The following is a 57,671-nucleotide window of genomic DNA, read 5'->3' on the forward strand; positions in this document are numbered from 1 at the left end:
GTCGCCCGCGGGAGGCGAGCCGGGAGTTCCGGGCCGTACTCGACCTGCCCGGGGCCCGCACGCAGTCCGGCGGCGGCCGCGGCCGGCGGTGACCCGTCCGCACGCCGAGCCCGCGATCCCACGTTCCTACGCGGCCTCCCCCACCGCCGGCCGGATGTTCTGGTTGGCGTGGAACAGGTTGTCCGGGTCGTACTTGCGCTTGACCTCCGCCAGACGGTCGTAGTTGTGGCGGTACGTCGCCCGGACGCGGTCCTGGTGCTCGTCCTCGCCGATGTAGTTCACGTAGGCGCCGCCCATCGAGTACGGGTGCAGGTCGTGCCAGTACTCCCTCGCCCACTGCCTGACCACATCCGCGTTCGCCGGGTCCGGGTCGATCCCCGCGATGACGCCCGACCAGACCGCTTCCCGGTAGCCCCAGGCCGTCGCGTCCTCGGAGACCCGGGCCGCGGCCGCGTTCACCGGGTAGAGGTGCATCGTCGACAGCGCGGTGGGGAGGTTCTCGGCGAACTTGACGTGTACGTCGATCGCCTCGTCCGGGATGCGGTCGAAGAAGTCGCCGCGCCAGTACCACTGCAGGCCCTTGGGGAGCACCTCGTCGAACATGGTCTGCAGCGCCGGGTACGGCATCGGTGCCGTGAACCGGAAGGCGGGCGGGCCCGCTTCCTCCACCGCCGCGATCGCCTCGTCCGTGCGGGCCAGGTCTCCCGTCCAGCACCACACCACCCCGCACATCTTCTTGCCGTGGATCTCCTCGGGGAAGGGCGGTCCCGGCGGCACGGCCAGCACGGCGAAGAAGCCGTTCAGGTCCTCGGGTGCCTGCGGCAGGAACTCCCGGTACCACTCCAGGACTTCACGCGTCTTCTCGACCGGCCACAGCGTCAGCGCGACGCCCACCGTGTGCACCGGATGCAGCTGGAACTCGAACGCGGTGACGATGCCGAAGTTGCCGCCACCGCCCCTCAACGCCCAGAACAGGTCGGAGTGTTCGGTCTCGCTCGCCGTGACGAAGCTGCCGTCCGCGAGGACCATGTCCACGCTGAGGAGGCTGTCGATCGTGAGGCCGTACTTGCGCGTCAGATGGCCGTGGCCGCCGCCGAGGGTCAGGCCGCCGATGCCGGTCGTCGACATGATTCCGGCGGGTATCGCCAGGCCGAACGCGTGCGCCGCGTGGTCCAGGTCGCGCAGTTGGCTGCCGCCGCCCACCCACGCCGTCTTCCGCGCGGGGTCCACGCGCACCCAGCGCATCGGTGACAGGTCGATCGTGACCGCGTCGTCGACGAGGCACAGGCCGCCGCCGCTGTGGCCACCGCCGCGGACGGCGAGTTCCAGTCCGTGGTCGCGGACGAAGTCGACCGCCGTCATGACGTCCGCCGCGTCCGAGCAGCGCACCATCGCGGTCGGCTGCCGGTCGATCATCCCGTTGTAGATCTTGCGCGCCTCGTCGTACTCCGGGTCTCCCTGCGCAATGACCGGGCCACGCAACTCGGTTCGCATCAGGCCGACGACGTCCGTGGTGGTCGGGTCCGTGGCCGTGGTGCCGGTGTCGGTCTCGTTCATGGCGCTCTCCTCGACGGGACACATCGCTGGGCGGACCGCTGTCCCCCCGTCCCGTCTTCCCGCCTCGCGGCGGGCGTCGGTGAGCGGTTCGTGCGCCGGCGCGCGGGCACCCCCGTCAGCCACCGACACACGTCATCGAGCGCCGGCTGACTCTTCAAGGATCCGCCCGCCCGGCAGGCCCCGCAATCGCGGAGCACCATGAAGACATGGACGGAGCGGACCACGTCATGCACGGACCCGACGGTCTCGGCGGCGTCAGTCGCCCGGGCCGGCTCGCCGCCCCCGGCGAAGGCATCACCCCCGATGAACTCGCACTCGCCGCGCGTAATCACGGCCTGCCCCTCGAAGCCCTCCGCTACGACGTCACCCCGCCCGGCCTGCACTACGTCCTCGTCCACTACGACATCCCGGACACGAGCGCCGACGACTGGCGGCTCACGGTCGACGGCCTGGTCAGGACGCCGCTGACCCTGGACCTGCCGGCCCTGCGGTCCCTGCCCACCGTCACCCGCCGCGTCACGCTGGAGTGCGCGGGCAACGGGCGCGCCCTGCTCACGCCCCGGCCGGTCAGCCAGCCCTGGCTGGTCGAGGCGGTCGGCACCGCGGACTGGACCGGCGTGCCGCTGCGCGTGCTCCTCGACGAGGCCGGGGTGGAGGACGGCGCCGTCGAGGCCGTCTTCACCGGTGCCGACCACGGGGTCGAGCGCGGCGTCGAGCAGGACTACCGGCGCAGCCTGCCCGTCGCGGTGGCCGCGGGGGACGTCCTCGTCGCGTACGAGATGAACGGCGCGCCCCTGCCCCCGCAGCACGGCCACCCGCTGCGGCTCGTCGTCCCCGGCTGGTACGGCATGGCGCAGGTGAAGTGGCTGCGCCGGATCACGCTCGTCGACGCGCCCTTCGACGGGTTCCAGCAGGCCGTCGCGTACCGCCTCCGCTGGGACGCCGAGGATCCCGGCGAGCCTGTCACCAGGATCCTTCCGCGCGCCCTGATGATCCCGCCCGGGTTCCCCGACTTCATGTCGCGGGCCCGCGTCGTCCGCCCCGGGCCCGTACTGCTCGAAGGCCGGGCCTGGTCCGGGCACGGCCCCGTGTCCAAGGTCGACGTGACCACGGACGACGGCGCCACGTGGACCGACGCCACGCTGGACCCGGCGGACGACGACCGGGTGGAAGGGGCCCCGCAGGACGGGCGCGTGGCGGCCTGGCGCCACTGGCACGCCGCGTGGACCGCCGTGCCAGGCACCCACGTCCTCGGCGCCCGCGCCACCGACGCCACCGGCCGCACCCAGCCGCTCACCCAGCCGTGGAACCGCGGCGGCTTCGCCAACAACCTCGTCCAGCGCATCCCCGTCCACTGTCTCTGACGGCCGGCCCCCTCACGCCGGCACCCGCACCGCCGGGGCCGTCACGGACGGGGCCGGATCCAAGGAACCCGGCGCTTCATCAGGAACCACTCCGCCGTCGTCTCCGGGCGCTCGCCCGTGTCGTGGGGGGCCGACGGGTCGTGGTGGACCCGGTCGGGCGGCACGCGGTGCAGCATGGCCAGCTGGGTCTCCACCGTGTCGACCATGGCCGGGGGCCCGCTGACGTACACGTGCGGCCACTTTGCGGGCGCGTGGCGCAGGCTCTGCGCGGTGGCGTAACGCGTCAGTTCCCGCAGGAGCGTCGCGTCCGCGCCGGGCCCGTCGCCCGCGGGCAACGCGCCGACCAGGCGCAGCCACGGGTGCGCGCCGCCGAGGAGTTCCAGGACTCCGTGGTCGTACACGTCGCCCTCCGTGCGGGCGCCGATGAGCAGCGTGGCGGTCGCGGAGCCGCGGCGGACCGCGAACTCCTCGATCAGCGCCTTGATCTGCGCCCAGCCCGTCCCCCCGGCGACGAAGAGCAGTTCCCCCTCCGGGGCCTTCGGGAGCGTCGTCGTGCCCAGCGGCGGGCCGAGGCGCACGGTGCCGCCCGGGGTGACCTCGTCGACCAGGGCACTGCTCAGGAGGCCGCCCTCGACACGGCGTATGTGGAAGTCGAGGGTGCCGTCGGGGCGCGGGGCGTTCGCGATCGAGTACGGGCGCCAGACCTGCGGTGCCTCGGGGGCCGTCAGGGTCGCGTACTGGCCCGCGACGAAGGGATACGGCCGGTCCGGGCGCACGGTGAGGACGGCGATGTCCGCGGCGCGGCGTTCGTGGCGGAGCACCTCCGCGTTCCACCAGGCCGGTTCCGACTCCGGCGCGGACTCCGCCCCGGCGATCATGATCTTGGAGATGAGTTCGTACGCGGCGCGCCAGGCGGCCTCCGTCCTGGGCGTCCAGGCGCTGCCCGAGAAGAACTTCAGGGCGGCTATCAGGCTGCGCCCGACGGCCGGGTAGTGCTCGGGGCGGGCCCCGAACTTGCGGTGGTCGAAGCCGAGCGTGCGCAGGTGGTCGACGAGCGCGCCGGTGTCCTCCAGGTTGAGGATCGCCGTGGTCAGCGCGGCGAGGAGGCGGTCGCGCTGCTCCTCCATCCGCTCCGGGAACATGGCCCGCAGGCCGGGGTTGTGCTTGAACAGATGGGCGTAGAAGTACGTGGTCAGCGCGTCGGCCCGGCGTTCCGCAACCGCGAGACTGGAGCGGATCAGGGCCGGGTTCAGGGCGGCGTACGGTCTGGTGCCGGTACTCGTGGTCACTGCCCGGGGCCTCCATTCCACGATCAGGCCGGAGGCCTACGCACGGGCGCCATCCGGACGCCGCGCCCCTATCCTGAGGCAGCATGCGGGGGGACGTGGGAGCAACCGGAGAATTCGGGGGCGGCCGATGACGGCGTCCTCCGGTCCGCTGTTCGTCATGCCGCCTCCGGACGGGCCGCGAGGCGCCCGGGTCACACTGCCCGACGAGGGGCCCGATCCGACGGCGCTGCCCGAGGTCAGGCCGCGCGACGACCGGGGACGGGCCGAGGGCCCCGGCGAAGCCGCCCTGGAACAGGGCGAGTTACTGGCCGGGCAGTACCAGGTCGTACGGCGTCTCGGGCGCGGCGGGATGGGCGACGTCTATCTCGCGCTCGACAGGAAGGTCGACGACCGCGAGGTCGCCGTGAAGACCCTGCGGCCGGAACAACTCGCCCCGCGCATCGGATCCCTGGAGGACGAGCGGCAGGCGTTCGCCGACCTCCACCACGAGGGGATCATCCCCGTCTTCAACTACGGCCGCCACGCCCGCGTCGGCCCCTTCCTCGTCCTGCCGTACGTCGACGGGCTCAACCTCGACGAGATCCGCGCGCTGGCCCGGCACGACCCGGACCGGTTCGGCGGAGCGCGCTTCCACGAGTTCGTGCTCGCGTACGGGCTGCGCGTCCTGTCCGCGCTCGACCACCTGCACGCGCGGCCCGCACCCCGCAAGGTGTACGGCGACCTGAAGCCGCAGAACGTGATGCACGACGGCGCCACCACCAAGGTCATCGACGTGGGGTCCATCCGCGAGGAGGGCGCGCCCGGCCTGACGACCGAGGGCTTTTGCGCGCCGAACGTGCCGCTCGCCCCGCCCGCCCTGGCCGGCGCGTCCGCCCCGCGCGACGACCTGTTCAGCCTGGGCGAGACGCTGCGCACGCTGAGCGGACTCGGCATCGGCCCCCACTCGCTGGCCGAACTCGGCGCCCTGGACCGGATGCACGACGGCGACCCGGTGACGGCGCAGGCCGCCGCGCTGACCACGACCCCGGCCCCGGAAGGCCTCGGCCTCGTCTCGCTGGCCCGCGCCCTGCGCCGCGCCACCCGCCCCGAGCCGGCCGAGCGGTACGCGGACGCGAACGAGATGGCGGACCAACTGCGCGGTGTCTTCCGGGAGTTGCGGTCGCTGCGGACCGGGCAGGAGACGTTCGAGCCGTCGCCGCTGTTCCTGCAGTCCCCGTACGCCCTGGACGGAGCGCTCGGAGTCGCGCCGGTCCTGCCCCGGTGGGCGACCCCCGCCGTGGGCGTCGCGCCCGCCCCGCTGCACGAGCCGCCGTCCGCCGCCGACGTCGCGGCCCGTCTGCCCGTGCCGCGCCCCGACCCGCACGACGCCCACCACGACGGCCTCAGCCGCCTCGCCGACGCCGACCCCGCCGCACTCCTCCAGCACACCGGTGACTGGCGGGACTCCCCCGAGGTGCGGCTCCTGCGGTGCAGGCTCCGGCTGCGCGTCGCCGTACGGGCCGAACGCGCGAACGGCGAAGGGCCGGACCTGGAATCCGCCGCCGAGGAGCTGCGCGGCGCGGTCGACGGGATCGGACGCGAACTGTCCCGGCACGACTGGCGCGTCGACTGGCACCGCGGCCTCCTCGATCTCGCCGCCGGCGACGTGGCGTCCGCGCGCGACTACTTCGACCAGGTCTACGGCGCCATCCCCGGCGAGTACGCGCCCAAGCTCGCCCTCGGCCACTGCGCCGAGCGGCTCGGCCACTGGCACGAGGCGCTGACCTTCTACGAGGCCGTACGGCTGCGCAACCCCTCGCTGGGCAGCGCGGCGTTCGGCGCGGCACGGGCCCGCCTCGCGCTCGGGGGCGCCACCCCCGACACGTACGCCATCGAGGCGCTCGACGCGGTGCCGCAGCACTCGCGCCACCGCACCGGAGCGCGCACCGCGACGGTACGCGTCGCCGTCGAGTACGCGACGACGGCCGACGGGCTGCGCACCGCGCTCACCCGGCTCGCCCGTCTCTTCAACGAGCACGGGCTCACCGACGAACAGGCCCGCGTGCGGATGAAGGCCGAGGTGTGGGAGGCCGCGCAGCGCCTCGTGGCGGACGGGAAGGTGGGGACGGAGGCGCTCGGGCGGCTCTCGGCGGCTGCGGCCCGGCGCGACCAGGACGCGCGCGACGCGGGCGGCCGGCTCGAATTCCCGGACGAGGGGGTCACGTTGAGGCGTCAGCTCTCGCAGTTCTACCGGGCGCTCGCCCGGCAGGCCGCCCGCTCCGACAGCCCGCACGCCGAGGCCGTCGCCGAACGCCTCCTGGACCGCGCCTACCTGGTCAGGCCCCTCGGGCTGTGGCACCGCCGAGACCGGTCCCGGCCGCCCTTCCCGCTGCCCCGGTTCACCGGACGGCGACCGGCGGCGGACCGGTGACGCCCACGCGGGGGTGGGCCCGGCGGGCACAGGCTCCGGTGAGGCGTTCGGCCGGCGCCGTGCTCAACGGCGCGCGCGTGCTGTGGCGGTACGCGTGGGCCCCGCCGGTGCGGGCCACGGACCGGCCGGGCCGACGGGCCGCGGGCCCGCCCCGCAACCGCGCCTACCTCCACGACCGGCTCGTCGCCCTGCCCCTCCTCGCCGCCGTCGCCTTCGCCGGACTCGGCTTCACCGCCACGTCCCTGCGCGACGACTCCGCCGCGATCCGCACCCACATCGCGCCCGCGCTGCGCGACCTGGCCGACGCGCGGATCTCGCTGCGGATCGCCCAGCGGGAGGCCGAGGTGAGCCTCGACGCCGGGGACGCCGTCGAGCTGAGCGGACTCACCCCCCGTTACGGCTCCCGGATCACCCGCGCCGCCCAGGACCTCAGCCAGGTCGCGCGCGGCGGCGCCCTGACCGCCGCCGAGCGCCAGGAACTCGACGTCGTCTCGGGCCTCGTCGACGGTTACGAGCGCTGGATCGCCTGGGCCCAGACGAACGTCTCCGACGAGTCCCTGCGCAAGGCCGGACTCTCGTACGCCCAGAGCATGCTCTGCTCACCCGATCCCGGCGGTCCCTACGAACCCGCCACGGACCGCTACGCCACCTACCCCCGCTGCGCACCCGTCACCGGCAGCGAGGCGACGACCGTCGTCGACCGCATCTCGGACCTCGAACGGGCCCTGCGCGACCGCCTGGAGGCCCGCGCCGCGCTCGGTCCCGCCGCCGTCACCGCCGCCGCCGTGTCGGCCGTCGCGTTCGTGCTGCTGATCGCCGGCCTGTGGCGCACCCTGCGCTTCCTGCGGGTCCGCTTCCGCGTCTCGGCCAGCGTGCCGCTCCTCGCCGCCGCGCTGCCGCTGCTCGCCGTACCCGCGATCGCCGTCGACGGGCTGTACGCGTACACCGCCCAGGAGGACACCGTGCCGATCGCCCGCAGCCTGTACGCGGTGACCTCGCCGGCCACCGAGGTCGCCGTCGAGGAGCACCGCATCGACCCGCCCGGTGACACCGCCGTCGGCACGCTCGCCGGCTCGATGGACGACGTCCTGGACCACGGCCGACTCGCCGCTGTCGACGGGACGGCCCCCTGGGTGGCGCCCGCCGGTCTGCTCGTCGCCGCCGTCACCGGCGTCACCCTCCACGCCTACCGGCGTGAGTATCTGCTCGTGGGGCGCCCGGGGACCGCCGTATGAGGCGCCGGGCCAGGGCGCTCCGGCTCGCGCTCGCCGCCTGCCTGCTCGCCCTCGCCGCGCTCGCCGGCGGCTGCGCGGACGGCGACGCGCACCGGACCGTCGTCGTGCTCGGGCCGTGGACCGGACCCGAGGGCGCCGCGTTCGAGGACGCCCTCGCCCGCCTGTCGCACCACAGCGGTCACCACTACGTCTACAAGGGCACCCGCTCCCTGCGCGAGACCCTCGTCGCGCAGCTGGAGGCCGGCGCCCCGCCCGACGTCGCGATCCTCAACAGCATCGGCGAGCTCACCGAGTACGCGGCCGACGGCAAACTCGAACCGCTGTCCCCACAGGCCGCCGAACGCGGCTACCCGCCCTGGTCCCCCACCCTCACCCTCGGCGGCAGGCACCGCACCTACTGGGTGCCGCTGCGGGTCAACCTCAAGAGCGTGGTGTGGAGCAAGCGCGCCGCCGGGACCGAGGCGCCCGACTGGTGTGTGGGCATGGCCGCGCAGGCCACCTCCGGATGGCCCGGCACCGACTGGATCGAGGACATCCTCCTCCACCAGGCGGGCCCCGACACGTACACGCGGTGGGCCACCGGCCGCCTCGACTGGAAACACGACCCGGCCGTGCGCCGCGCCTTCACGACCTGGTCCGAGATCCTCGGCCCGCGGTCGCCGAAGTCCGTCGAGCGCTCCCTGACCATGTCGTTCGAGGGCACGCCCGACCCCGAGCACCCGAACGCCCCCAAGCGCGGGCTCCTCGGCGGCTCCCTCCCGGGCTGCACCCACGAACACCAGGGCTCCTTCATCCGCTCCCTCTACCCCGGCGCCATCGCCGACAACACCCTGCGCGTGGAGCCGGCCGCCCGGTTCCTGCACGGGCAGGCCGCGTACAAGGACACGTACGAGGTGTCGGGCGACATGGCCGCCGTCCTCACCGACAACCCGGCGGCGCAGGACCTCGTGACGCTCCTGACCAGCGAGGACGGCCGCCGGACGTGGTCCCGGTCCACGGACGCGCATCTGCGGCCCTTCTTCCCCGACGCGACCGACCCCCAGCCGGCCGACCCGACCGGCCGGGCCGTCGCCTCGTATCTGACCCACGACGCGGACACCCTGTGCTTCGACGCGTCGGACGTCATGCCGCCCGTGCTGCGCGACGCGTTCTACCGGGCCGTCCTGACGTACTTCCAGGACCCGCGCACGGGGACGCTCGACACGCTCCTCGGGCAGCTGGAGACCGTCCGCACCCAGATCGCCGGAACGCCGTCGGGCCGGTCGGGACAGGTGCGCGCGCCGGACGACATCTGCGCGTCACCGGGCGGCCAGGGCCTTTCGTGACGACCGGCCGCAGCGGCGTCGGACTCCGACGGCCCTGCGTAGATTTGCCGCAAACATCAGGGGGGCGTCAACCAACTCCCGGGCCACGGCTAGCGTCTTTCCGAACACAATTGCCCGTCCGACCGGAACGGAACGCCGCAGTGGCCTCTGCCGAACTGTCTCCACCCCCTGCCGCACGCGCGCGCCGGTCCCCGGACATCCCCGAACCCTGGCACGGCCGGCACCGGACCGCCCTGCTCGTCACCGCCTGCATACTGCCGCTGCACGTCCTGTGGCTGGCGTTCCTCGCGACCGGCGGCGGTGACCTCGCGGCGCAGGTGGCATGGGCCGAGTTCGCCAAGATGTACCCGGGCTCCGCGTACAACCTGTTCTGGTACGGCGGCCTCCACATCGCCAACTACAGCCTCATCTCGCCCTACCTGATGGCACTGTTCGGCGTCGTCCCCGTCACGCTCCTGTCCGGCGTCTCGTCCACCTGGCTCGCCGCGTCGATCGTCGAGCGCACCGGCATCCGAAGACCGCTGTGGCCGGCCCTCGTGGTCGGGTTCTCGCTGTGGTGCCAGGTCGTGTCGGGGCGCTCGACGTTCATGCTGGGCGTGGCCTTCGGACTCGGCGCCGTCCTCGCGCACATGAACGGCCGGCGCATCGTCGTCGCCGCGGTGTGCGCCGCGCTGTCCACGATGGCGAGCCCCGTCGCCGGGCTCTTCCTCGTCGTGGCCGGCGCCGCGTGGCTCCTGGACCGGCAGTGGGGCAAGGCCCTGTCGCTGCTCCTGCCGCCGGTGCTCATCGTGGGCGTGACGACCTGGCTCTTCCCGTTCAAGGGCGAACAGCCCATGCCGTTCGGGCGGATCTTCCCGCCCCTCATCGTGTGCGCGGTCGTCCTGCTGTGCGCGCCCCGCGCCTGGCGTGTGACACGCCTCGGCACCGCCGTGTACGCGATCGGCGTGGTGCTCACCTATCTGATCGCCACCCCGATCGGCACGAACGTGGAGCGGCTCACGGAGATCGTGGCGCCCGCGCTGCTCCTCGCCGCCGTGATGAACCGGGACCTCGGGCCCCGCTACGACGGCCGACTCGGCGGCTTCTTCCCTCCCCACCGGCAGCGCGTGATGTGCGTCGTCGCCATCGTCCTCTCCCTGGGCTGGCTGTCCGGCAAGACCATCGCCGACGTCGTCGCCAACACCGAGGTCCCCGAGTGGGCGATCAAGACCGACGGCGTCGTCTCCACGCTCAAGAAACTCGGCGCCGAACGCACCCGCGTCGAAGTCGTCCCCGCCCGCGACCACCGCGAGGCGGCCGTCCTCGCGCCCTACATCAACATGGCGCGCGGCTGGAACCGGCAGGCCGACGTCGAGCGCGGACGGCTCTTCTACGAGGGACACGGCGGCACCGACGTGCCCGAGGGCGCCTTCTCCTCCGCCTCGTACCACGCCTGGCTCTCCCAGTGGGCCGTCGGCTTCGTCGTCGTCTACAACGGCGAGCCGGACGGCCCCGCGGAGCTGGAGCACAAGCTGGTGTCCAGTGAGCCGGACTACCTCGAATCGGTGTGGCGGGACGCCAACTGGCGGATCTACCGCGTGAAGAACGCGGTGCCGCTGGTGGACTCGCCCGGCTCGGTGGTCCGCTCCGACGGAGCCAACCTCGTCGTACGGATGCCGAAGGCCGGCTCGATCATCGTGCGGATCGCGTACTCGCCGTGGCTGTGGGCGGACAGCGGGTGCCTGCGCGAGGAGGGCGAGTTCACGCGCCTGACGGTGAAGGAACCGGGCGACGTCCGGATCAGCTCGCAGTACGGCGGGCCGTCCGGCAAGACGGCACCCAAGTGCGTGCCGCCGAAGACGAAGTGAGCCCTCCTGCGACGGCAGCGTCTTCTGACGCAAGCGCCCCCACGGCTGTGTGCCGTGGGGGCGCTTGCGCGTGTAGCCGGCCGAGAGGTCAGCCGACGCGGGTGAGCTTCTGGCCGAAGCCGGGTTCGGCCAGGTCCTTCTGGAGGGCGACCGGGACGGTGACGGCACCGCCCGAACCGTCGCCGACCTTCAGCTCGCCGACCTGCGTACCGGCCTTCGCGCTGTGCGGGACGGCGGTGCCCTTGGCGCCGTCCGCCAGCTCCAGCTTCACCGTCAGGCCCGCCCAGCCGACCGCCGAGACGTTCTTCGTCACCACGACCGGGGTCTGCCCGCCGAGCCCGTCGTCCACGTAGCCGACGACGTCGCCCTTCTTCAGGATCGTCGACGCCTTCACGGCGTCCTGCGCCGCGAGCATCGCCGTCTTGCTGACCGCGTTCACGGTGTCGATGATCGGCGCCCTGTGCTGCCCGAGGATCGCGCCGACGACCGTCACGGTCTCGCCGCCGGCGTCCTTCGTCGCGGCGAAGAGCAGGTTGCCGCCGGCCTTCGTCGTCGAACCGGTCTTCACGCCGACCGCGTTGTTGTACGGGACGAGGCGGTTGTAGTTCTGCCACGTCTTGCCCGACGGGTCCTTCCACGTCGGCAGCTTGGTGATGTCCATCAGGGCCTGGATCTTCACCAGCTCGTTGCCGAGCCGGACCTGGTCCTGAGCAGTGGAGACGGTCGTCTCCTTGAGCCCGGACGGGTCCGTGTACGTCGTGCCGGTCATGCCGAGATCCTTGGCGGTGGCGTTCATCTTCTTGACGAACGCCTCCTCGGAACCGGCGTCCCAACGGGCCAGCAGCCGCGCGACGTTGTTCGCGGACGGAATCATGATGGCCGAGAGGGCGTCCTTCTGGCTGAGCTTGTCGCCCTCCTTGACGGTGTTCAGCGTCGACTCGCCCTCGGAGTCGTAGCCGCCCTCCTTCTCCGCCTTCGCGTCCACGTCGATGGACGGACCGTCCTTGCCCGGCTGCAGCGGGTGGTCCTTGAGCACGACGTACGCCGTCATGGCCTTGGCCACGGACCCGATCGGTACGGGCTTCTGCTCGCCGAACCGGTCCATCGAGCCGATGCCGCTGACGTCCATCGAGCCCTGGCCCTCGGCCGGCCACGGCAGCGAGACCTTGTCGCCGTCGAACGTGAACGTCGACTTGGCGGTCAGCGCCAGCGTGGGCGTGGGCAGCGGCCGCACGGCCTGTACGACCGCAAACACGACGGCGAGCAGCAGGACGATCGGCGTCCAGATCTTGACCCTGCGCACGGCCGTGCGGACCGGGGTCTCCGCGGGCGGCGGCGTGTTCGTGAGCTCGGCCAGGAGGTCGAGCGGGGGCAGCGGCGGGAGCGGCTGCTGGGTGGTGCGCTCGGGCCCGACGTAGGGCTTCGCGGGCGGCGGGGCGGTGGGCTGCGCCTTGGACTGTGCCTCGGGCTGCGCCTCGGGCTTGGCCGGGGTGCCCGAGTCGAGCCTCTTGAGGGGCACGAACTTGCTGGTGCGCTCGGCATCGGACTCGGCCTTGCCCGCGCCGGCGGGCTTGGACCCGAGCGACTTGAGCATCTGGGTCGGCTGATCGACGGGCGGCTTGACGGCCTTGAAGACGGCGGTCGCCTGGTCGACGGGAGCCTTGGCCGCGTCGGCGGCGGGCTTCGCGTCGACGGGAGCCTCGGCCGCATCGGCCGGCTTCGCGTCAGCCTTCGCGTCGTCGACCGGCTTCGCGTCGGCCTTGGCCTCGTCGGCCAGCTTGGCGTCAGCAGGCGCCTTCGCCGCGTCGACCGGCTTCGCGTCAGCCTTCGCCTCGTCGGCCGGCTTCGCGTCAGCCTTCGCCTCGTCGGCCGGCTTCGCGTCGGCAGGCGCCTTTGCCTCGTCGGCCGGCTTGGCATCGGCGGGAGCCTCGGCCTCGTCGGCCGGCTTCGCATCAGCCTTTGCCTCGTCGGCCGGCTTCGCATCAGCCTTCGCCGCGTCGACCGGCTTCGCGTCGGCAGGCGCCTCGGCTTCCGGTGCCTCGGCGGCATCGGCCTGCTCGGCGTCGTCGCCCATTGCCTCGGGGACGTCGGCCGATTCGGCGTCCGCGTCGTCGCCGGACCCCTCGGGGGCGTCCGTGGCCCCGGCGCCGGCCGAGTCCTCGGCGGTGTCGGCCACGGCGTCATCGCCGGCGCCGTCGTCCTCCGCCGCGTCCGACGCGGTGTCCGCCGCCTCCGGCCCGTCCGTCTCGGACGCCTGGGCGGCACCCTCCGCCCCGTCAGCGGCACCGTCACCGGCCGCCTCGGGCCCGTCGGCGGAGCCGTCCCGCGGACCGGACACCCAGGCCGCCACGGCGGCACGCAGGCGCGCGTCGCCCGCCTCGTCGCCGGAACCCGGTTCCGTACCGCCCCCGGAGCCACCCTCGGTCTCCGAGTCCGCCTCGGCCTCCGACACCGATGTCGACGCCGATGCCGAGCCGGAAGCCGAGCCCGAGCCCTCCGCGCCGGAGGCATCCGCATCCGCGTCCACATCCGCATCCGCAACCGAGCCCGCCGAAGAATTCTCCGCCGACCCCGAAACCGGACCGGAACCGGAACCCGCTGCCGGAACGTCCCGGACGGAGAACACCGCCGTCGCCTGATCGACCCGCTCCGGCGACTGCCGCGCCATCGCGAGCCTCGGGTCACGTTCCTCCGGGATCGGTCCTCCCGACGACTCCTGCTGCTTCGACCTGTCGGGGGTCCCCGCCACCGATGCCTCCTCGCTACGCGCCACGCGCTACGCCGCTGCTGCTGTCCGAACCATGTACCAGTGTCCTGTGTGGGGGCTTCACCCACGTGGTAGACGAGAACGACATACCTACTGGTTCCCGTACATAGCACCCACGCACCCTCGACAGACCAATGTGAGAGGGGTCACCCTGTCATTCATCCACGCGGGGAGGCATGGATGGGCAGGAGCCGCAGAACAATTCCGGAGGAGCTTCTGCTGCTCGCTCTGGACCCGGCCACGGGTACCACAGCGCAGCCGCAGTCGCTCGACCTAGGTCTGGCCGGAGCACAGCTAGTAGAGCTGGCGCTGGCCGGACGGATAGCCCCAGACGGGGATCGTATCGCCGTGGTGGCACCACGGCCGACCGGAGATCCGACTTTGGACTGCGCACTGGAGTTGCTGCGAAGGCGCGGCACCCCGGTACGCGCGGTGCACTGGATCGGCGGGCCCCGACTGGGGCTGCGCCAGACGTATCTCTCGCATCTGGAAAGGTGCGGCATGGTCCATGCCGTGGCCGGCCAGATGTGCGGAGTGCTGCCGACGACTCGCTACCAGGCGACGGACACGGCCATCAGCCGGGAGATCAGGTCCCGGCTGGACAGCGCGATCCGGACCGGCGTACCGCCGGACCCGCGGACCGCGGCGCTCGCCGCACTGGCCCACGCGGTCGGACTCGGCAAGCATCTGTATCCGGGGAACGAGGGGCGATCGTCCCGCTCCCGGCTGCGGGACCTGATCAGGCACGACCCCATGGGCGGCCTCGTGGCGCACGCCGTGATGGACGTCCAGAACGGTGTGGCCGCTCAGCCACGCCGCAGCCCGGCCCCGCCGGGCAGGGGAGCCCCGGAGCCCGGCAGGGTTCCGATGCAGCCGCACCACGGGTCGATGGCCCGCGCCGTGGCGCACTGAGCACCGCACCATCTGAACAGTCCGCACCGCAACAGCGCCGCGCCGCAGTCCCCCAAGACCGGTCCGGGAGCCGCTGAGCCGCGCGGGGTGCCGGATCCGGACGTCGGGACGACGACACGGACCGGCGCCCCGCGCGGCCGCATGTCCGGCCACACCGGCCACACGTCCGCCCGCACGTCCCGCCGCATGCCCAACTGCCGTGTCCGCTGCGCATATCCGCCGTTTCCCAGCGGTATGAAGCCCAGGGTGGCAATCTGCTGAGCAGCAGATTCGCACGATAGGCAAAGAATCACAGAGGCACGCAGCCGGAGGTGCACGTCCCGTGGCGTCCAATGTCAATCCCACCGTCAGGCGACGCCGGTTGGGCCAGGAGCTGCGCCGGCTCCGCGAGCTCAAAGGCATGACCGCCGAAGAGGTGGCCGAGCGGCTCCTGGTCTCACAGTCGAAGATCAGCAGGCTCGAGAACGGGCGGCGCAGCATCAGTCAGCGCGACGTCCGTGACCTGTGCGGGGTCTACGAGGTCGAGGACCACCGCATCGTCGACTCGCTCATGCAGATGGCCAAGGACTCCCGCCAGCAGGGCTGGTGGCACTCCTTCGGCGACATCCCGTACAGCGTCTACATCGGACTGGAGACGGACGCGGCGAGCCTGCGCGTCTACGATCCGCAGGTCGTGCCCGGTCTGCTGCAGACCCGGGCGTACGCGGAGACGCTGATCACGGGCGCGCTCCCGGAGACCACGTCGACCGACATCGACAAGCGGGTCCAGGTCCGCGTCCGCCGCCAGGAGCGCATCGCGGCGCCGGACAACCCGCTGCGGCTGTGGACCGTGCTCGACGAGTCGGCGCTGCGCCGCGTCGTCGGCAGCCGGGCCGTCATGCGTGAGCAGCTGGAGCACCTGGTCGAGCAGTCGCAGCTGCCCCATGTGACCGTGCAGGTCATTCCGTTCGACATGGGCGCGCACCCGGGCCTGAACGGGCAGTACGCGATTCTCGAGTTCCCGGACGCCGCGGATTCGAGCGTCGTCTACATCGAGGGCGTCACCAGTGACCTCTACCTGGAAAAGGCCAACGACGTGCAGAAGTACAGCGTGATGTACGAGCATCTGCGGGCACAGGCACTGAATGTGGAACAATCCCGACAGTTCATCGCGAAGATCGCCCAGGAATACGCGCTCCACGAAGCGGCCTAGGGAGATCCAAAAGGGGTCCAGAGGGACAGAATCCGCCCCGCGCGAGAAAAGTGCCGCACGGTACACCTTCGCCGCGGCGGGGCGGAAGACCCCACTGGAATATGCCATCCGGTCGAGTGAATGGCCTCTTCGCGCACCGATGTTGGCGAGTAGCGTCGATCACGCCATCAGGTACCACGTTGGCGCAAACCGCTTCACAGAGGCGGTGACAGCAATTCGACCACTGGCTAGACCGGAGCAAAAAATGGCAATTCAGCAGGGCGGCACGAATTCCTGGATCAAGTCCTCCTATTCGACGGGGAACGGCGCGTGCGTCGAGGTCAAGTCCCCCCTCGTGGCCGCGATCGCGGTGCGGGACTCGAAGGCCCCCGAGGGGCCCTCGATCGGCTTCGCCCCCGATTCATGGAACTCCTTCGTGACCGAGGTCGGCCGGGGCGCCTTCGACGCCGCCTGAGGCATCGGAGAGCTCCCCATCGCAGCACAGCACCGACTCAGCAGCACAGCATCATTTCGGCACCAAGAGAGCACCACTGCGGTACTGAAAGAGCCCTCTCGACTGGCCCGCCGTCCTGGCCGAGGGGGCTCGGCTTTTTTCACCGGATCACCCGCGCAGCCGGTCCACGTACGTGTCGGTGCCGGGGATCGTCGGGATGAAGGGCGCCACCAGCTCGACGCGGCCGAGGCCCGACTCGTGGACGGCCGCGTCCAGACCCGTGAAGTGGTCCCCCCAGCACAGGGCCGGGTCCGCCTCCAGGAACCACAGCAGCGTGAGGCGGGTGTCGACTCCCTCGACCTGCTTCACGTACGACATCCGGTCGCCCGGCAGCGGTGTCGGGCGGAAGACCGTGACCATCGCCGCCGGTGAGCCGGCCAGCCGCTTCGGCAGGTGCCGCGAGCGCAGCCACTCCAGCAACTCGTCGCGCCGCTCGGGCCCTTCGGCGTCGATGACCTCCACGACCAGACCCCGGTAGGGGTGGTCGAGGGCGTGGTGGTCGCGCGGTCCGGCCGCCCCGTCCCGGTACACGGTCGCCGCGTGGTCCTGGAACGCGGTGAAGACGTGCGTGCGGTCCTGGTAGACGCGCCCGTCCCGGTTGAGCCGCTTGTTGATGCCGACGGTCCACTTCATGTGGTCGTCGTAGCGGCCGTCGGTGATCCAGTACGTGGAGATGTAGCAGCCCGCGGTGACCGGCTGCGCGACCGCCGACTTCTCCGGGTAGCGCAGGAGCTGGAGTTCGCGCGTGGCCACCCAGCGGCGCCCCGAGTTCATCCAGGGCATCGCCATCGCACCGGCGTAGTAGTGGTCGTCCTCGTACCAGCGGTTGTACGCGTACTCATGGCCGGGGTGCGGCTCGACCATGGTGATCAGGGCGTGCCCGGGGCGCACCCCGTACGGGCCGACCGATGCCAGCTCCGCGTACACCTCACTCCTCGTGTCCTCGCTCACGACGCTCCCCTTCCTTCCTCCACCGGACGGGCCTACTCTGACGCCCCGTCAGAAGAACTGCCATAGCCGGGAGGCGACCGGATGCTCCTGAACGGAAAGACAGTGGTCGTGTCGGGGGTCGGGGCCGGGCTCGGCCACCAGGTCGCCGCGGCCGTGGTGCGCGACGGCGGCAACGCCGTGCTCGGCGCGCGCACGGAGGCGAACCTCGCCAAGTCGGCCGCCGGGATCGACCCGGACGGCACGCACACCGCGTACGCGGCGACGGACATCACCGACGAGAGCCAGTGCGAGGCGCTCGCGGGGCTCGCGCGCGAGCGGTTCGGCGGGGTCGACGCCGTGGTCCATGTCGCCGCCTGGGACAGCTACTTCGGCGGCCTGGAGGACGCGGACTTCTCGACGTGGCAGCAGGTCATCGACGTGAACCTGCTCGGCACACTGCGCATGACCCGGGCCTGTCTGCCCGCACTCAAGGAGCGGGGCGGCTCCGTCGTCGTCATCGGCACGCAGTCGGCCGTCGCCGCGCCCTCCCAGGTGTGGCAGGCGGCGTACGCGGCGTCGAAGGGCGCGCTGACCTCGGCCATGTACTCCATGGCCCGCGAGCTCGGCCCGCACCGCATCCGCGTCAACACCGTGCTGCCCGGCTGGATGTGGGGGCCTCCGGTCGAGGCGTACGTCCGGTTCACCGCGCACACCGAGGGCGTGTCGCAGGACGAGGTCCTGGGGCGGCTCACCGAGCGGATGGCGCTGCCCGAACTGGCCACGGACGGGGACGTGGCGGACGCCGCCGTGTTCCTCGCCTCCGACCGGGCGCGGGCCATCACCGGGCAGTCGCTTCTCGTCAACGCGGGCGAGCTGATGCGGTAGCCCGGCGCGCGGCCAGGATCCGACCGCACGGCACCCACCGCCGTGCGGTCCTTTTTGCCCCCATCTCCATTCATGGACATGAACGCAAGTCAATAAGTAGAACGATTTTACCGTCCCTTGACCCTCCGGTGCGTTGTCCTGGCCCTTTGGCTCCCCACACCATGAACGGCGTTCATAAGTAGGACCAGACCCCTGGAGGGGGCTCAATGAACAGTCTCGACTGGGCCGTGCTCATCGGCTACTTCGGCATCATGGTCGCGATCGGCGTCTGGTCCCACAAACGGGTGGACGACGTCTCCGACTTCTTCACGGCCGGCGGCAAGATGCCCTGGTGGCTGTCCGGCATCTCGCACCACATGTCCGGCTACAGCGCCGTCATGTTCACCGGATACGCCGGCATCGCGTACACGTACGGCGTGACGTCGTTCGTCACGTGGTCGTTCCCGATCGCGCTCGGTATCGCCATCGGCTCGAAGCTGTTCGCGCCGCGCATCAACCGGCTGCGGTCACGGCTGCATGTGGCGTCGCCGCTCGAATACCTCAAGAACCGTTACAACCTGGGCACCCAGCAGGCGCTGGCCTGGTCCGGCATGCTCCTGAAGATCGTGGACGTGGCCGCCAAGTGGGCCGCCATCGCCACCCTGTTGTCCGTCTTCACCGGCATCTCCATCAACCAGGGCATCCTGATCACCGGCGTCATCACGGCGATCTACTGCACCATCGGCGGACTGTGGGCCGACGCGCTCACCGAGCTGGGGCAGTTCATCATCCAGCTCATCGCCGGTGTCGCCATGTTCGTCGCCGTCGTCTCCAAGCTCGGCCCGTTCGGCGGCATCTTCGGCGTCTGGGACGAGCCCGAGCTCGCGGGCCACGGCAAGCCGCTCGTCGGGCCGTACGGCACGGTGTTCCTGCTGGCGTTCCTCTTCATCAAGCTCTTCGAGTACAACGGCGGCATGCTCAACCAGGCCCAGCGCTACATGGCCACCGGCTCCGCCCGCGAGGCCACGCGCTCGGCCCGCCTCTCGGCGGTCCTGTGGCTGGTCTGGCCCGTCGTCCTCTTCTTCCCCATGTGGGTGTCGCCGCTCCTGGTGCACGCGCAGAAGCCGGACGGTTCGGACTCGTACGGCCTGATGACCGAACAGCTCCTGCCGCACGGCCTGTTGGGCCTGGTCATCGTCGGCTTCTTCTCGCACACGATGGCCATGTGCTCCTCCGACGCGAACGCCATCGCCGCCGTCTTCACCCGTGACGTGGCGCCCGCGGTCTCGAAGAGGGCGAAGGAGCAGTGGGTCGGGAACAAGGGTCTGCTCGCCGCCCGCCTCACCACGGTGATCTTCCTCGGTCTGTCCATGGCGGTGGCCACTCAGGTCAACTCGCCCACGTTCAAGGACATCATCACCGTCGTCATCAAGTGGGTCGCGGGCCTGATGGGCCCGATCGCGATCCCGATGATGCTGGGTCTGCTGCGCGCCTTCCGCAAGTCCGGTCCCACGGCGGCGATCACCAGCTGGGCCATGGGTCTGCTCGCCTTCTGGCTGGTCAACTACCCGATCAGCTGGAACGTCGAGGGCGGGGTGCCGCTCGAGTACCAGGTGTCGATCCCGCTGGCCGTCTCGCTCGTGCTCTACATCCTCATCGGCCACCTCAAGCCGGAGGACACCCCGGAGCGGGACTCGCTCATCGAGCGCATCAACACGGACGACGACGGGTCCACCGGGGCGGCCGCGGTTCCCGCGCCGGCGGAACCGCAGGACGGGACGGTCGGCTCGCAGCCGCCCGGCCGGCTCTCGTAACCCCAGTTCCTCACCGGGCGCCGGGCGGGCTGATCACAGCCGGTCCGGCGCTTCGGCGTTCACGCCCGCGGGTAGCGGGCCAGCCATCCCGGCGACGAGGCCGCGGGGCTGTGCAGGGCGGGCCCCTGCGTCATCTCCATCGCGAAGTCGTCGGCGAGCTCCAGGACCGTGGGGCGGCCCTCCAGCTCGGTCACCCAGCCCGGCGGCAGCGCGGTCTCCCCGTGCAGCGCGCCGAGCAGGCCCCCGCACAGCGCGCCGGTCGCCTCGGACGGGCCGCCGTGGTTCACCGCGAGACACAGTCCGTGCCGTATGTCCTCGCCCACCAGGGCGCAGTACACCGCCACGGCGAGCACGCCCTCCGCGAGCCCGTCACCCACGAGTTCGTCGACGCGGGCGGCCGACGGCATGCCCTGGCGGACCGCGCCGAGCGCGTGCTTGAGCGCGTCCGTGACCGGCTGGTGCCCCGGGCGCGCGGCCAGCAGGACGAGGGTGCGCTGCACGGCGCCGTCCAGGCTCTCGCCGCGCGCGAGTCCGTGCACCACGACCGCGTACGCACCCGCGGTGAGGTAGGCCGCGGGGGCTCCGTGCGTCTGGACCGCGCACTCGGCGGCGAGCTGGAAGACGAGCTGCGGCTCCCAGCCGACGAGCAGCCCGAACGGGGCCGAGCGGGCGGCCGCCGCGGACCCGGCGGCGGCCACGTTCTTCGGCTTGTCCAGGGTTCCCATGACGTCGTTGCCGAGTCCGAGGAGGCAGTCGCGGGACGGGCCGCGGCGCGAGTACAGCCACTCCTCGCGGGCCAGCCAGCCGTCCTCCTTGCGCCGCTCGTCCGGGCCCCAGTCACGCTGGGTCGCCGCCCAGCGGAGGTAGGCGCGGTGCACGTCGGTCGGGGGATGCCAGGCGCCCGTGTCGCGCCGCACCTGCGCCCTTATCAGGCCGTCCACCGTGAAGAGCGTCTGCTGGGTCGCGGCGGTGACGGCGCCGCGGCGCCCGTGGGCGGGAGCGAGGTCGGTCAGTCCCTGCGGACCGTGCGCGGCCCTGACCTCCTCGAGGGAGAGCTCGGCGAGCGGCGCCCCGAGGGCGTCGCCGAGCGCGGCCCCGATGAGCGTGCCGCGGACCCGGCTGCGGAAATCCTGCTGCTCGGCGCGGCCCCATACGGCCGATGAGGGTCCCCCCTGCTTGGGGGTCAGTGGGGCTGCCACGGGGAGCTCTCCCCTCCGGGTCTCGTTACGCGTGCGACGACTGCGCAGCACTGTAATCGACGGGGCGTACGCGGTTGAGAGCCGAAGCGGCGCAGGCGAAGTCGCCCTTGAGAGCAATTCACCCACTTTTCTTCCGCAAACCGGACGATGTCCCCGGGCACGGCCCGGGGACCTGCGGCGCGCCGCCGCTCGACGGCCGTCCGACGCGCGCCGTTCACCGAGTGTTGGCTCACACATCGCCGGACACCCGGAACATCCGCACCATGACGCAGATGACTCGTGTCAGGGCCTCCTCGTACGCCCTGGCCGCCGCCCTCCTCGTGGGCCTGGCCGCACCCGCCGCCGCGCACGCCTCCCCCTCCTCGCACGGGCACACGTCGCACCCCCGCATCCCGTTCACGGCGGCGACGGTGACGGCGGCCGAGGACGGCTCCTCGTACACGGTCGAGTGGACGGCGCCGGGTGTCCGGCACGTGGCGGTCCGCGCGGGCGGCCGCACCGTCGCGTCCGGCGGCTCGTCCGGCAAGGTCACCGTGCGCGGCCTGCCCGCCGCCGACCGCCAGTGGTTCGACCTGGTGCCCGACCGGGGCCAGGGCCTGCACCTCGCCGACCGCGAGATACGCCTCGACGGCGCGGTCAACTTCCGTGACGCGGGCGGCTACCGCACCAGCGACGGACACTGGGTGCGGATGGGCGAGATCTACCGCACCGCGTCCCTGGACAAGCTCACGGACAGGGACCTGGCGAAGCTGAAGCGCCTCGGCATCTCCGTGGACTACGACCTGCGGACGCAGCAGGAGCGCGCCTCCGCGCCCGACCGCGTCCCCGCCGGCTCCCGTTACGTCGTCGCCGACGTCCTCGGCGACCTCGGGGGCCTGTCCGGCCTCCCCGCGTCGCCCGAGGCATCCGCCCAGCTGATGGTGGACGCGGAGAGGACCATGGTTTCCGCGCCGACCGCGCAGCAGGCCTACACCACGGTCCTGCACGGCATCGCGGACGCCGACGGCGCGAACGCGCTGTTCCACTGCACGGCCGGCAAGGACCGCACGGGCTGGGCGAACGCCACGCTCCTGACCGCGCTCGGTGTGCCGCGCGAGACGGTGATGGACGACTACCTGGCCAGCAACACGTACCGCGCGAAGGAGAACGCGGCGACGCTCGCCGCGATGCCGCCCGCGCAGGCCGCCGTGTACAAGCCGATGCTGGACGTCCGCCCCGAGTACCTGAACTCGGGCTTCCAGGAGGTGACGAGCCGCTACGGCACGTTCGACCGTTACCTGGACAAGGCGCTCGGCCTCAGCCACCGCGACGTGCGCGACCTGCGCGAGGACCTGCTGGTCGGCTGACCGACTCCCGCTGCTCAGGCCCTCGTTCGGCACACGCGTCCCGAACGAGGGCCTCAGCATGCCCTGTTGAGGCCTGTTACAGGCTTGGGACGTACGTCCTCCTGGGCGCGTACAACGTTTCCCTTCGGTGGCCCGTCTTTCTTCTCGTAACCACGAACACCCCCACAGGACACCAAGAAGGAGAGGAACAGTGCGCCGCACTCTCGTCACAGCCCTCGCCGTCACCGCGCTCGCCATGCCGTTCGGCCTCGTATCCGCCGCCGGTACCGCCGCCGCTGCCACCCCCGTTCCGCCCCGCGTCCCCGCCACCGACTTCAACCACGACGGATACCAGGACCTCGTGCTCGGGGCGCCGGGCGCGACCGTGTCCGGCAAGGGGAACGCCGGGGCCGTCTCCGTGGTCTACGGCGGGAAGAACGGGCCGGACATCGCCCACGCCAAGGTCCTGACCCGCTCCACCACCGGGATACCCGGGGCCGCCGAGGAGGGCGGCTACTTCGGGGAGCGCGTCACCAGCGGGGACCTCGACGGGGACTCGTACACCGACCTCGTCGTCGCCGGCCTCGGCGGCGCGCCGAGCGTCGTGCTGTGGGGTTCGGCCACCGGGCTGAGCGGCCAGGGCAGTGTCGCGCTGCCCACGTCGACCGGGATGTTCGCCGTCGGCGACTTCAACGGCGACGGGCACCGCGACCTCGTCACCGACGACTACCCGCGCAGCGACGACCCGGACGACGACGTCGCCGGGATGACGATCTCCTACGGCCCCTTCGACCGCGCGAGCGGCAAGCCGGCGAGCCAGGACTCCATCGCCACCAGCCAGACCTTCGGGCCCGCCGACCTCGTCGTCGGCGACATGACCGGGGACGGCGCCGACGACATCGTGACGAGCCACGGCTTCGAGGAGTCGGCGTACGCCAGCAAGTTCTGGAAGGGCGGCAAGTCCGGTGTCAGCCACACCGCGAAGTCGCTGACGTCGTCGTTCCGCGGCACCGTCGGTGACGTGGACGGTGACGGGTACGGCGACCTCGTCGTCCACGACATCGGCGACAACTACGAGGACATCCCGTACGAGAAGGGCACCGTCCTCGTCATGTACGGGACCGCGGACGGGCCGTCCACGACCCGCACGAAGACCATCACGCAGGACACGGCCGGCGTGCCCGGGGTGGGCGAGAGCGGCGACATGTTCGGCACCGACCTCTCCGCCGGTGACGTGAACGGCGACGGCTACGCCGACATCGCCGTCGGCGTGCCCGGCGAGGCCATCGGCACCATCAAGGGCGCCGGCAGCGTCGTCCTGCTCAAGGGCGGCCGCGGCGGCCTGTCCGGCACGGGCTCGCAGGCCTTCAACCAGTCCACGACCGCGGTGCCCGGCGCCTCGGAGAAGGGCGACGGCTTCGGCCAGAAGGTTCTCCTGTCCGACCTGAACGGCGACGGCAAGGCCGACCTGACCGCCACCGCTCCCCTGGAGGACGGCACGTACACCGACTCCGGCGCCGCCTGGGTGCTGCGCGGGGCCACCGGCGGGCTCACCACGAGCGGCATCACGTCGTTCGGTGCCGCCGCCGTCCATGTCCCCGAGAAGAACGCCCAGTTGGGGCAGGACCTCATCGGTCACTGACCGGCCGACGGGGGTGGGGGTGAGCCCGGCGGGTTCACCCCCACCCCCGTCGCGCGTGACGCGGCTCAGTCCCCCAGTACCGGCAGCAGTTCCGGCAGGTGTCCGTCCGAGGCCGTCGCCGCGCGCTGCCGCTCCTCGGAGACCTCCCCGTACAGCGTCGTGCGCGGCTTCGCCGGGCGGCCCGCCTCCTCCGCGATCGTGACGAGGTCCTTGATTGAGCGGTACGAGCCGTAACCGGAGCCCGCCATACGGGAGATGGTCTCCTCCATCAGCGTGCCGCCCAGGTCGTTCGCCCCCGAGCGCAGCATCTCCGCGGCGCCCTGCGTGCCCAGCTTCACCCAGCTCGTCTGGATGTTGGGGATGTGCGGGTGCAGGAGGATGCGGGCCATGGCGGTGACGGCCCGGTTGTCGCGGGTCGTCGGGCCCGGCCGCGCGATGCCCGCCAGATAGACGGGCGCGTTGGTGTGGATGAACGGGAGCGTCACGAACTCCGTGAAGCCGTCCACGTTCTTGGCGAGTGCGGCCTGCTGGATCGAGGCCAGCGTGCGGAAGTGGCCGAGCCAGTGGCGGGGCTGGTCCACATGCCCGTACATCATCGTCGACGACGAGCGGATGCCCAGCTCGTGGGCCGTCGTGATGACCTCCGTCCACGTCGCCGTGGGCAGCTTGCCCTTGGTGAGGACCCAGCGGACCTCGTCGTCGAGGATCTCGGCCGCCGTGCCGGGGATGGAGTCGAGGCCGGCCTCCTTCGCCGCGGTGAGCCAGTCCCGGATCGACATGCCCGTGCGCGTCGCGCCGTTCACCACCTCCATCGGGGAGAACGCGTGCACGTGCATGCCGGGGACGCGCTCCTTCACCGCCTTCGCGATGTCGAAGTAGGCCGTGCCCGGCAGGTCGGGGTGGATGCCGCCCTGCATGCACACCTCGACCGCGCCCACGTCCCACGCCTGCTCGGCCCGGTCGGCGACCTGGGAGAGCGAGAGCGTGTACGCGTCCGCGTCCGTGCGGCGCTGCGCGAAGGCGCAGAAACGGCAGCCGGTGTAGCAGACGTTCGTGAAGTTGATGTTCCTCGTGACGATGTACGTGACGTCGTCGCCGTTCACCGTCTTGCGGATGTCGTCCGCGACGCGGCACAGGGCGTCGAGCGCCGGGCCGTCCGCGTGCAGCAGGGCGAGCGCCTCGTCGTCGGTGAGCTTCGTCGGGTCGTCGGCCGCCGTCGCCAGCGCGGCGCGCACGTCGCCGTCGATGCGCTGCGGGACCATGCCGGGCGCGGCCTGCTCGCGCAGCGCCTCCCAGTCGCCGTACACGTCGTCGAAGTCGTCGCGCCGGTCGGACGTGCGGCCCGTCGTGTCGATGGTGCGGTGCAGGTCCGTGCGACCGGTGGCGGTGAACCCCTCGTCGGGCTCCTGCCAGGGCAGGCCCCCGGGGCGCGCGTCCTCGTCGGCGAGGCCGGTGTCGGCCAGGGCGAGGGCCCGTACGTGCGGCAGCAGACGCGGGTCGAGCCACGGCTCGCCGCGCTCGATGAACTCCGGGTAGATCGTCAGGCGTTCGCGCAGCTCGAAGCCCGCCTCGCCCGTCTTCGCGGCGAGTTCGTCGATGTGCGGCCAGGGGCGCTCGGGGTTCACGTGGTCCGGGGTCAGCGGCGACACCCCGCCCCAGTCGTCGATACCGGCGCCGATCAGGAGCGCGTACTCCTCGTCGACCAGGTTCGGCGGGGCCTGGATGCGGGCGGAGGGGCCGAGGATGTGGCGGGCGACCGCGATGCACGCGGCGAGTTCCTCCAGCTCGGCGTCCGGCATGCCGCGCATCGCCGTGTCCGGCTTGGCCCGGAAGTTCTGGACGATGACTTCCTGGATGCCGTGGTAGCTGCGCTGGATGCGGCGCAGCTGGAAGAGGGAGTCGGCGCGCTCCTCGTAGGACTCGCCGATGCCGATGAGGATGCCGGTGGTGAACGGGACGTTCGACCGGCCCGCGTCCTCGAGGACCCGCAGCCGGACAGCGGGTTCCTTGTCGGGCGAGCCGTGGTGCGGGCCGCCCGGCTCGGACCACAGGCGCGTCGCCGTCGTCTCCAGCATCATGCCCATGGACGGCGCGACCGGCTTGAGGCGCTGGAGATCGGTCCAGGTCATGACGCCGGGGTTGAGGTGCGGGAGCAGCCCCGTCTCCTCCAGGACCCGGATCGCCATGGCGCGCACATAGGCGAGCGTGTCGTCGTACCCGTGCGCGTCCAGCCACTCGCGGGCCTCGGGCCAGCGGTCCTCGGGCCGGTCGCCGAGTGTGAACAGCGCTTCCTTGCAGCCCGTCTCGGCGCCGCGGCGGGCGATGTCGAGGACCTCGTCCGGTGACAGGTACATCCCGTGACCGTCCCGGCGCAGCTTGCCGGGGACGGTCACGAACGTGCAGTAGTGGCACTTGTCCCGGCACAGCCGGGTCAGCGGGATGAAGACCTTCTTCGAGTACGTGATGACGCCCGGGCGGCCCGCGGCCTTCAGGCCCGCGTCGCGCACGCGCGCGGCGGACGCCGTCAGGTCCCGCAGGTCGTCGCCGCGGGCCTGGAGCAGGACCGCCGCCTCGGCCGTGTCGAGGGCAACGCCGTCGCGGGACCGCTTCAACGCGCGGCGCATCGCGTTGGCAGTGGGTCGTACAGCCTCCGGATCAGTCATGCTCCCGAGGATACGAGCGCCCGCCGACGGCGTCTGCGCCGCGCTGACGTGCGCGGGATCACGCGACGTACACGTTTCACCTGCGCCCGGCGCCGCCCCTACAGGTACTGCTCGTACTCGTCGAGGACCTTGAGGACCGATGTCTCGTCCGCCGGGGGCAGTTGGAGGACGACCTCGTCGATGCCGAGCTCCGCGTAGTGCGCGAGCTTGCCCGGGCTCGGCAGGACCGCGAACGGCACGACGTGCAGGTCCGCCGGGTCGCGGCCCGCCTCCTCCCAGCCGGCCCGCAGCACGGGCATCGACTCGGTCAGACCGCGCCCGCCGATCGGCATCCAGCCGTCGGCGTACTCGGTGATGTGCGCGAACAGCTTCGGGCCGGCCGCTCCCCCGATCAGCGTGCGGGGCGCGCCCCCCACCGGTTTCGGGTAGGCGTGGCTGGCCCGCACCGACACCCCGAACTCACCCTCGTACGCGGTCGGTTCCTGCGCCCACAGGGCCCGCATGAGGCCCATGCGCTCCCGGCCGAGCTCGCGCCGCGTGCGCCATTCGACGCCGTGGTCGGCGGCCTCCTCGACGTTCCAGCCGAAGCCGAGGCCGAGTGTGAAACGGCCGCCGGAGAGGTGGTCGAGGGTGGCGATCTGCTTCGCCAGGCCGATGGGGTCGTGCTGGGCGATCAGCGTGATGCCGGTGCCGAGGCCGAGCCGCTCGGTGACGGCGGCGGCCTGCCCGAGCGCGACGAACGGGTCGAGGGTGCGGCCGTACTCGGCGGGCAGCTCACCCCCGGCCGGATACGGCGTCGCCCGCTCCACCGGGATGTGTGTGTGCTCGGGCAGATACAGCCCGGCGAACCCGCGTCGCTCCAGCTCACGCGCGAGCCGCACGGGCGTGATGGTCTCGTCGGTCAGGAAGATCGTGGTCGAGATCCGCATGCGGCATTCCTACCTGCCCGCCCCTCAGGAGTCCATGGACTCCCCGGGCGGACAGACGTAAGACTCCGATCCCCTTCCCTTACAGGGGAGTTCACGGCTCAATACCAGAGTTGCATGCATCACCCACGTCACAGACGGAACGTCACAGGACCCTGGGAGCCGCAGCATGTGCGAGGACGACCACACCACGACCGGCATGGGCAGACGCGCGCTGTTCGTGACGGGAGCGGCCACCGCGCTTACGTTGAGCAGTGTGAGCTTCGCGAGCGCGGCCGACGGCCGCACACCGGCGGACGGAACACGGACGACGCGGACCGTGAAGGGGACGCTGCCGCCCGGCGCGCCCGACTTCGTGTACGTGCCGGTCGAGGTGCCGCGCGGGGTACGCGAGATCCACGTCGCGTACGCCTACACGAAGGCGACCGTCCCGGCCGGCACGCAGAACAACGCCCTGGACATCGGGGTGTTCGACGAGCGGGGCACCGAACTCGGCGGGAAGGGCTTCCGCGGCTGGTCGGGCGGCGCGCGCACCGAGTTCTTCGTACGGGCGGACGACGCGACGCCGGGCTACATCCCGGGGCCGGTCCGCGCGGGCACCTGGCACATCGCGCTCGGCCCGTACACGGTGGCCCCCGAGGGCCTCCCGTACGAGCTGACCGTCACGCTCACGTACGGCGAGCAGGGGCAGACCCCTCGCGCGGTGTACCCGCCCTCGCGCGCCAAGGGCCGGGGCCGCGCCTGGTACCGCGGGGACTGCCACATCCACTCGTGGTTCTCGGACGGCAGGCGCACACCCGCCGAGATCGCGGCGCTCGCGCGCGAGGCGGGCCTGGACTTCATCAACTCCTCCGACCACAACACGCACTCGTCGCACGCCCACTGGGCCGACCAGGCGGGCGACGACCTGCTCATCATGCTGGGCGAGGAGATCACGACCCGTAACGGGCACGTGGTGGCGCTCGGCACGGACCCGGGCACGTTCGTCGACTGGCGCTACCGGGCCCGCGACAACCGCTTCGGCGCGTACGCGCGCGAGGTCCGCCGGGCCGGCGGCCTGGTCGTGCCGGCGCATCCGCACGCCACCTGCATCGGCTGCAACTGGAAGTTCGGCTTCGGCGAGGCGGACGCCGTCGAGGTGTGGAACGGCCCGTACACCGCGGACGACGAGATCTCCCTGGCCGACTGGGACAACACGCTGGTGGCGTCCGTACGGGGTTCGCGTGAGTGGATCCCCGCGATGGGCAACAGCGACGCCCACCGCGACCCGGACCGCATCGGCGGCCCGCAGACGGTGGTCCTCGCCGACGACCTGACCCGGGAGGCCGTCCAGGCGGGCATCAGGGCGGGCCGCAGTTACGTCGCCGAGTCGAAGTCCGTGGAGCTGGCGTTCACGGCGTCCGGTTCGCGCGGCGAGCACGCGGGCATCGGCGAGCGCCTCCGCGTGGACCCCGACGCGCCGGTCACCGTCCGCCTGGAGGTCAAGGGCGCCCCGGGCTGCACGCTCCACCTGGTCACGGACCAGGGCACGCTGTTCACCGCGCCGGCGCTCCCCGAGTCCGGGGCGGGCACGGCCGAGTGGCGCACGACGGCGTCGTACGCGGCCTATGTCCGGGCCGAGGTCCGGCACGCACCGACGGTCCCGGGCCTGCCGGGGGCGCTCACGGCGTTCACGAACCCGGTGTTCCTCGGCGCGTAGGGCCTGTCGTCAGTCCTCGACGACCAGCACCGGCGTCTCCCGCGTCAGCACCTCGCCGCGGAAGAACGCCGGGCTGCGCCGCCCCATCACGAGCATGATCACGAAGCCGACGAGCAGCAGGCCGACGCCGATCACGAAGACGGAGCCGACGCCGAGAACGGAGGAGCCGCTGCCGTACGCCGGGTTCCACATGTCGACGAGGGTCTTCACGAACACGGCGGACAGCAGGACGCCGCCGAGGACCGGGAAGAGGGCCTTGAAGAAGAAGTCCCGGGGCGAGCGCAGCAGCTCGGAGCGGAAGTACCAGGCGCAGGCGAACGCCGTGAGCGCGTAGTAGAAGCAGATCATGAGGCCGAGCGCGTAGATCGTGTCGACGAGGACGTGCTCGGAGACCAGCGTCATGACCGTGTAGAACACGCCGGTGGAGACGCCCGCGGTGACCGTGGCGCGGCCCGGGGTCTTGAAGCGCGGGTGGACGCGGGCGTAGGAGGCGGGCAGCGCCTCGTACGTGGCCATGGCGAGGACCGTGCGGGCGACCGGGATGAACGTGGTCTGCAGGCTGGCCGCGGCCGAGGCGAGGACGGCGACGAAGAGCAGGATGCCGAGGGTCGGGCCCATGACAGGGCCGGCGAGGGCGGCGAAGACGTTGTCGGACGTCGCGGGGTTGGCGAGGCCGAGGCCCTTGCCGCCGGAGCCGACGACCATCTGGGCGGCGACGCCGGTGGCGAGGTAGGAGCCGACGAGGACGACCATCGCGATGAGGGCGGCGCGGCCGGGCGTCTTGTCGCTGCCGATGGTCTCCTCGTTCGCGGTGAGGCAGGTGTCCCAGCCCCAGTACATGAAGATCGACAGGGACAGGCCCGCGGTGAACGCGCCGAACGACTTCACCGAGAACGGGTCGAGCCACGTCCAGGAGAACGGCACGGACGTGGGGAAGTCCATCGATCCCGCCTTGGCGACGGCCATCACGACGAACACGGCGAGCACGACGAGCTGGAGGCCGACCAGGGTGAACTGGACACCCTTCGTCGCCGTCATGCCGCGGTAGCTGATCGCGGTCGCGGCGGCGATCAGGGCGAGACAGGTGACGATGTGGACGGCCTTGTTGTCGTCCAGGGCGCCGATGGACCCGTTGCCGGTGATCTCGCCCGCGAGGAGCCAGAAGTAGGACGTCGCGACGCCGGCCAGGTTGGACAGCACGATGATCGTCGCGATGACGAGGCCCCAGCCGCACATCCAGCCCACGCGCGGGCCGAAGGCCTTCACGGTCCAGGTGAAGGACGTGCCGCAGTCAGGCATGGCCTTGTTCAGCTCGCGGTAGGCGAAGGCGACGAGCAGCATCGGCAGGAAGCCGGCCAGGAACACGGCGGGCATCTGGAGGCCGACCTCACCGGCCGTGGAGCCGAGCGTCGAGGTCAGGCAGTAGACGGGCGCCACGGTCGAGATACCGATGACCGCGCTGCCGACCAGCCCGACGGAGTTCCCGCCGAGGCCCTTGCTGCGGACGCCCCCGTCGGGGGCGCCGCCTGCCGTGTCGTGGGCAGCCCGTGTCGGCCGCGCGTCCAGCTCAGTCATGAACAGGACGTTAAATGCTGCGGTTTCCGCATAAGGGGGACATGAGGCGAAACCGGCCACCTTTGAATCGATGGCCGATTCACGTAACCATCCCACACCCTCAAGGCACCTTCAGGTTAACCCCATTCATCGGAAGGAATTACCGACGACGTCCGATATTCGGTAATCGCAGCAGCGCCCGATTTGCCGGGTTCAAAATTTTCCGTGTGATGTTTCCGGGGGTTACCCCGCCGGACCCGCAGCCCCCTCCTGCCCTCACCCCTGCCACACGATCGACTGGAGCTCGCTGTAGGCGTGCAGCGCGTACGAGCCCACGTCCCGGCCCACCCCGCTCTGCTTGAAGCCGCCGAACGGCGCCTCCATGTTCCGGCCGACCGTGTTCACGCCGACCCCGCCGGCCCGCAGCCGCCGCGCCACCCGGAACGCCCGCGCCACGTCCCCCGACCACACGTAGTCGATGAGCCCGTACTCGCTGTCGTTGGCGAGGGCCACCCCCTCCTCCTCGTCGTCGAAGGGCACGACCACCACGACCGGGCCGAAGATCTCCTCCCGCACGACCCGCATGTCGTTCGTGCAGTCCGCGAGGAGCGTCGGGGCGACGTAGAAGCCCTTGTCGAGAGCCGGCCGTTCGCCGCCCGCGACGATCCGCGCCCCCTCCTTGCGGCCCAGCTCGACGTACGACTCGACGCGGTCGCGGTGCGCCGCGGAGATCACCGGCCCGACGACCGTCCCCCGCGCCCTCGGATCGCCCACCTTCATGTAGCCGACGTACTCGGCCAGCTTCGAGACGAGCGCGTCGTACACCCCGCGCTGCGCGATCACCCGTGTCGGCGCCGTACAGATCTGCCCGCTGTAGAAGGCGTACGTCGTGCCGATCCCCGAGACCGCCGAGGCGAGGCCCGCCTCGTCCAGGTCGTCGAAGACGAGCGCCGCGCCCTTGCCGCCCAGCTCCATCAGCTGCCGCTTCATGCCGCGCCCGCACGCCTCGCCGATGCGCCGCCCGACCGCGGTGGAGCCGGTGAAGCTGACCATGTCGACGTCCCGGGAGTCGACGGCCGCCTCGCCCACGCCCACAGCCGTCCCGCTGACCACGTTCACCACACCGGGCGGCGCCCCCGCCTCCTCCAGAGCGGCCGCCATCCGGTACACCGACAGCGGGTCCTGCGGGGCGGGCTTCACGACGACCGTGTTCCCCATGGCGAGCGCGGGGGCGACCTTGCCGGCCGGGTTCGCCCACGGGTTGTTGTACGACGTGATGCAGGCGACGACGCCGACGGGCTGCCGTACGGCGAGCGCCCCGAGCACGCCCGCCTTCCCCATGGGGCCCGCCTCGTTGATCTGCGGCGGCAGCCCCTGCTCGACCGGTTCGAGCGCGCCCTGCGCGTAGCGGCGGAACCGCGCCACCCCCACCGCGACCTGCATCCCGCGCGCGGTCCCGCTCGTCGCGCCGCTCTCCGCCTGCGCGAGCTCCGCGTTCGCCGCGAAGTCACGCTGCATCACGTCGGCGGCCCGGTCGAGGATCGCGGCGCGCTCCTGCGGCTTCGTACGCGACCACGAGGCGAAGGCCTCGCGGGCCGCCGACGCCGCGTCGTGGACCTGCGCGCCGGACGCCTCGGGGGCGAGCCCGACGACCTCCTCCGACGCGGGGTCGACGACCTCGTAGTGCCCGCCGTCCGGCTCGGTCCACTCGCCGCCGATGAACAGCCTCTGCGCGTCCGTCATTCGGTGCCGCCCGAGGTCCCACTCGCCGTGCCCCGGACCGCCCTGTCGTCCGGCCGGGGGTCCGGGGGCTGCCCCCCGGGAAGATCCAGCGTGCTCACCGTCCTGGTGTCACGTCCGGACCGCAGCACGGTGCCGGGCACGGCCCCCGTCACGACGTCCTCGCGGATGACCTCGACGCCGTTGACCCACACGGCGTTGACGCCGATCGCCTTCGAGTCCAGGCGCGGGCTGTCGCCGGGCAGGTCGTGGACGAGAGTGGCCTTGCCCGCGTCGATCCGCTCCGGGTCGAACAGGACGAGGTCCGCGTGCCAGCCCTCCTCGATCCGGCCGCGCTCCCGCAGCCCGAACAGCCGCGCCGGATCGTCGGTGAGCATCTTCACCGCCTCCTCGATCCCGGCCAGCTTCCGCCCCCGCAGACAGTCCCCGAGGAAGCGCGTCGTGTACGGTGCCCCGCACATCCGGTCCAGGTGAGCGCCCGCGTCGGACCCGCCGAGGAGCACGTCCTCGTGGCGCCAGGTCTCGGCGCGCAGGGCCCACGAATCCGGGTCGTTGTCGCTGGGCATGGGCCAAAGGACCGTCCGCAGGCGGTCGTTGGCGCAGATCTCGACGATGCACTCGAAGGGTTCCTGGCCGCGCTCGGCCGCGATGTCGTTCACCACGCGCCCGGTCAGGCCCTCGTTCGCCTCCGCGTACGTGTCCCCGATGACGTACCGCCCGAAGTGGGCGAGCCGCCGGAAGACGCCGGCCTCCTTGCTGTCCGCGCGCCGCAGCATCTGTGCTCGCACGTCCGGGTCGCGCAGCTTCGCGATCCGCTCGTCGACGGGCAGGGACAGCACCTCGCCCCAGCCGGGGATGAGGTTGAGGGCGCAGAACGTGCCGAGCGACATGTTCATGGGGGTCAGGATCGGCATGGTGAGCGCGACGATCCGGCCGCCGGCCTTGCGGGCCCGCTCGCTGGGGATCAGCTGGCGCGGCACCCGCTCGGGGACGGCCGCGTCGATGGTGAGGACGTTCCAGTTCAGGGGCCGCCCGGCGGCCGCGCTCATCTCGACGAACAGGTCGATCTCGTCGTCGCTGAACTGGTCGAGGCACCCGGCCACGATCGCCTCGATCTGCGTGCCCTCGTGCTCGGCGACGGCGCGGCTGAGCGCGAGCAGCTCCTCGGGCCGCGCGTGCCGCGAGGCGACCGGCTGCCCGTCGCCGTCCGAGTGCGTCGAGGACTGCGTGGTCGAGAAGCCCCAGGCTCCCGCGTCCATCGCCTCGTGGAACAGGGCGAGCATCTGCTCCAGCTGCTCGGGCGTCGGCTGCCCGCCGACCGCGTCCGCGCCCATCACGTACCGGCGCAGCGCGCAGTGCCCGACCATGAAGCCCGCGTTGACGGCGATCCGCCCGTCGAGGGCGTCCAGATACTCACCGAACGAGTTCCACGTCCAGGGCGCGCCCTCCTCCAGCGCGACCAGCGACATGCCCTCGACCTTGGACATCATCCGGCGCGTGTAGTCGGCGTCCTCGGGCCGCTCCGGGTGCAGCGGGGCGAGCGTGAAGCCGCAGTTGCCGCCCGCGACGGTCGTCACGCCATGGTTCAGGGACGGCGTCGCGTACGGGTCCCAGAACAGCTGGGCGTCGTAGTGGGTGTGCGGGTCGACGAAGCCGGGGGCGAGGATCCGCCCGTGCGCGTCCTCGCTGCTCGCGGCGGGCTCGGTCACGACGCCCGGCTCCGCGATGACGGCGATACGCCCATCGCGTATCCCCACGTCGGCGACGTAGGCGGGGGCTCCCGTCCCGTCGACTACGGTCGCTCCTTTGATCAGGTGGTCGAGCACGAGGTCGTCCCCCTCCTGAAGGGTGAGTGGTGGCGGATGCGCGGGCACCGGTCCCGCCGGTCCACACGTCTGAGCATTCGGGACGCCCATCCGGCCCGTCGGCGCGTCCGAGGATCCGGGCGTCCGTCCAGCCCGTCCGGCGTTTGAGGACGAGCCCGAAGGGCGACAGGGGGTCCGGGGCACAGCTCCGCGTCGGTCCCCCGTGCACCCGTGACCCCAGGGGGCCCCGGCCCCCGTCCGGGAAGGGAGGGGCCGGGGCGGTCCATGGGTGACCGGCCGGATCAGACGGCCTCACGGAAACGCGTGGTCCGGTGCACCGGATCCGTGTCGATCTTCGGGATGACGTGCTCGCCGATCAGCTTGATCGACTGGAGCGTGTCCTCCTTGGAGATGCCGATCGGCATGCCGAACGACAGCTGGTCGGCGCCCGCCTGCTCCCACCGCTTGCACTGTGTGAGCACCTCGTCCGGGTCGCCGCAGATCAGCAGCTCCTCGGCGATGAGGAGTTCGATGATCTCCTCGTTGAACTCGGGCAGCGTCTCGGGCCACACGGGGAAGCCCTCGGGGCGCGGGAACGTGTCGTGGTAGCGGAAGACGAGCGACTGGAGGTAGTGCAGCCCGCCGGTCGCGGCGATCCGCACGGCCTCCGCGTGGGTCGGCGCGCAGATCGCGGTCGAGGTCACCATGACGTTGTCGTTGACGAACGCCCCGACGGGCTCCGCCTTGCCGATGTTCGACTTGTACTGGTCGAGCACCCACTCCATGTCGGAGACCTTCTGGACGCTGAAGCCCAGGACGCCGAGACCCTTCCTGGCGGCCATCGCGTACGAGGGCGGGGAGCCGGCCGCGTACCACATGGCGGGGTGCGCCTTCCCGTACGGCTTGGGGAAGATCTTGCGCGGCGGGAGCTGCCAGTGCTTGCCCTTGAACCCGACGTACTCCTCCTGGAGCCACATCTTCGGGAACTCGGCGATGGTCTCTTCCCAGATCTCCTTCGTGTAGTTCATGTCGGTGACGCCGGGGATGAAGCCGAGAATCTCGTGGCTCCCCGCGCCGCGCCCGCTGCCGAACTCGTGCCGCCCCTCGCTGAGATGGTCGAGCATGGCGACCTTCTCGGCGACCTTCACCGGGTGGTTGACCTGGGCGAGCGGGTTGAAGATCCCGGAACCGAGGTGGATGCGTTCGGTGGCGTGCGCGAGGTAGCCGAGGAAGACGTCGTTGGCGGAGAGGTGCGAGTACTCCTCCAGGAAGTGGTGCTCGGACGCCCAGGCGTACTTGAAGCCCGACTTGTCCGCCTGGATGACGTACTCGGTCTCCTCCATCAGCGCCTTGTGCTCGGCGAGCGGGTCGGTCTCGGCCCGCTTGCCCACATATCCCTGTACAAAGAGCCCGAATTCCAAGGAGGTTCACCGTCCCCTGTCTGTGACCGGCGGCTGCGTCAGAAGCTCCTGCGCCCTTTCTGACGTACCGTCAGATTCGATGTGCCGACTGTTTCACCGCACCCGTACAGCGTCAATACCTGATACAGCGTCAGATCATGGGATCACAGCACGCTGACGCCCGCCAGCCACCCGCCGTCGATGACGAACGGCTGGCCCGTGATGTACGCGGAGTCCTCCTGCGAGGTCAGGAACAGCGCGAGCCGCGCCACCTCCTCGGGCTGCCCGACCCGCCCCAGCGGCACGAGCTTGCGGTACAGCTCGTCGAGCGCCTGCGAGGCCTCCTCGGTGTCCGCGCCCGGGTCAAGCTGCGAGGGATTGCTCATGGCGGTGTCGATGGCGCCGGGGCACACCGCGTTCACGCGGATCTTCTTCCCGGCCAGCTCGAGGGCCGCCACCTTCGTCAGCCCCACGATCGCGTGCTTGGTGGCGGTGTACGCGCCGACGTACGCCATGCCCGTCACCCCCGTGTAGGAGGCCGTGTTCACGATCGTGCCCCCGCCGGCCGCCTCGATCTCGGGCGCGACGGTCTTGATCCCGAGGAAGGCACCCACCTGGTTGACCTGGATGATCTGCTGGAACTCGTCCAGGGGTGTGCTGACCAGCTCGTTGAACCGCAGGATCCCCGCGTTGTTCACGAGCCCGTCGATCTTCCCGTACGCCTTCTTCGCGGCGGCGACGGCGGCCGCCCAGTCGTCCTCGCGGCTCACGTCCAGATGGACGTAGAGCCCGCCCATCTCCTTGGCGAGCGCCTCGCCCTGGTCGTCGAGGACATCCCCCAGCACCACCTTGGCGCCCTCCGCGGCGAACAGCCGCGCCTCCTGCTCGCCCTGCCCGCGCGCCGCGCCCGTGATGACGACGACGCGCCCGTCCAGCTTGCCCATGCCGGTACTCCTGGTCTGTGAGGTCCTAGTCGTTCAGGTGCGGAGCGACGTCGGCGGCGAACGCCGCCATCTGGTCGGTGAGTTCGCCCAGGCTCCGGGAGCGGAACCGGACCTGGATCTGGTCCACGCCCATCGCGCCGTACGCGCGCAGCGACTCGGCGAGGGCCTGCGGGGCGCCGGACAGGGTGCGCCGCCCGACGTGCCACGCGGGTACGCCCACGTACAGAGGCTCGGCGATCGCGCCCACGGTGACGGGAGCCTCGACGCCCGCCTCCTCCCGCAGCCGCTTCAGCTTCGCTATCCGGCCCGGCAGCTGCTCGCGGCTGTCCCCCTGCGGCAGCCATCCGTCCCCCTTCACCGCGGCGCGGCGCACCGCCGGGGCCGAGGAACCGCCCACCCACAGGGGGACCCGGCTCTGCGCGGGGCGCGGCCGCTGCCCGAGCCCCTCGAAGGAGTACCGCTCCCCCTTGAACGACGGATACTCCTGCGGCCCGAGCGCCGCCCTCAGCGCGTCCAGGGCCTCGTCGAGCACGGCCCCGCGCCGCGCGAAGTCGACCCCGAGCGCCTCGAACTCCTCCGGTACGTGACCCGCCCCCACGCCGAGGATCAGCCGGCCCCCGCAGAGGTGGTCGAGAGTGGCGTACTGCTTGGCGGTGGCCAGCGGATGGCGCAGGCCGACGATCGCGACGTGGCTCATGAGGCGCACGTTCTCCGTGATGCCCGCGAGGTACGCGAGCGTGGCCACCGGGTCGTACCAGGTGGTGCTCATCGCGTCGGCGAGGCGGCGCGGGATGGCGACGTGGTCGCAGCAGGCGATGTAGTCGAAGCCGGTGCGGTCGGCGGTGCGGGCGATCTCGGCGAGGTCGGCGGCGCCGGCCCCGGCCTCCCAGCTCTCCGCGTACATCGTGGACTGGGACTGGATCGGGAGCTGGATGCCGTAGACCAGACGCCCCGGCGCCCGGCCGCTCACCGCTGCCCCGCCCAGAGTCCGTCGTCGGTCAGCCCCAGCAGGTCGATGGCGTTGCCGCGCACGATGCGCTCGACGACATCCGCGTCCAGGTGCCCCATCTGCCCCTCTCCGACCTCCTTGGACTTCGGCCAGGTCGAGTCGGAGTGCGGGTAGTCGGTCTCGTAGAGCACGTTCGCGACGCCGATCGCGTCGAGGTTCCTGAGCCCGAACGCGTCGTCGAAGAAGCAGCCGTAGACGTGGTCGGCGAAGTACTCGGAAGGCGGCTTGCGGACCTTGTCGGCGACGCCGCCCCAGCCGCGGTTCTCCTCCCAGACGACGTCCGCGCGCTCCAGGATGTACGGGATCCAGCCGATCTGGCCCTCGGCATACATGATCCTCAGGTTCGGGAAGCGCTCGAACTTGCCGCTCATCAGCCAGTCGACCATCGAGAAGCAGCAGTTGGCGAAGGTGATGGTCGAGCCGACGGCGGGCGGCGCGTCGGGCGAGGTCGACGGCATCCTGCTGGACGACCCGATGTGCATCGCGATCACGGTGCCGGTCTCGTCGCAGGCCCGCAGGAAGGGGTCCCACTCGTCCGTGTGGACGGACGGCAGGCCCAGGTGCGGCGGTATCTCGGAGAAGGCGACGGCACGCACGCCCCGGGCGGCGTTGCGCCGCACCTCCGCCGCGGCGAGCTCGGCGTCCCACAGCGGGACGAGGGTGAGCGGTATGAGCCGCCCCTGGGCCTGCGGCCCGCACCACTCCTCCACCATCCAGTCGTTGTACGCGCGCACGCCGAGCAGTCCGAGTTCACGGTTCTTGGCCTCGGTGAACGTCTGCCCGCAAAAGCGCGGGAAGGTGGGGAAGCAGAGCGCGGACTGGACGTGGTTGACGTCCATGTCGGCGAGCCGGGCCGGCACGTCGTACGAGCCCGGACGCATCTGCTCGTACGTGATGACCTCGAGCTTGATCTCGTCACGGTCGTAGCCGACCGCGGTGTCGAGGCGGGTGAGGGGCCGGTGCAGGTCCTCGTAGACCCACCAGTCACCTATCGGCCCGTCGTCCCCCGGCGCGCCCATGACCGGCGCGAACTTGCCGCCCAGGAACGTCATTTCCTTCAGGGGCGCGCGCACGATGCGCGGACCCTCGTCCCGGTACTTGGCCGGGAGGCGGTCCTGCCAGACGCCGGGCGGTTCCACGGTGTGGTCGTCCACCGAAATGATCCGGGGGAAGCCCCGGGGGCTCTCCTTGGTCTCCTTGGTCTCCATGTCGACCACGGTAGCGCTGATCTGACGACCCGTCAGCTCTCTGGACGGCGGGGACATGAGGTGAGGTGTCTGTGATGGCTGTCTCGCGTGGCTGACGCATCCGCCATGAACAAGGCAAACTGGCCTCGTCGTCTTTGGATCCGACGCGTGCGGCAGGGGGCAGCGATGGACGGTGTACCGCGAGTACCGGAGCAGCGGTACGCCGGAACCACCGAAAGCACCGGGAGCACTGAGCTGCCCGAGGCCACGGAGGTCCCGGCGGGCCTGCGCTTCGGCGTGCTCGGCCCGGTGCGCGCCTGGCGCGGCGACGAGCTCCTGACCACGGGCTCCCCCCAGCAGCGCGCCCTGCTCGCGGCGCTCCTGCTGCGCGAGGGACGCACCGCGACCGCCGCCGAGCTGATCGACGCCCTGTGGGGCGACGAACCCCCGTCGCAGGCCCTCGCCGCCGTCCGTACGTACGCCTCCCGACTGCGCAAGATCCTCGACCCCGGCGTCCTCGTCAGCGAGTCCGGCGGCTACGCGATCCGCGCCGTCAGCGGCGACGCACTCGACCTGACCGCGGCGGAGGCGCTCCGCGCGGACGCCGAGAAGGCCCGCGGCTCCGGCGACCTGTGCAAGGCCCGCGAACTCTGCAACAGGGCACTGGCCCTGTGGGACGGCGAACCTCTCGCGAACGTCCCCGGCCCGTACGCCGAGACCCAGCGCGCCCGCCTGGAGGAATGGCGCCTCGGCCTGCTCGAGTCCCGCCTCGACATGGACCTGGAGCAGGGCTGCCACGCGGAGGCGGTCTCCGAACTCACCGCCCTCACCGCCGCGCACCCCCTGCGCGAACGCCTGCGCGAGCTCCTCATGCTGGCCCTCTACCGCTCCGGCCGCCAGGCCGAGGCCCTCGCCGTCTACGCCGACACGCGCCGCCTCCTCGCCGACGAACTCGGTGTCGACCCGCGCCCCGGCCTCGCCGAACTCCAGCAGCGCATCCTCCAGGCGGACCCGGCGCTCGCGGAACCGTCCGCCCCGACGGCGGAACCTTCGGCGAGCCCCCTTCGCCCCGCGCAGCTCCCGGCCACGGTGCCGGACTTCACGGGACGCGCCTCATTCGTGACCGAACTGCGCGACATCCTGGCCTCCGCGTCCTCCCCCGACGGGGAGGGCCAGGTCATGGCCGTCTCCGCGGTCGCCGGGATCGGCGGCGTAGGAAAGACGACACTCGCCGTCCACGTGGCCCACGCCGCCCGCCCGTCCTTCCCCGACGGCCAGCTCTACGTCGACCTCCAGGGCGCGGGCCCGCGCGCGGCGGAACCGGAGACGGTCCTCGGCTCGTTCCTGCGCGCGCTCGGCACGGCCGACTCGGCGATCCCCGACTCCCTGGAAGAACGCTCGGCGCTCTACCGTTCCACGCTCGACGGCCGCCGCGTCCTGATCCTCCTGGACAACGCCCGCGACGCCGCCCAGGTCCGCCCCCTGCTCCCCGGCACGGAGGGCTGCGCCGCGCTCATCACGGGCCGCGTCCGCATGGTCGACCTGGTGGGCGCCCATCTCGTGGACCTCGACGTGATGTCGCCGGAGGAAGCGCTCCAGCTCTTCACGAAGATCGTGGGCGCGGAGAGGGTCGCCTCCGAGCGGGAGGCGGCCCTCGACGTGGTCGCCGCCTGCGGCTTCCTGCCCCTCGCCATCCGCATCGCGGCGTCGCGCCTCGCGGCCCGCCGCACCTGGACGGTGTCGGTCCTGGCGGCGAAGCTCGCGGACGAGCGCCGCCGCCTGGACGAACTCCAGGCGGGCGACCTGGCGGTCAAGGCGACGTTCGAGCTGGGCTACGGCCAGCTGGAGCCGGCCCAGGCCCGCGCGTTCCGCCTCCTGGGCCTCGCGGACGGCCCGGACATCTCCCTCGCAGCGGCGGCGGCGGTCCTGGACCTCCCGGTCGAGCCGACGGAGGACCTCCTGGAGTCGCTGGTCGACACGTCCCTGCTGGAATCGGCGGCCCCCGGCCGCTACCGCTACCACGACCTGGTCCGCCTCTACGCGCGTGCGTGCGCGGAACGCGACGAGCTGCCTCCGCAGGAGCGGGAGGCGGCCATGTCCCGGCTGCTGGACTTCTATCTGGCCACGGCGGCCAGGGTTTATGCGATCGAGCGGCCGGGGGATCGCGTCGTGGATCACTTGGCGCCCACTCGCTATGCAGGCCTCGAGTTCCACGACCGCCATGACGCCCTCGACTGGTTGTATACCGAGGCCAACTCCCTGCTGGCATGCGCTCGACAGGCGTCAGGAGGCACCACACTCCGTCAGGCCGTGGACCTCCTGTGGGCGGCCAAAGACTTGGCGGAGTCCGGCGCGAATGCCAAGCAGTACGAGTCAGCCGCTCATGCAGCCAGGCAAGCCGCAACTGCTGCCGACGATGCACGAGCAGAGGGACGGGCTCGAACGACGCTCACCAACGTCCATCTCACAGCGGGCCGTTACGAGGAGGCGGACGACGAGGCACGTCAAGCGGCACTGTTTGCCGCGGCAGCCGACGACGTCGCGCCTCTCTACTGGTCCAGCAACGATCGCGGGATCATCGCTTTCATCCAAGGGAAGCACACCGAGGCCGAAGATCATCTCCGCAAGGCAATCGACGGCTCCCGCTCCGACGGCAACCTCCCTGCAGAAGCCAGCGCCGTCTGCAATCTCTCGCGCCTTCGGGCCTCCATGGGGGACTCGACCCATGCAATCTCCCTTGCCCGTGAGGGCGTGGAGATCTACAACCGCATTGGGCGCACTCTGCGGTTGGCGAATGCCCGATACGCGCTGGGCATTGCCCTGATCCAGGCAGGCCGGTCCTCCGATGCCCTGGACGAGCTTGCTGAGGCACTTCAGATCTTCACTAAGAACCGTCAGCGACTCTGGGAAGGCACCACTCACTTCCGGATTGCTCAGGCACACCTCGCAGCGAAGCGTCCCACCTCGGCCGCTCAGCACGCCGAACAGGCGCTCGCCACGGGCTTTGTGGGGGGCGACCGCTCACGCGCCGGCATCCTCACCACGCTTGGGCGATCCCTCGTCAGCGTCGGTCAGGTGGACCGCGCACGTGTCTGTTGGCGCGAGGCTCTTTCCCTGTACGAAGCGACAGGCGCCGGCGCCCAGGCCGACGAAGTCCGGGGCCTGCTCTCCCCGACTCCCGCGGTCTGAGACTGCTGGGGCGTTCATTGAACGTTTATAGCTGCCTGACATGCTTAGGTCATCGATCCGCCGCGTCGGGGGGCAGACGGATCGCCGGGGCTTGCCTCGCAGGTGAGCGCCCACTACGACCCTTGTCCGGCAACCCTCGGGGGAGTTGCCGGACAAGGGTTCTGTCATCCGGTCGCGTTAGAAGGGGTTCATGGCAATGAGCAAGGCAGAGAAGAAGCTGGAAGACATCACCACGATGGACAACCACGCGCCCGCGCCGCCGGCTGACGACACCATCACCACGATGGACAACCACGCGCCCGCGCCGCCGGCCGACGACACCATCACCACGATGGACAACCACGCGCCCGCGCCTCCCAAGGACGCCTAAGACTTTCTTCCCGACGGGGATCGGCCGCGGCGGCGCGGAGGGGGAGCCGTCGCGGCCGAGTCATGTCCGGGCGAGGCGAACGACTTGCTCAGGCCAAACTCTGGCAGAAACCATTCGCTTTCATCGCATATCCATCTCTCGCCACTAGCGTCACTTGATGTCCGAATGGCCACTCACAGCACAGGAGTTGCCATGACGCGCACCAGAGGATCCTCGTCACCGCTGCCATGGTCGTCGGCGTCGCAGCCGGCGCGGCCGCACCGGCCCTGGCGGACAACCACCAGCCCGTGTCTCCGCAGGACAGCCACGCGACGTTCGTGCCGCTGGACAGCCACATGCCGGTCGCGCCGCAGGACAGCCACATGCCCTGATGCAGCACCTCCTCGACGGGGCCGAGCTCGCCGCGCTCGGCCCCGTCGTCGTACCCGCACCCCTAAGCGCGGGGCGCCCCGAAGCGCGCCAGGTAGTGCCACACCTTCTTGACCGACTGCGGGTCATGGCGGCCGGCGCGGGCCGCGTCTCCGACGATTCGGGGATCGAGCATGCCGCCCACGGCGATCCGCGCGGCCAGTTCGACGTACTCCTGGCCTCGGTAGTCCGGGTGGAGGCGGAGTTCCTCGACCCCGAGCCGGAAGCCGCCGTGCCACTCCACCGGGCAGCCGAGCCGCAGCGCCGCGGCCTCGACCGGGGAGTCGCGGTAGCACGGGTCCAGGACCACGGCCTCCACATGGCGGTTCAGCCGGACCGGCCCGTGCACCTGGGCCTCGACGTAGTCGTCCAGGTCGTCCCGGCTGTCCGCCAGGGCGAGTTCGATGAGCCCCATGCGGTCGGCGACACCGAAGTCGGACGGCTCAAGGAAACTGTCCGGGTAGCAGAACGTCGTCCGCCTCACCGTCTCGGCCCTCAGCCGGAAATGGGCCGACCCGAACCGCGGCGCCCCTCCGACCGCCTTACGACGGAAGTTCAACGCCCCGTAGACCGGCCGCTCTTGAGCCGGCGCCTCGTCGTACGAACCGTCGAAGATCCGGCTCTCCCAGCGCCACCGGTCCCCACCGGGATGCGCGGTCAGGCCGCCGTTGCTCGTGCCCGTGACGAACTGTGAACGGTAGAGGCCGTCGTCGGCCAGTGCGTCCAGGATCCGCTTGCCGTGCAGCAGGCGGTCCGGGTGGAAGTTGAGCGTCACCCGCAGCGACGGATCAACGGGTGGGCCCGACGCCACTGACGCGACATGGCGAAGGGCCCGTTCCTGCGGTGTCCGGAAGGCCTCGGAGCTCATCCGGGCAGTGTTCCCCACCCCACTCGACCGGCGCACGTGGATTCCGTCGCGCGGTGGTGGCGGTAGTACGGGCGCGTCAGCGGTTCGTCGGACACGTCGACTCGGCATTCCGTCGCCGCCTCGCGTGCGTACGGGCTGCGGGGCCGCGCACGCGGGGGCGACGCCACCGACCTCGCCCCCTGCACCGGAACGGCCCGGCGCCGGGTTCCCCCGCCCGGCAGCAACCACGCGAGCACTCGCCCCAGCAAGGTAAGCAGCACTACGCCTCCCCCGCTCCGACCTCACACCACACCGTCTTCGACGCCGCCCCTTGTTCCACGCCCCATCGCCGCGCCACGGCGTCGAGCAACAGGAGGCCCCGCCCCGACTCGTCCTCCCCCGTCGCGTGCAGGAGCACGGGGAGCACGCGCGGGTCGGGGTCCGTGACCTCCACCCGGATCCCGCCGCCCTCAACCCACGCCACTCGCACACGTACCGGCGTCCCCTCCCCCACATGCCGGATCACGTTCCCCAGCAACTCACTGACACAGAGCTGCACTTCGGGGCACGGGACACCCAAGTGCCCCCGCACCGCCCGGCGCAGCTCCGGCACGGCTTTCGGGACGGCGAGCAACTCGACCTCCAGGCCAGACGGGGCCACTACCTTCGCGCCGACGGCGGTGGGGGGTTGGCGATGCATGCGTACGCCCTTCCTGTCGAGTGCACTCCGTGATGAATCAGTCACACAGTGACGCGGGGTGGCGTAGCGTCAAAGGGGTTTGGGTTCCCGGACCCGAACTGTGGAACTGGGCCCGGCAGTTGTGGAATCGGCGGTAACGCATGGTGCGACGCAAGGACATCGACGGCTCGGAGAGCGTCCCCTGCTTCTACGGCAAGGAGTTGCGGTGGAAGCGGGAGGCGGCCGGGCTCACGCTTCAACAGCTGGTCGAGGGCAGCTTCTACGGCCAGAGCCACCTCAGCGAGATCGAACGCGGCGAGCGCCGCATGCCGCGTGACCTCGCCGAACACGTGGACCGGGCCCTTGAGACCGACGGGTTCTTCGGGCGGCGCTGCGAGGAGGTGCGCAAGGCCCGACGGGCCGGTCATGCCAGTTACTTCGAGAAGGTACTGGAGGCGGAGAAGCACGCGGAGGCCATCGAGGAGTGGTGCCCGACCCTCATCCCCGGCCTGCTGCAGACCGGGGCCTATGCCCGTGCCGTCGTACGGGCAACGCATCCTCTCGAACCTCAGGAGAGGACCGACGCCAAGGTGAACGCCCGCCTGTCGCGGGCCCGGCTCTTCGACGACGACCACTCGACACCCGAGTACTGGGCGATCCTGCATGAATCGCTGCTGCGGCTACCCATCCTCCCGCCCGAGGAAATGGCCGAACAACTGGACCGTATCGCCGCGTTGGCACACCGGCATCGGATCACTCCGCAGATCCTTCCGTGGAATTGCGGGGCGCATCCCTTCATGCTCGGCACCGCCAAGGTCATGACCTTTACTGACGCCCCGCCCCTCGTCTACACGGAGTCGCTCCACACCGGTGACACCATCGATGATCCAGCTCTCGTGAAGGAGTACCGCAGGTCGTACGATCGGCTCAGGGCCGCCGCTCTGCCGCCGGAGGCGTCCCTCGCCCTGATCGATGAAGCGGCTGAGGACTACCGAAATGGCAAGCAGCGACTTTGACTTGAGCGGCGCGTGCTGGAGGAAGAGCAGCTACAGCAACGGCAGCGGCGGTGACTGCATCGAGATCGCCGAGGCCTTCCCCGGCGCCGCCCACTGGCGAAAGAGCACCCACAGCAACGATACCGGCGGCGAATGCATCGAAGTAGCCCAAGGCCACCCCGCCCTCGTGCCCGTCCGGGACTCGAAGACTGCCCGCTCCGGCGGCCCCGTCCTCCTCTTCCGCACCCCCGCCTGGGCAGCCTTCGTATCCGACCTGAAGCGCTGACCCCCAGCGAGAAGCCGGCGATCGGCAGATCTCGGCCACGCACCGCCCGCCCTCACCTGCCCCACACGCCCCACCCCTGGCCCCCATCTGCCCATCCTGATCGCCGTACGCGCCTCCTCGCCTTGCCCGGCGTATCGCCATGGGCGTCACGCGGCAGCGCGGGACTCGTTCGACGGTGAGTGACTGGCGCTGGGTGCACGAGCCGGACGCCCCACGGCGTCGGAGGCGCCACGCACCCTCAGGCCGCGTCCGCCGAGGTCGACGAGCGCGCCGCTGCGTCTACGTCCTCCACGTCACGGCTTGGCCCACCTGACCCGCCGGGCACCCCACCCGCGAGTTATCCACAGGCCAACCCGCCACATCCCCCGCTCCGGCAGAGTCCTCTCATGGCGGGGACGGAGTTGCGGGCGTTGGCGCGGGGCGGGGTGCTGCTCACCTCGGTCGCGCTCGAAGCCGGGTGGGCGAGGCGTACGCTCACCCGGCGGTTGCGGGGTGAAGGGTGGCCCCGGATTCGCGCCGGGGCCTGGGCGGAGCCCGGGCGCAGGCCCGACCTGCAGATACGCCTGCGCACCGTACAACTGCTCAAGCCGGGGCTCGTCGTCAGTCACCACAGCGCCGCCGCGCTCTGGCGGATCGAGACGCTCACCCCCGCGCGCGGCGCCCACACCCTGCACTTCACCGACCCCGGGCTCACGCTCCGCCGGGAAGGGACGGGGGTGCGCGTGCACCGGATGCCCCTCGCGGCGGGCGAGATCACGGTCCGATGGGGGCTGCGCGTCACGCACGTGAACCGCACCGTCGCCGACCTGCTCCGGGCAGGCGGGCCCACGGACGACGTGCTGGTCGCCGTCGAGTCGGCCCTCACCCGGCGCACGGTGGGCCGAGTCCGCCGGGCCCCGCTCACGACCGTCGCCGCGCTCGCCGCCGAACTGAATGCGCCGCTGCTCGGGGCGGCCCGTGGCCGACGCCTGCTGAAACTCGTGGACCCCGGCGCCGGGTCCCCCGCCGAGACCGTCGCGCGCCTGCGCCTGCACGACGCGGGCCTGCGCCCCGAGAGCCAGGTGGAACTGCGTACGCCGGACGGGCGGCGCCGCTTCCTGGACTTCCTGTTCCGGGCCGAAGGGCTCGCCGTCGAGATCGAGGGCTACGCGTACCACGGCTCCCGGGAGGCACACCGGAGGGACATCGACCGGTTCAACCAGGTACTCCAGTGCCCCGAGGTCCGCCTCCTCCTGCGCTACACCGCCACCGACGTCTTCCGGCGGCCCGAGCGGATGATCGAGGAGATCCGCGCCGCCCTCGGACAGCTACGACCAGCCGGCCATAGCTACGGATAGCTACGGACAGCTATCGATAGCTACGGATAGCTCACCGGCACCGCAGCTCCCCCTTCACCACCTTCCCGCTCGCGTTGCGCGGGAGTTCGGGCACGAATTCCACCTCGCGCGGCACCTTGTAGTTCGCCATCTCGCGGCGGGACCAGGCGATCAGGTCGTCCGCCGTCAGGACGGAACCCGGGCGTCGTACGACGTACGCCTTGCCGACCTCCCCCAGCCGCCCGTCCGGGACGCCGATCACGGCGACGTCGGCCACGTGCGGGTGGAGGCCGAGAAGCTGCTCTATCTCGGCCGGGTACGCGTTGAAGCCGCCGACGATGAACATGTCCTTGATGCGGTCGGTGATACGCAGGTTGCCCGAGTCGGACAGGACGCCGACATCGCCCGTGCGCAGCCAGCCGTCGTCCGTGAACGCCTCGCGTGTGGAGTCCTCGTCCTCGAAGTAGCCGCTCATGACGTTGAAGCCGCGGACCAGGACCTCGCCGGGTTCGCCGGGGCCGGGCGAGTCCACCCGTACCTCCGTGCCGGGTATGGCCCGGCCGGACGTCGACGCGATCACCGACGCCTCGTCGCCGCGGCGGCACATCGTCACGATGCCGCTGGCCTCGGAGAGGCCGTACGCCGTGAGGACGGTGCCCACACCGAGTTCGCCTCGCAGGCGTTCCACCAGCTGCAGGGGGACCACTGCCGCTCCCGTCACCACGAGGCGCAGGGCGGAGAGGTCGTGGGCGGTGCGGTTCGGGTGGTCCAGGAGTGACTGGTGGAGCGTGGGCGGGCCGGGGAGGACGGAGATGCGCTCGGCGGCGATGTTGGCGAGGACCGTGTCCACGTTGAAGACCGGCTGCGGGACCATGGTCGCGCCGCGCATCAGGCAGGCGATGATGCCGGCCTTGTAGCCGAAGGTGTGGAAGAACGGGTTCACGATGAGGTAGCGGTCGCCCTCGCGCAGGCCGGCCAGGTCGGACCAGATCGCGTAGCCGCGCAGGGTCTGGGCGTGGGTGATCACCGCGCCCTTGGGGCGGCCCGTGGTGCCCGAGGTGAAAATGATGTCGGAGGGGGAGGCCGGGGCGATTCCCGCCGCGCGGGCCCGGACCGTCTCGCCCGAGACGCTCTCGCCGCCCGCGAGGAAGTCCTTCCAGGTCCGCCAGACGCGCGGGTCTTCGGGGTCGGACGATGTGTCGGGGGCCGTGTCGGACAGGACGACGACCTGCTCCAGGCAGGGGAGTTCGGTGTTCGCCCGGCGCAGGGATGCCACGTAGGACGTGCCGAGGAACGTGCCCGTGACGAACAGGAGCTTCGCGCGGGAGCGGGCCAGGACGTAGGCCGCCTCCGTGCCCTTGAAGCGGGTGTTGAGGGGGACGAGGACCGCGCCCGCGCTCACCGCGCCGAGGGCGGAGACGATCCAGTCGAGGGTGTTGGGCGCCCAGACCGCGACCCGGTCGCCGGGTTCGACGCCGCTGGCGATGCACGCGGCGGCCGCCCGTTCGACGCGTTCGCCGAGTTCCGCGTACGAGAGGCGCGTACGGCCCTCGACGACGGCCTCGCGCTGCCCGTACCGTTCGGCTGCCGCATGCACCAGTTGGGGAACGGTGCCCCACTCCAGGTCCCCGCGCATCGCACGACCTCCACACCCGTAGCCGACCCGTAGCTGACTATCCGTCAGATTAACGGTAGCCTGACGCGCTGTCAGCAGACGGGACGATCGTGGTGGCATCACGACGCGCGGAGGTGGCTTGCGATGGCGGGGCTCAAGGACGCGACGGCCATAGTGGGGATCGGGCAGACGGCCTTCGGGAAACAACTCCCCGAGAGCGAGAAGACCTTGGCCTGCCGGGCCATCCTCGGCGCGCTGGACGACGCGGGCATCGCGCCGTCCGAGGTCGACGCCTTCGCCTCGTACACGATGGAGGAGACCGACGAGGTCGAGGTCGCCAAGGCCGTCGGCGCGGGGGACGTGACCTTCTTCAGCAAGGTGGGATTCGGCGGTGGCGGATCGTGCGCGACCGTCGCGCATCTGGCCGCCGCCGTCGCCACCGGACAGGCGAGCGTCGGAGTCGCGTGGCGGTCGCGCAAGCGGGGGTCGGGGCCGCGCCCGTGGAAGAACACGGCGGTCCAACTGCCCACGCCCGCGCAGTGGACGCGCCCGTACGGACTGCTGCGCCCCGCCGACGAGATAGCGATGCTCGCACGGCGCTACATGCACGAGTACGGGGCGACCAGGGACCACCTCTTCAACGTCGCGCTCGCCTGTCGCAACCGAGCCAACCAGAACCCGGCCGCGATGATGTACGAGCGGCCGCTGACGCGCGAGATGTACATGACGGCCCGCATGATCAGCGAGCCGCTGTGCCTCTTCGACAACTGCCTCGAGACGGACGGCGCGCTGGCGTGCGTCATCGTCTCCGCCGAGCGGGCGCGCGACTGCCGCCAGAAGCCGGTGTACGTGCACTCGGTCGCGCAGGGCCTGCCGTCCCAGCACCACGGGATGGTCAACTACTGGAACGACGATCCGCTGTCGGGGCCGGCGTGGACCGCCGCCCGGCACCTGTGGAAACAGGCGGACTTCGGGCCGCAGGACGTGGACGTCGCGCAGATCTACGACGCGTTCACACCGCTGATCCCGCTGTCCCTGGAGGGCTACGGGTTCTGCGGGCGCGGCGAGGGCGGCGCGTTCACGGAGGGCGGCGCGCTGGAGATCGGCGGACGGCTGCCGCTCAACACCGGTGGGGGCGGACTCAGCGAGGCGTACGTCCACGGCTTCAACCTGATCAACGAGGGCGTGAAGCAACTGCGCGGCATCAGCACGGCGCAGGTACCCGGGGCGGGGACGTGCCTGGTGACGGCGGGCGAGGGGGTGCCCACGTCGGCCTTGCTGCTGCGGGGGGCGTGACTGTGTCGCTTCGGGGCGGCGTGACCGGGGCTTTTGCCGTCGCTGTCGCCGTCGCCGTCAGCGTGACCGGGGCCGTTGCCGTTGCCGTTGCCGTCGCCGCCAGCGTGACCGTGGCCACCGGCGCCGTGGCCGTGGCCGTCGGCGCCGCCCTGGCGGAGTTGGACTCACCCATGACAAAAAGGGAAGTTGGATTGACCAATGACAGAATCTGAAATCTGTTATCTGTCACCTGTCATCGATGACGACGGTGCACCCTTCTGGCACTACGCCGCCCAGTCCCAACTCCGCGTGCAGGCCTGCGCCTCTCCCGCCTGCGGTGAGCTGCGCTTCCCGCCTCGTCCCTGCTGCCCGCACTGCGGGTCGTTCGAGAGTGAGTGGCGGCTGATGAGCGGGCGGGGGCGGATCTGGTCCTACGTCGTCCCGCATCCACCGCTGCTGCCCGCGTACGCCGCCGTCGCCCCCTACAACGCCATCATCGTCGAGCTGGCGGACGCGCCCCGGATCCGGCTCGTCGGGAATCTGGTCGCCTCCGCCGACGCGGCCCTGAACTCCGTCGACCCCGCACGGCTGCGCATCGGCGCGAAGGTGCAGGTCGTCTTCACCGACGTCGACGGCGTGACGCTGCCCCGCTGGGTCCTGGAGCGGCCGTGAGCGTGCGCGTCGAGACCGACAAGGAGTCCGGGGTCGCCGTCGTCACCCTCGACCGGCCCGAACGCCACAACGCGATCGACCTGGCTACCGTCGACGAACTCACCGCCGCATGGCGGGAGTTCAGGTTCGACGACTCGGTGCGCGCCGTCGTCGTCACCGGCGCCGGCGAGCGGGCCTTCTGTACGGGCATCGACCGCGACGCCGAGGTGCCGCAGCCGCGCTCCCCGTACAGCATCGACGATCCGCTCGTCGCGATCGGGCCCAAGGCCAACGATCTGTGGAAGCCCGTCGTCGCCGCCGTCAACGGGATGGCGTGCGGCGGGGCGTTCTATCTCATCGGCGAGAGCGAGTTCGTCGTCGCCGACGAGAGCGCCACGTTCTTCGACCCGCATACGACCTACGGCATGGTCAGCGCCTTCGAGACCATCCATCTCGCCCAGCGCATGCCGCCGGGCGAGGTGGCACGGATGGCGCTCATGGGGACCGCCGAACGGATCTCGGCCCGGCGCGCGTACGAGACCGGCCTCGTGTCCGAACTCACGGCGCCCGGTGGCGCCTCGGCGGCCGCCGTGCGCTGCGCCGAGACGATCGCCTCGTATCCGACCGAGGCCGTGCAGGGCACGGTGCGGGCGGTGTGGGCGGCCAAGGAGGCGGCGCGCACGCAGGCCCTCGCGCACGCGCCGCAGTTGATCTCTCTGGGCAATATGCCTCCGGAGCGGCAGGCCGAGCTGTTCTCCGCGCGGCGGCCGGGCGGCTTCCGGGTGCGGTGACCGGCGGCGGGGAAGCAGGGCCTCAGCTCGGGGCCGGGGCTCCGTCGAGCAGGCAGTGGTCGATGGACCGGAGCAGGCCCGCGTCGCCGCCGGGCTTCACCTTGGCGATCTTCGTGCCCTTGGCCGGGACGGTCACGGACGTGGTGCCGTCGATGACGGTGATGTCGCTCGCGTCCTGGAAGTGAAGGGTGAGGTTGTAGCGGCCGTCCCGGCTGCCGCGGTTCCTGAGCTCGACGGACGCGTACGGGGAGTCCTTGCCCGCGCACGTGAGGACCTTCGCCGTGATGTCGGCGCTCCGGCCGCTCCCCGAGGTGCTGGAGGTGCTGGGGTTGCGGGTGGGGCGCCTGTTGTAGCTGCTGCCGCCCGACGTGTAACCCGAGGAGCCCGAGCCGGAGCTGCCGTACGAGTCGTCGTCATCGTCGTAACTGGAACCGCCCGTCGTGCTCGACGACGACCCGCTGTGGTTCTGCTTCGAGCTGGAGCAGCCGCCTCCACTACTGCTGCTGCTGTGTCCCCTGCTCTTGGACGACCCGTGCCCGCGGCCCGTCGAGAATCCGGTCAGTGCGAGCACGACCACGGCCGCCAGTGCCGTGAGTTTCAACCCTCGTCGCAGCATCCTTCTGCTCCCCCGAAAATATGGTGATCCTTGCGTTCCGTCCGGCGACCCGACACCGTAGCAGCGCCGCATGGCGAGGGGTGTGGTCCCGGCGTAGCGTCGGGACCGAGAGCCGAACCGGGCCGCACTCAGGAGGCTGCGCATGGTCCGCAACGTCCTTGGGTCGATCCTCGCTCTCCTCGGAGCGGCGGCCGCCGTTTCCAGCCCCTTCCGTGCGTGGTACGACGGCCGTCACGGGCGCTACTACCGCCTCGGTGACCTGTTCACGAGTACTGGAGTGACGGACGCGCGCGCGGAGTTGTTCGGTTCCCTCCTCCTGCCGTTCGTGGTGGCCGCCGTCGCGACGCTGATCGGCGTCGCGCTGCGGTCGCGGCTGCTCGTCGCGTTCGCGGGCGTGGTGGTGCTCGCCTTCACCGTGCTGTGGATGGTGCGGGTGGGGCAGGCCGAAGGGCGGATGGTGGTGGCCGGTGACGGTTCCGGGCTGGGGATCGGAGTGGCCGGCGCGGCCGTCGGCGGTGCGCTGCTGCTGCTCGGCGCGGCCGTGATGAGCGGCCGGCGGAAGCGGCAGCCGCGGCCGCCCGAGTACGCGGACCAGGGGTACGGCGGTGACCGCGGCCCGGAGCCCCCGCACTTCACCGACCCGGTGCCGCCCCCGCCGCCCACGCTCGACGGGCCCCAGCACACGCTGGAGGGCCCGATGCAGCCGTACGCCGAGCAGCCCCCGTACCCGGATCCCCCGTACGAGGAGCCCCCGTACGAGGAGGGTCAGCAGGATGGGCGGCCCGGCGACAGGCCCTAGCGCGCCGGAGCCGTCCCGGTGCCCTTCTCCGCGTCCAGTGCGTACACGCAGCGGTCCTTGCTGCACGCGTACACCACGCCGTCCTTGACCACGGGTGCGCCGGTGATCTCGCCGCCCGTGGCGAGCTTCCAGCGGAGGCGGCCGTCGTCGGCCTTGAGGGTGTAGAGGAGGTGGTCGGTGGCGCCGAAGTGGATGCGGTTGTCGGCGACCACGGGGGAGCCGACGACCTCGCCGCCCGCCTGGAAGCGCCACTTGGGCGTGCCCGTGACGGCGTCGAGGGTGTAGAGGCCCTGGCCGCTGCCCACGTGGACGTGGCCGTGCGAGACGAGGACCGGTTCGATGGAGGAGGGGCGGGGTTCCGTCGCGATCCGCCAGCGGTCGCGGCCGTCGGTGGCGTCGAGGGCGTAGACGGTGCCGAGGTGGTCGGCGAGGTAGACGCCGCCGCCGGTGACGGCGGGTCCGGGGGCGAACGCGGGCGGACAGAGGAACACGGCGGGCGCCTCGAAGTGCCAGCGGACATGGCCGCTCACGACGTCGACGGCCAGGACGCGGGTGCCGGCGGCCACGTAGACGTAGCCGTCGGAGGCCTGGGTCAGGCGGACGGGGACGCCGCCGCAGGAGGCCGCGTCGCCGATCGGGTACGACCAGCGCTCCTCGCCGGTACGGGCCTCCAGCGCGCGCAGCCGGGCGTCCTGCCAGACGTAGACGGTGCCGTCGTGGATGACGGGTCCGGCCTCGGGGGACTCGAAGTCGGTCTGGGCGCCGGTGATCTCCCACAGTTTGTCGCCGTTGACGGCTTCCCAGGCCTGGACGCCGCCGCCGCGGGTGCCGGTGACGACGGTGCCGCGGTCGGCCTTGAGGGAGTACACCCAGGCGTCGGTCTGAAGCCGCCACAGGTCTTGCCCCTCGCGGGCGTCGAGCGCGTAGAGGGTGGGGCCGTCGGAGGCGTGGATCCGGCCGTCGGCGACGGCCATGGACCAGGCGACGTCGCGCGTCTTGAAGCGGCGCCGGCCGGTGGACACGTCGAGCGCGTGTACCTCGAAAGAGGTCACGTAGACGAGGTCGCCGGCCACGGACGGGGTGCCCCACACGTCGTTCGACATGCGGAAGCGCCAGGGGCGCCAGGCGGCGCCCGGCTCGGGGGCCGGGGCGGGGACCACGGGATCGGGGGTGCCGTTGACGCCGGTCTTGGGGCGGGACCAGGACGCTGCGAGGCCGGCGTCGGCGGGCGGTGCCTTCACGGCGGCTGCGCGGGCGTCGGCCACGCGCGGGCCGGGACCGATCGGGACCTTCGCCCCGGCCAGGCGCACGGGTCCGGCGTCGGGTGCGAGGCCCGCGGTGCCGACGGGTACGGGCGCCGGGCCCCAGCCGCCGGTGCCGGGGGCGTGGGACGGGGGCGGGCCGGGGGGCTGCGCGGGCATGGCCGGCATGGGGCCGGGGCCGCCGCCGTGGACGCCACGGCCGCCGCTGCCACCGCGGCCGGGACCGCTGCTCTTGACCGGGGGCCGTCCGCCCCTGCGTTCCTCGATGAGCGCGACGGAGCGCTCGGGGAGCCAGGCGGAGGCGGTGCCGCTGTCGTCGCTGCCGGAGCCGAAGAGGTGCGGGGCGAGCTGGGCCTGGAGGTCCGCGGGCGAGGGCCGCAGCGGGGCCTCCATCTTCATGCAGGACTCGATGAGGGGCCGCAGTTCGGCGGGCAGTCCTTCGGTGTCGGGGCCTTCGCGCAGCAGCATGAAGACGGTCTCGACGGGGTTGGCGCCGTGGAAGGGGGCGTGTCCGGTGGCGGCGAAGACGAGGGTGGAGCCGAGGGAGAAGATGTCGGAGGCCCCGGTGACGCTCCGGGAGTCCTTGGCCTGCTCGGGCGACATGTAGGCGGGGGTGCCGACGGCGACGTTCGTCATGGTCAGGCGGGTGTTGGAGACGCCGGAGGCGATACCGAAGTCGATGACGCGGGGGCCGTCCTCGACGACGAGCACGTTCGACGGCTTCAGGTCGCGGTGGACGAGTCCCGCGCCGTGGATCGACTGGAGGGCCTCGGCGATTCCGGCGGCGAGCCAGCGCACCGCCTGGGCCGGCAGCGGCCCGCACTCGTTCACTATTTCTTCGAGGGAGGGCGCGGGGACGTAGGCGGTGGCGAGCCACGGCACGGCGGCGCGCGGGTCGGCGTCGACGACGGCCGCCGTGTAGAAGCCGGACACGGCGCGGGCCGCCTCGACCTCGCGGGTGAAGCGGACGCGGAAGAGCTGGTCCTCGGCGAGTTCGGTCCGCACGGTCTTGATCGCCACGCGCCGGCCGGATGCCGAGCGCGCGAGATAGACGAGTCCCATGCCGCCGGCGCCGAGCCGTCCCAGGACCTCGAACGGGCCGATCCGCCTCGGATCGTGCTGCGTCAGCTGATCCACCACTTGCCTGCCTCCCCGTACGGGACCGGGTCGCTGTGCACAGTCCCCGCTCAGCGTCTCACCACCGAAGCGCTACGGCGGCACGCACCCCGATTCTTCCTGTACGGGGCTCCGGTTGCGAACCCGGGGGCAAATCGGGGTGTCACGGGAGAGGTGCCGCATTACGGGTGGATTCCGTGGGGCGGGAAGGAGCCGAGAAGGAAGCGGGAGCGCCTGTTCAGCCCTGGTGGACGGCGAAGGCGGCGCCCTGGCTGTCGGTGAGGACGGCCACGCGTCCGCACGGGGTGTCGAACGGTTCTTCCTCCACGCGGCCGCCGAGGCGGGTGGCGGCGTCGGCCGTGGCCTCGCAGTCGGTGACGGCGAAGTGGACGAGGAAGCGGGCCGGGGCGCTGCCGACGGCGGCACATATGCCGAGGTCAGCGACGCCCTGCCGCAGAACCGACGTATAGAAGGGGGCGACGGTCGCCCTGTCGCGGGCGTGGAGCTCGGTGCGGCAGAACGTCCCTGGTTCCCCCTGGGTCTCGAAACCGGTGTGGGTGCCGGCCTGCCAGAGGCCGAAGACGGTTCCTTCGGGGTCGGCTGCGAGCGCCATGGTGCCGAAGGGGCCGATGGAGAGGGGTTCGACGAGGAGACGGCCGCCGCAGTCCCGCACGGCGGAGGCGACGGTCTCGGCGTCGCGGGCCTTGAAGTAGACGGTCCAGCCGGTGGGCGTGCGCCCGTCGTGGTCCGGGGCGAGGGCCGCGACGTTCCGTCCGTCGCTGTAGGCCTGGGTGTAGTAGCCGTACTCGGCGCCCGCGCCCTCGTCGAAGGTCCAGCCGAAGAGGTCACCGTAGAAGCGCTTGCCCGACTCCACGTCGGGGAGCGCGGCGTCGGCCCAGCAAGGGGCGCCTTCGGCGAACTCCATCGGCGTGCGTCCTTCCTGTTCACCCGCTGTACACGGGCCTGCCGCCAGCCACTGCGGGGAGCGGCGCCCCCTGGGTGGCAGGGTGTCGTGTCCTGGAGTCGACGGCACAGCCAATTCGAACACTTGGCCAATTTTATCCACCAGGTTTTCCACAGGCTGTTGATAACTTGTGCGGCCCCGCCCGTCCCCACATGCGCAAAAGCCCCGCGCGGCCCCCCATCAACCCATGTGCCGGAGCCCCCAACCCCATTTGCAGTCGGCCGAATCGCGCTCCGATCACCCCTCGGTAAGCTGACGGCATGACAGGACAAGTACGTACCGTCGACGGCCGCGTGGCCGGGCGGCGTGGTCAGGCGACGCGTCAGAAGCTGCTGGAGTGCCTCGGCGAGATGCTCAGCTCCTCGCCCTACCGGGACGTCAAAGTCATTGATGTGGCCCGCAAGGCAGGCACCTCACCGGCGACCTTCTACCAGTATTTCCCGGACGTCGAAGGCGCCGTTCTGGAGATCGCCGAGCAAATGGCCGCGGAGGGCGCCGGGTTGACCCAGCTCCTCGAGGGCCGCTCCTGGGTCGGCAAGGCCGGCTGGCAGACCTCGCAGGAACTCGTCGACGGATTCCTCGAGTTCTGGCGGAAGAACGACGCCATCCTGCGCGTCGTCGACCTCGGCGCGGCCGAGGGCGACAAGCGCTTCTACAAGATCCGCATGAAGATCCTGAACTCCGTGAACAACTCCCTTACGGATACGGTCAAGGAGCTCCAGGCCAAGGGCAAGGTCGACAAGGACGTGAGTCCCGCCGCGATGGCCGGTTCGCTCGTCGCGATGCTCGCCGCGGTGGCCTCGCACCAGAAGGGCTTCCAGACCTGGGGCGTCAAGCAGGCCGAACTCAAGCCCAATCTGGCCCTGTTGGTGCACCTGGGCGTCACCGGCAAGAAGCCGACGAAGTAGCCCTGGAGCAGTCCTTCGGGGTTTTCCAGTTCCTGTCGAGCAGCGGCGGTTCGCGTGTCACGTGAGCCGCCGCTGTTGCAGTTCCATCCCCTGGTCCGCCCTATCGTCGCGCCAGCCGGAAGAGCCTGATCTCCCGTTCCACCCTCGCCTGGTACGTCGCGTACGGCGGCCAGAACGTCAGCACCGCCGCCCAGGCCTCCTCCCGCTCGGCGGAGTCGAGCAGCCGCGCGGTGACCGGGATGTCCTCGCCCTTCCAGTTGATGTCGGCCTCCGGATGGGCCAGCAGGTTCGCCGTCCAGGCGGGATGTCCCGGGCGGCCGAAGTTGGACCCGATCAGCAGCCAGGTACCGGCCTCCGGCTCGGGCATGCACGCGAGTGGCGTACGCCGTGCGAGTCCGCTTCTCGCGCCCCGCGCCGTCAGGATGACCCCCGGCAGCATCTGGGCGCTGAGCAGCACCTTTCCCCGGGTGAGCCGGTGCACGGTGCGGTCCA

Annotated in this window: 45 protein-coding genes and 1 pseudogene (2 of these 46 running past the window's edge); 25 read left to right on the top strand and 21 right to left on the bottom strand. The window is 71.5% G+C overall.

What is annotated here, in order from left to right:
- On the top strand, positions 1-92 hold the 3' portion of the coding sequence (locus ACFC96_RS07155; RefSeq protein ID WP_376610721.1) for a BTAD domain-containing putative transcriptional regulator. The gene continues 2,812 nt to the left of window position 1, outside the view; only the last 92 of its 2,904 coding nucleotides appear in the window; its start codon lies beyond the left edge, outside the window; its stop codon occupies positions 90-92.
- A gap of 34 nt (positions 93-126) precedes the next feature.
- Here the strand turns inward: ACFC96_RS07155 and ACFC96_RS07160 are convergent, their stop codons facing one another.
- Positions 127-1,494, bottom strand: coding sequence for an FAD-binding oxidoreductase (locus tag ACFC96_RS07160; protein ID WP_376610956.1), 1,368 nt, complete (start codon positions 1,492-1,494; stop codon positions 127-129).
- A gap of 269 nt (positions 1,495-1,763) precedes the next feature.
- Between ACFC96_RS07160 and ACFC96_RS07165 the strand changes: the two genes are divergently transcribed.
- Positions 1,764-2,921: a sulfite oxidase gene (locus ACFC96_RS07165; protein ID WP_376610723.1), complete on the top strand. Its 1,158-nt coding sequence runs from the start codon at positions 1,764-1,766 to the stop codon at positions 2,919-2,921.
- 41 nt (positions 2,922-2,962) lie between these two features.
- Here the strand turns inward: ACFC96_RS07165 and ACFC96_RS07170 are convergent, their stop codons facing one another.
- On the bottom strand, positions 2,963-4,210 hold the full coding sequence (locus ACFC96_RS07170) for a globin domain-containing protein (RefSeq protein WP_376260306.1): 1,248 nt from the start codon (positions 4,208-4,210) through the stop codon (positions 2,963-2,965).
- Between the two features lie 127 nt (positions 4,211-4,337).
- On the opposite strand from ACFC96_RS07170, the gene ACFC96_RS07175 reads away from it, so the two are divergent.
- The 4 genes from ACFC96_RS07175 to ACFC96_RS07190 all read left to right on the top strand — a co-directional run bounded on the left by ACFC96_RS07175 (position 4,338) and on the right by ACFC96_RS07190 (position 11,027).
- Positions 4,338-6,620, top strand: coding sequence for a tetratricopeptide repeat protein (locus ACFC96_RS07175; protein ID WP_376610725.1), 2,283 nt, complete (start codon positions 4,338-4,340; stop codon positions 6,618-6,620).
- Positions 6,621-6,658: 38 nt separating this feature from the next.
- Positions 6,659-7,855, top strand: a complete 1,197-nt coding sequence (locus ACFC96_RS07180) for a hypothetical protein (protein WP_376610727.1) — start codon at positions 6,659-6,661, stop codon at positions 7,853-7,855.
- Positions 7,852-9,180: an extracellular solute-binding protein gene (locus ACFC96_RS07185; RefSeq protein ID WP_376610729.1), complete on the top strand. Its 1,329-nt coding sequence runs from the start codon at positions 7,852-7,854 to the stop codon at positions 9,178-9,180. The genes ACFC96_RS07180 and ACFC96_RS07185 overlap by 4 nt, the downstream gene beginning before the upstream one ends.
- A 140-nt stretch (positions 9,181-9,320) precedes the next feature.
- On the top strand, positions 9,321-11,027 hold the full coding sequence (locus tag ACFC96_RS07190; RefSeq protein WP_376610731.1) for a hypothetical protein: 1,707 nt from the start codon (positions 9,321-9,323) through the stop codon (positions 11,025-11,027).
- An 88-nt stretch (positions 11,028-11,115) separates the two neighbouring features.
- Here ACFC96_RS07190 and ACFC96_RS07195 read toward each other — a convergent pair whose 3' ends face one another.
- A complete protein-coding gene (locus ACFC96_RS07195) occupies positions 11,116-13,695 on the bottom strand; it encodes a D-alanyl-D-alanine carboxypeptidase (RefSeq protein ID WP_376610958.1) in 2,580 nt (859 codons plus the stop codon).
- Between the two features lie 279 nt (positions 13,696-13,974).
- Here ACFC96_RS07195 and ACFC96_RS07200 point away from each other — a divergent pair, with 279 nt between their 5' ends.
- The 3 genes from ACFC96_RS07200 (at position 13,975) to ACFC96_RS07210 (ending at position 16,352) form a co-directional block, all read left to right on the top strand.
- Positions 13,975-14,706 carry a GPP34 family phosphoprotein gene (locus ACFC96_RS07200; RefSeq protein ID WP_116512478.1) on the top strand — a complete coding sequence of 244 codons (732 nt, stop codon included), beginning with the start codon at positions 13,975-13,977 and terminating at the stop codon, positions 14,704-14,706.
- 322 nt (positions 14,707-15,028) lie between these two features.
- Positions 15,029-15,898, top strand: coding sequence for a helix-turn-helix domain-containing protein (locus ACFC96_RS07205; protein ID WP_376260315.1), 870 nt, complete (start codon positions 15,029-15,031; stop codon positions 15,896-15,898).
- 244 nt (positions 15,899-16,142) lie between these two features.
- On the top strand, positions 16,143-16,352 hold the full coding sequence (locus ACFC96_RS07210) for a DUF397 domain-containing protein (RefSeq protein ID WP_376260317.1): 210 nt from the start codon (positions 16,143-16,145) through the stop codon (positions 16,350-16,352).
- Between the two features lie 147 nt (positions 16,353-16,499).
- Here the strand turns inward: ACFC96_RS07210 and ACFC96_RS07215 are convergent, their stop codons facing one another.
- A complete protein-coding gene (locus tag ACFC96_RS07215) occupies positions 16,500-17,342 on the bottom strand; it encodes a hypothetical protein (protein WP_376260319.1) in 843 nt (280 codons plus the stop codon).
- A gap of 81 nt (positions 17,343-17,423) precedes the next feature.
- Here ACFC96_RS07215 and ACFC96_RS07220 point away from each other — a divergent pair, with 81 nt between their 5' ends.
- Both ACFC96_RS07220 and ACFC96_RS07225 read left to right on the top strand, forming a co-directional pair.
- Positions 17,424-18,206 carry an SDR family oxidoreductase gene (locus tag ACFC96_RS07220; RefSeq protein WP_376260321.1) on the top strand — a complete coding sequence of 261 codons (783 nt, stop codon included), beginning with the start codon at positions 17,424-17,426 and terminating at the stop codon, positions 18,204-18,206.
- A gap of 206 nt (positions 18,207-18,412) precedes the next feature.
- Complete coding sequence (locus ACFC96_RS07225) at positions 18,413-19,999, top strand: sodium:solute symporter family protein (protein ID WP_376610732.1); 1,587 nt, start codon at positions 18,413-18,415, stop codon at positions 19,997-19,999.
- Positions 20,000-20,058: 59 nt separating this feature from the next.
- On the opposite strand, the gene ACFC96_RS07230 is transcribed toward ACFC96_RS07225, so the two are convergent.
- Positions 20,059-21,198, bottom strand: a complete 1,140-nt coding sequence (locus ACFC96_RS07230) for an ADP-ribosylglycohydrolase family protein (protein WP_376610734.1) — start codon at positions 21,196-21,198, stop codon at positions 20,059-20,061.
- Positions 21,199-21,461: 263 nt separating this feature from the next.
- Here ACFC96_RS07230 and ACFC96_RS07235 point away from each other — a divergent pair, with 263 nt between their 5' ends.
- Entirely contained in the window at positions 21,462-22,544 is a 1,083-nt protein-coding gene (locus tag ACFC96_RS07235; RefSeq protein ID WP_376610736.1) for a tyrosine-protein phosphatase, read from the top strand.
- Positions 22,545-22,734: 190 nt separating this feature from the next.
- Positions 22,735-24,165, top strand: coding sequence for an FG-GAP-like repeat-containing protein (locus tag ACFC96_RS07240; RefSeq protein WP_376610738.1), 1,431 nt, complete (start codon positions 22,735-22,737; stop codon positions 24,163-24,165).
- A 65-nt stretch (positions 24,166-24,230) separates the two neighbouring features.
- On the opposite strand, the gene ACFC96_RS07245 is transcribed toward ACFC96_RS07240, so the two are convergent.
- Both ACFC96_RS07245 and ACFC96_RS07250 read right to left on the bottom strand, forming a co-directional pair.
- Positions 24,231-26,828: a bifunctional FO biosynthesis protein CofGH gene (locus tag ACFC96_RS07245; RefSeq protein ID WP_376610740.1), complete on the bottom strand. Its 2,598-nt coding sequence runs from the start codon at positions 26,826-26,828 to the stop codon at positions 24,231-24,233.
- A gap of 98 nt (positions 26,829-26,926) precedes the next feature.
- A complete protein-coding gene (locus ACFC96_RS07250; RefSeq protein WP_376610742.1) occupies positions 26,927-27,757 on the bottom strand; it encodes an LLM class F420-dependent oxidoreductase in 831 nt (276 codons plus the stop codon).
- A gap of 166 nt (positions 27,758-27,923) precedes the next feature.
- Here ACFC96_RS07250 and ACFC96_RS07255 point away from each other — a divergent pair, with 166 nt between their 5' ends.
- On the top strand, positions 27,924-29,453 hold the full coding sequence (locus tag ACFC96_RS07255; protein WP_376610744.1) for a CehA/McbA family metallohydrolase: 1,530 nt from the start codon (positions 27,924-27,926) through the stop codon (positions 29,451-29,453).
- Positions 29,454-29,462: 9 nt separating this feature from the next.
- On the opposite strand, the gene ACFC96_RS07260 is transcribed toward ACFC96_RS07255, so the two are convergent.
- The 7 genes and pseudogenes from ACFC96_RS07260 to ACFC96_RS07290 all read right to left on the bottom strand — a co-directional run bounded on the left by ACFC96_RS07260 (position 29,463) and on the right by ACFC96_RS07290 (position 39,113).
- Positions 29,463-31,028, bottom strand: a complete 1,566-nt coding sequence (locus ACFC96_RS07260; RefSeq protein ID WP_376610746.1) for an APC family permease — start codon at positions 31,026-31,028, stop codon at positions 29,463-29,465.
- A gap of 255 nt (positions 31,029-31,283) precedes the next feature.
- Positions 31,284-32,750 carry an aldehyde dehydrogenase family protein gene (locus tag ACFC96_RS07265; RefSeq protein ID WP_376260337.1) on the bottom strand — a complete coding sequence of 489 codons (1,467 nt, stop codon included), beginning with the start codon at positions 32,748-32,750 and terminating at the stop codon, positions 31,284-31,286.
- A gap of 89 nt (positions 32,751-32,839) precedes the next feature.
- A pseudogene (locus ACFC96_RS07270) lies at positions 32,840-34,573 on the bottom strand (amidohydrolase family protein); the annotation flags it as partial.
- A 281-nt stretch (positions 34,574-34,854) separates the two neighbouring features.
- Complete coding sequence (locus ACFC96_RS07275; protein WP_116512464.1) at positions 34,855-35,973, bottom strand: LLM class flavin-dependent oxidoreductase; 1,119 nt, start codon at positions 35,971-35,973, stop codon at positions 34,855-34,857.
- 143 nt (positions 35,974-36,116) lie between these two features.
- The gene (locus tag ACFC96_RS07280) at positions 36,117-36,896 is read right to left on the bottom strand and encodes an SDR family NAD(P)-dependent oxidoreductase (RefSeq protein ID WP_376260339.1); all 780 of its coding nucleotides are present in this window, start codon (positions 36,894-36,896) and stop codon (positions 36,117-36,119) included.
- A gap of 25 nt (positions 36,897-36,921) precedes the next feature.
- Positions 36,922-37,800, bottom strand: a complete 879-nt coding sequence (locus tag ACFC96_RS07285) for a TIGR03619 family F420-dependent LLM class oxidoreductase (protein WP_376260749.1) — start codon at positions 37,798-37,800, stop codon at positions 36,922-36,924.
- A gap of 62 nt (positions 37,801-37,862) precedes the next feature.
- Positions 37,863-39,113, bottom strand: a complete 1,251-nt coding sequence (locus ACFC96_RS07290) for an amidohydrolase family protein (protein ID WP_376260341.1) — start codon at positions 39,111-39,113, stop codon at positions 37,863-37,865.
- Positions 39,114-39,278: 165 nt separating this feature from the next.
- Between ACFC96_RS07290 and ACFC96_RS07295 the strand changes: the two genes are divergently transcribed.
- The 3 genes from ACFC96_RS07295 (at position 39,279) to ACFC96_RS07305 (ending at position 43,022) form a co-directional block, all read left to right on the top strand.
- Positions 39,279-42,281 carry a BTAD domain-containing putative transcriptional regulator gene (locus ACFC96_RS07295; protein WP_376260343.1) on the top strand — a complete coding sequence of 1,001 codons (3,003 nt, stop codon included), beginning with the start codon at positions 39,279-39,281 and terminating at the stop codon, positions 42,279-42,281.
- A 196-nt stretch (positions 42,282-42,477) separates the two neighbouring features.
- The gene (locus ACFC96_RS07300; RefSeq protein ID WP_376260345.1) at positions 42,478-42,651 is read left to right on the top strand and encodes a sigma-like protein; all 174 of its coding nucleotides are present in this window, start codon (positions 42,478-42,480) and stop codon (positions 42,649-42,651) included.
- Positions 42,652-42,878: 227 nt separating this feature from the next.
- Positions 42,879-43,022 carry a hypothetical protein gene (locus ACFC96_RS07305; RefSeq protein ID WP_376227047.1) on the top strand — a complete coding sequence of 48 codons (144 nt, stop codon included), beginning with the start codon at positions 42,879-42,881 and terminating at the stop codon, positions 43,020-43,022.
- A gap of 62 nt (positions 43,023-43,084) precedes the next feature.
- Here the strand turns inward: ACFC96_RS07305 and ACFC96_RS07310 are convergent, their stop codons facing one another.
- Both ACFC96_RS07310 and ACFC96_RS07315 read right to left on the bottom strand, forming a co-directional pair.
- Complete coding sequence (locus ACFC96_RS07310) at positions 43,085-43,927, bottom strand: DUF3626 domain-containing protein (protein WP_376610748.1); 843 nt, start codon at positions 43,925-43,927, stop codon at positions 43,085-43,087.
- A gap of 259 nt (positions 43,928-44,186) precedes the next feature.
- Entirely contained in the window at positions 44,187-44,606 is a 420-nt protein-coding gene (locus tag ACFC96_RS07315) for an ATP-binding protein (protein WP_376610750.1), read from the bottom strand.
- Positions 44,607-44,746: 140 nt separating this feature from the next.
- On the opposite strand from ACFC96_RS07315, the gene ACFC96_RS07320 reads away from it, so the two are divergent.
- The 3 genes from ACFC96_RS07320 to ACFC96_RS07330 all read left to right on the top strand — a co-directional run bounded on the left by ACFC96_RS07320 (position 44,747) and on the right by ACFC96_RS07330 (position 47,203).
- Positions 44,747-45,601 (top strand): Scr1 family TA system antitoxin-like transcriptional regulator, encoded by an 855-nt coding sequence (locus ACFC96_RS07320; protein ID WP_376610751.1) that lies wholly within the window; start codon positions 44,747-44,749, stop codon positions 45,599-45,601.
- A complete protein-coding gene (locus tag ACFC96_RS07325) occupies positions 45,582-45,866 on the top strand; it encodes a DUF397 domain-containing protein (protein ID WP_376610753.1) in 285 nt (94 codons plus the stop codon). Before ACFC96_RS07320 ends, ACFC96_RS07325 begins: the two co-directional genes overlap by 20 nt.
- 386 nt (positions 45,867-46,252) lie before the next feature.
- Entirely contained in the window at positions 46,253-47,203 is a 951-nt protein-coding gene (locus ACFC96_RS07330) for an endonuclease domain-containing protein (protein WP_376610755.1), read from the top strand.
- Positions 47,204-47,234: 31 nt separating this feature from the next.
- On the opposite strand, the gene ACFC96_RS07335 is transcribed toward ACFC96_RS07330, so the two are convergent.
- The gene (locus ACFC96_RS07335) at positions 47,235-48,818 is read right to left on the bottom strand and encodes a FadD3 family acyl-CoA ligase (RefSeq protein WP_376610756.1); all 1,584 of its coding nucleotides are present in this window, start codon (positions 48,816-48,818) and stop codon (positions 47,235-47,237) included.
- Positions 48,819-48,941: 123 nt separating this feature from the next.
- Between ACFC96_RS07335 and ACFC96_RS07340 the strand changes: the two genes are divergently transcribed.
- The 3 genes from ACFC96_RS07340 (at position 48,942) to ACFC96_RS07350 (ending at position 51,514) form a co-directional block, all read left to right on the top strand.
- Positions 48,942-50,093 carry a lipid-transfer protein gene (locus ACFC96_RS07340; protein ID WP_376260360.1) on the top strand — a complete coding sequence of 384 codons (1,152 nt, stop codon included), beginning with the start codon at positions 48,942-48,944 and terminating at the stop codon, positions 50,091-50,093.
- Between the two features lie 198 nt (positions 50,094-50,291).
- Positions 50,292-50,744, top strand: coding sequence for a Zn-ribbon domain-containing OB-fold protein (locus ACFC96_RS07345; RefSeq protein WP_376260364.1), 453 nt, complete (start codon positions 50,292-50,294; stop codon positions 50,742-50,744).
- On the top strand, positions 50,741-51,514 hold the full coding sequence (locus tag ACFC96_RS07350) for an enoyl-CoA hydratase/isomerase family protein (RefSeq protein ID WP_376610758.1): 774 nt from the start codon (positions 50,741-50,743) through the stop codon (positions 51,512-51,514). Before ACFC96_RS07345 ends, ACFC96_RS07350 begins: the two co-directional genes overlap by 4 nt.
- Before the next feature lie 22 nt (positions 51,515-51,536).
- Here ACFC96_RS07350 and ACFC96_RS07355 read toward each other — a convergent pair whose 3' ends face one another.
- Complete coding sequence (locus ACFC96_RS07355; RefSeq protein ID WP_376610760.1) at positions 51,537-52,130, bottom strand: hypothetical protein; 594 nt, start codon at positions 52,128-52,130, stop codon at positions 51,537-51,539.
- Between the two features lie 142 nt (positions 52,131-52,272).
- Between ACFC96_RS07355 and ACFC96_RS07360 the strand changes: the two genes are divergently transcribed.
- Positions 52,273-52,929, top strand: a complete 657-nt coding sequence (locus ACFC96_RS07360; protein ID WP_376610762.1) for a hypothetical protein — start codon at positions 52,273-52,275, stop codon at positions 52,927-52,929.
- Here the strand turns inward: ACFC96_RS07360 and ACFC96_RS07365 are convergent.
- Both ACFC96_RS07365 and ACFC96_RS07370 read right to left on the bottom strand, forming a co-directional pair.
- Positions 52,926-55,331, bottom strand: a complete 2,406-nt coding sequence (locus tag ACFC96_RS07365) for a PQQ-binding-like beta-propeller repeat protein (protein ID WP_376610764.1) — start codon at positions 55,329-55,331, stop codon at positions 52,926-52,928. The genes ACFC96_RS07360 and ACFC96_RS07365 overlap by 4 nt on opposite strands.
- A 214-nt stretch (positions 55,332-55,545) precedes the next feature.
- Positions 55,546-56,232 carry a VOC family protein gene (locus ACFC96_RS07370; protein WP_376610765.1) on the bottom strand — a complete coding sequence of 229 codons (687 nt, stop codon included), beginning with the start codon at positions 56,230-56,232 and terminating at the stop codon, positions 55,546-55,548.
- Between the two features lie 299 nt (positions 56,233-56,531).
- Here ACFC96_RS07370 and ACFC96_RS07375 point away from each other — a divergent pair, with 299 nt between their 5' ends.
- Positions 56,532-57,179, top strand: a complete 648-nt coding sequence (locus ACFC96_RS07375) for a TetR family transcriptional regulator (RefSeq protein WP_116512450.1) — start codon at positions 56,532-56,534, stop codon at positions 57,177-57,179.
- Between the two features lie 100 nt (positions 57,180-57,279).
- Here the strand turns inward: ACFC96_RS07375 and ACFC96_RS07380 are convergent, their stop codons facing one another.
- Positions 57,280-57,671, bottom strand: the 3' portion of a protein-coding gene (locus ACFC96_RS07380; RefSeq protein ID WP_376610767.1) for a nitroreductase family deazaflavin-dependent oxidoreductase. Its footprint extends 85 nt past the window's final position; 392 of the gene's 477 nt are visible here — the last part of the coding sequence; its start codon lies off the right edge, out of view — the gene reads right to left on this strand; the stop codon is at positions 57,280-57,282.

It is taken from the genome of Streptomyces sp. NPDC055955, from assembly GCF_042270245.1.
GTDB lineage: Bacteria > Actinomycetota > Actinomycetes > Streptomycetales > Streptomycetaceae > Streptomyces.

Bases quoted from the DNA above. Each gene is read 5' to 3' on its own strand.
- ACFC96_RS07160 (WP_376610956.1), bottom strand. From the start codon at position 1,494: ATGCGAACCGAGTTGCGTGGCCCGGTCATTGCGCAGGGAGACCCGGAG.
- ACFC96_RS07165 (WP_376610723.1), top strand. From the start codon at position 1,764: ATGGACGGAGCGGACCACGTCATGCACGGACCCGACGGTCTCGGCGGC.
- ACFC96_RS07175 (WP_376610725.1), top strand. From the start codon at position 4,338: ATGACGGCGTCCTCCGGTCCGCTGTTCGTCATGCCGCCTCCGGACGGG.
- ACFC96_RS07185 (WP_376610729.1), top strand. From the start codon at position 7,852: ATGAGGCGCCGGGCCAGGGCGCTCCGGCTCGCGCTCGCCGCCTGCCTG.
- ACFC96_RS07195 (WP_376610958.1), bottom strand. From the start codon at position 13,695: ATGGCGCGGCAGTCGCCGGAGCGGGTCGATCAGGCGACGGCGGTGTTC.
- ACFC96_RS07200 (WP_116512478.1), top strand. From the start codon at position 13,975: ATGGGCAGGAGCCGCAGAACAATTCCGGAGGAGCTTCTGCTGCTCGCT.
- ACFC96_RS07210 (WP_376260317.1), top strand. From the start codon at position 16,143: ATGGCAATTCAGCAGGGCGGCACGAATTCCTGGATCAAGTCCTCCTAT.
- ACFC96_RS07220 (WP_376260321.1), top strand. From the start codon at position 17,424: ATGCTCCTGAACGGAAAGACAGTGGTCGTGTCGGGGGTCGGGGCCGGG.
- ACFC96_RS07225 (WP_376610732.1), top strand. From the start codon at position 18,413: ATGAACAGTCTCGACTGGGCCGTGCTCATCGGCTACTTCGGCATCATG.
- ACFC96_RS07235 (WP_376610736.1), top strand. From the start codon at position 21,462: ATGACGCAGATGACTCGTGTCAGGGCCTCCTCGTACGCCCTGGCCGCC.
- ACFC96_RS07245 (WP_376610740.1), bottom strand. From the start codon at position 26,828: ATGACTGATCCGGAGGCTGTACGACCCACTGCCAACGCGATGCGCCGC.
- ACFC96_RS07250 (WP_376610742.1), bottom strand. From the start codon at position 27,757: ATGCGGATCTCGACCACGATCTTCCTGACCGACGAGACCATCACGCCC.
- ACFC96_RS07255 (WP_376610744.1), top strand. From the start codon at position 27,924: ATGTGCGAGGACGACCACACCACGACCGGCATGGGCAGACGCGCGCTG.
- ACFC96_RS07260 (WP_376610746.1), bottom strand. From the start codon at position 31,028: ATGACTGAGCTGGACGCGCGGCCGACACGGGCTGCCCACGACACGGCA.
- ACFC96_RS07265 (WP_376260337.1), bottom strand. From the start codon at position 32,750: ATGACGGACGCGCAGAGGCTGTTCATCGGCGGCGAGTGGACCGAGCCG.
- ACFC96_RS07280 (WP_376260339.1), bottom strand. From the start codon at position 36,896: ATGGGCAAGCTGGACGGGCGCGTCGTCGTCATCACGGGCGCGGCGCGC.
- ACFC96_RS07285 (WP_376260749.1), bottom strand. From the start codon at position 37,800: ATGTACGCGGAGAGCTGGGAGGCCGGGGCCGGCGCCGCCGACCTCGCC.
- ACFC96_RS07290 (WP_376260341.1), bottom strand. From the start codon at position 39,113: ATGGAGACCAAGGAGACCAAGGAGAGCCCCCGGGGCTTCCCCCGGATC.
- ACFC96_RS07295 (WP_376260343.1), top strand. From the start codon at position 39,279: ATGGACGGTGTACCGCGAGTACCGGAGCAGCGGTACGCCGGAACCACC.
- ACFC96_RS07300 (WP_376260345.1), top strand. From the start codon at position 42,478: ATGAGCAAGGCAGAGAAGAAGCTGGAAGACATCACCACGATGGACAAC.
- ACFC96_RS07305 (WP_376227047.1), top strand. From the start codon at position 42,879: ATGGTCGTCGGCGTCGCAGCCGGCGCGGCCGCACCGGCCCTGGCGGAC.
- ACFC96_RS07310 (WP_376610748.1), bottom strand. From the start codon at position 43,927: ATGAGCTCCGAGGCCTTCCGGACACCGCAGGAACGGGCCCTTCGCCAT.
- ACFC96_RS07315 (WP_376610750.1), bottom strand. From the start codon at position 44,606: ATGCATCGCCAACCCCCCACCGCCGTCGGCGCGAAGGTAGTGGCCCCG.
- ACFC96_RS07320 (WP_376610751.1), top strand. From the start codon at position 44,747: ATGGTGCGACGCAAGGACATCGACGGCTCGGAGAGCGTCCCCTGCTTC.
- ACFC96_RS07325 (WP_376610753.1), top strand. From the start codon at position 45,582: ATGGCAAGCAGCGACTTTGACTTGAGCGGCGCGTGCTGGAGGAAGAGC.
- ACFC96_RS07330 (WP_376610755.1), top strand. From the start codon at position 46,253: ATGGCGGGGACGGAGTTGCGGGCGTTGGCGCGGGGCGGGGTGCTGCTC.
- ACFC96_RS07335 (WP_376610756.1), bottom strand. From the start codon at position 48,818: ATGCGCGGGGACCTGGAGTGGGGCACCGTTCCCCAACTGGTGCATGCG.
- ACFC96_RS07340 (WP_376260360.1), top strand. From the start codon at position 48,942: ATGGCGGGGCTCAAGGACGCGACGGCCATAGTGGGGATCGGGCAGACG.
- ACFC96_RS07345 (WP_376260364.1), top strand. From the start codon at position 50,292: ATGACAGAATCTGAAATCTGTTATCTGTCACCTGTCATCGATGACGAC.
- ACFC96_RS07355 (WP_376610760.1), bottom strand. From the start codon at position 52,130: ATGCTGCGACGAGGGTTGAAACTCACGGCACTGGCGGCCGTGGTCGTG.
- ACFC96_RS07360 (WP_376610762.1), top strand. From the start codon at position 52,273: ATGGTCCGCAACGTCCTTGGGTCGATCCTCGCTCTCCTCGGAGCGGCG.
- ACFC96_RS07370 (WP_376610765.1), bottom strand. From the start codon at position 56,232: ATGGAGTTCGCCGAAGGCGCCCCTTGCTGGGCCGACGCCGCGCTCCCC.
- ACFC96_RS07375 (WP_116512450.1), top strand. From the start codon at position 56,532: ATGACAGGACAAGTACGTACCGTCGACGGCCGCGTGGCCGGGCGGCGT.